The following is a 57,671-nucleotide window of genomic DNA, read 5'->3' as shown; positions in this document are numbered from 1 at the left end:
CTTCTCCGCCGCCCGGTACGCCGCGTCGAACGCGTCGCCCCACAGGTCCGTCAGCTCGGGGACCTCCTTCGGGTCGAACAGCGACCAGTCCTCGTCGGCCTCGACCCGGCGCATGAACTCGTCCGGGATCCAGTTCGCGAGGTTGAGGTTGTGGGTGCGGCGCGCGTCCTCTCCGGTGTTGTCGCGCAGTTCGAGGAACTCCTCGACGTCGGCGTGCCACGGCTCCAGGTAGACGCAGGCCGCGCCCTTGCGGCGTCCGCCCTGGTTGACGGCCGCGACGGAGCTGTCCAGCGTCCGCAGCCACGGGACGATGCCGTTGGAGTGCCCGTTCGTCCCCCGGATCAGCGAGCCGCGCGACCGGACGCGCGTCCACGAGATCCCGATGCCGCCCGCGTACTTGCTGAGCCGCGCGACCTGCGCGTACCGCGCGTAGATGGACTCCAGCTCGTCGCGCGGCGCGTCCAGCAGGAAGCAGGACGAGAGCTGCGGGCGGCGCGCGCCGGAGTTGAACAGTGTCGGCGAGCTGGGCAGGTAGGCGAGCCCGCCGAGCAGCGCGTACAGCTCGGCGGCCTCCTCGACCGTGTCGGCGAGCCCGGCCGCGACGCGCAGCCAGAAGTGCTGCGGACGCTCCAGGACGCGGCGCGTGGACGGATGCCGCAGCAGGTACCGGTCGTAGAGGGTGCGCAGGCCGAAGTACTCGAACCTGTCGTCATCGGCGTGGTCGACCAGCGCGTCGAGGGCGTCGGCGTTGCGGGCGACGAACGTCGCGGTCCGCTCGTTCAGCAGGCCCTGCGCGTGCGCGGCGGCCACCGAGCCCGCGAACGTCGTGACGCCCTCGGCGGCGGCCTCGTCCGCGATCAGCCCGGCCAGCAGCCGCGCCGCGACGCGCGAGTACGCGGGCTCCACCGCGACCAGCGCGGCGGCCTCGCGCACCGCCTGCTCGCGGTCGCCGCCGTCGGCGAGCACCCGGGCGGGGTCGACGCCGTCCAGCCCGGCGCACGCGCGCTCCACCTCGGCGGCCGGTCCCGGCGGCGCGATGAGTTCCTGTGTCACGTGCCCTCTTCCCCTCGCGGACGCGGAAGGGCACGCGGCGACGCCGCGCCCGGCCTCCCGCGAAGCCTGGACGTTCCCGTCGTACTGGCAGGTCTTCGGACTCGCGGGCGTCGCACCTCGTTCGGTGCGGCCTAGTGGCCGTCGCTTCCCGGTCCCCGGCTCGGGGTCCAGTGCTCTGTGACGGCGGTCGTTCCCGCTCACCGCTGCGGGGCAGTCCCGGAATCACACCGGGTTCCCTCTTGCGACGTCCCCGGCCGGTTCCGGCCGGGGACGAACCAGCACGGGCCACGACCCTACATCTAGTTGATCGGCTTTGCATCCGTCCCACATGTAGGGAGTGTTGGGGGGTGCGTCACGCCGCGGACGTCGGCTCTACGATGGTCGGCGAGATGAGTCCGCCCGCCCCTGTTCCGTCGTCGCGCGCCGCCCGCGCGGTCGTTTTCGCGACCGTGTGCACGGTGCTCGCGGTTTCCGGACACGCGGTCGCGTCGTCGTGCGCGGTGTCCGTCGCGGCGGTCACGGCCGGGTTCGGCGGCTCGGCGCTGCTCGGGTTCGCGCTGGCCGGACGCGAGCGGTCGCTCCGCACGATCACCGGCGTGCTCGTCGGCGGGCAGTACGCGCTGCACTGCCTGTTCAGCGGGTCGTCCCGGCCGGGGATGGTCATGCATCACGCGGCGACCGTCCCGGCGCCCGTCGAACACCACTCCGGCTCGTGGATGACGCTCGCGCACCTCGGCGCGGCGCTCGTGTCGGCGTGGTGGCTGCGGCGGGGCGAACGCGCCGTGTGGGGGCTCGCGCGCCGGCTCGCCGGACGGCCCGCGCGGCTCCTCCTGGTTCTTTCGCGTCCTTCGGCTCCGGCGGCTCCGCGTCCGGTTCCGGCCGTCCGGCCGCGTCCGGTGGTCCGCGTGCTGCGGCACGACGTGGTCCGGCGGGGGCCGCCGTCCGTTTCGAGGGCGCTCGGCTGAGCGCCGCAACGTCACCCGGCCGCCTTCGGCACCCGGGTTCTTCTCGTACGTCTCGAAACGGAGCACCACCATGCCGGTTCGCCGGATCACCCTTGTGGCGGGCCTCGCCGCCGTCGCCGTGCTCGGCCTCGGCCCGTCCGCGTCCGCGCACGTCACCGCCAACCCCCGCACCGCCGAGAAGGGCGGCTACACCAAGATCAGCTTCCGGGTGCCGAACGAGCGGGACGACGCGTCGACCGTCAAGCTCGTCGTCCACCTGCCGCAGGACCACCCGATCACGTCGGTCTCGGTGCGTCCCGTCCCCGGCTGGACGGCGAAGGTCGAGGAGGCCGCGCTGCCCAAGCCCGTCACCGTCGAGGGCACGCAGCTCACCAAGGCGCCCGCGACCATCACCTGGACGGGCGGCAAGATCGACCCCGGCCAGTTCGAGGAGTTCGACGTCTCCCTCGGCCCCCTTCCCGCCGACACCGACCGCCTCCTGTTCCCCGCCGAGCAGACCTACTCGGGCGGCGACGTCGTCAAGTGGGACCAGAATCCCGGCGGGGCCACCGAGCCCGAGCATCCGGCGCCCTCGGTGACGCTCGTCGCCAAGGGCTCGGCGACGCCCGCCGCCGCCGCGAAACCGTCCGACTCCGACTCCGACGACACGGCGCGCCTGCTCGGCGGCCTCGGGCTCGTCGCCGGGGTGCTCGGCGTCGGCACGGGCGTGTTCGCGCTGACCCGGTCGCGGAGCCGGGCATGACGACCGTCCGCTCACGGATCGCCGCGGTCCTCGCGGCGGGCGGCGCACTGGCGCTCGCGGTCCCGGCGACCCCCGCGTCGGCGCACACGGCGCTGCGGTCGACCAGCCCGAGCGCCGGCGCGACCGTCGCCGACCCGGGCCAGGTCACCCTCACCTACGCGGACCCGGTCCTGGTCCCGCGCGTGATCGTGACGGGTCCGAACGGCGTCCGCGTCCAGGTGGGCCCGCCGCACTCCGTCGACCGGACGGTCACGCAGGCGGTCCGCACCGGACTGCCCGGCGGGGTCTACACGGTCGGCTGGCGCGTCGTCTCGCCCGACGGCCACCCGATCAGCGGCTCCTTCACGTTCCGGGTGAGCGGTTCGGGCGCCGCGCCGAACTCCGCCCCCGCCGCGACGCCGTCCACGGCCGCGCGGCGGGGGACGAGTTCGGCCGGCTGGCTCTGGATCGGCCTCGGCGCGGCCGTCCTCGCGGCCCTCGCCGCGGGCGCGGCCTACCTGCGCCGCTCCCGCCGCGCCTGAGGAGGGCCGGCGGCGGTCGCGCCGCCGGCCCACCCCACCGTGCCGTTACTCCTGTGACGGACGGTGACCAAAGTGTCCGGAAAATGCCGCAAACGTGCACAGGGGGTTGCCGGGGAGCGGGCGGGAGAGTACAAGACAACGTGCAACTCCTTCACGTTTGACCGGAAGGGACCCGCGTGCCGCGTCTCCAGCGTTCCTCCTCCGACCGCGTCGGGCCTTCGCTCCTCCGCCGCCTGACGCGTGCCGCCGCGGCCGCGCTCACCGCGTCCACGCTCGTCACCGCGGGCGCCTCGGGCGCGTCGGCGGCCGAGCCGACGTACTACGTGTCGCTCGGCGACTCGCTGGCGGCGGGCTACCAGCCGGACGTCCGCAAAGACGTGAACGTCTCCTACACCGACGTGCTGTACGCGACGCTAAAAAAATCCGACCCGAACCTGCAGCACGTCCGGCTGGGGTGCAGTGGCGAGACCACCCAGAGCATGATCAAGGGCGGCGTCTGCACGTACGACGGCGCGACGTCCCAGCTCGACGCGGCCGTGAAGTTCCTGCGCGCCCATCCGGGTCAGGTCAAATACGTCACCGAGGACATCGGCGCCAACAACGTCGACAAGTGCCTGCCGTCCGGCGGGCTGGACCTCATGTGCCTGGTCTCGGGCATCTTCTCCCTCGGCTCGGACATCCTGACGATCAACCGCGCGCTGCACGACGCGGGCGGCGCCGCCCCGCGCTACGTCGGCATGACGTACTACGACCCCATGCTGGCGGGCTGGCTCCAAGGCGGGACGACGCAGGCGATCGCGGCCGGATCGGCCGTGCTCAACAACGTCCTCAGCGCGGTGATCACCGGCGACGACGACGCGACCGGCTTCGCCACGGCCGACGTCGCGACGGCCTTCTCCAACAACGACTTCGGCTCCGCCGTCGCGCTCCCGGGCATCGGCTCGGTGCCGCGCAACGTCGCGCAGATCTGCCAGTGGACGTGGATGTGCACGAGCTACCACGACATCCACGCCAATCCGGCCGGTCACCAGGTCATCGCGAACGCCTTCCTTCCGAAACTGACGAACAGCTCCGCCGCGAACCGCTGACGCCGACGTCCCGCCGCCCGCGAGGATCGGAGACAGAGGACATGGCCGATGACCGGCCCGATCGCACGCCGCACGGCTGGGTCGATCCCGCCGAGTGGTACGCCGGTCTGCCCGACTGCTACCTGGCGGCCGGGATGCTCCTCACCGACGCCCGCGACCGGGTCCTGCTCGTCAAAACGCACTACCGCGCCGACTGGGGACTGCCGGGCGGCGTCGCCGAGGAAGGCGAACCCCCGCATCTGACGTGCGAACGTGAGATCGCCGAAGAACTGGGGCTGGACCGCCGCGCGGGCGAGCTGCTGCTGCTCGACTTCGTCCCCGCCGACCGGACCAGACCGCGCTCCATGCTCTACCTGGTCTTCGACGGCGGCACCCTCACCGGCCCCCGCACGATCACGCCGCGAGCCGACGAGATCGCCGACTACGCCTTTCTGGACGCCGCCGAGGCCGAACGCCGCATGCACCCCCGCCACGCCCACCGGCTCCCCCACCTGATGGCGGCACGAACCCGGCGGCGCCCCGCGTACCTGCCGCGCCCGTAGCGGGCCAGGAATCGCATCGCGCGAGCCGGTGGCGTCGGCGCTCCGGGGTGAGTGAGCGCGGGAGTGCGGCCCGGCGGCGGGGTCGGCGCGCGAGCCACCGGACGGCTCGGCCCCCGTGGCGTACCGCCGGACCGCTCGCCCGCCGCGCCGGGCCTGTCCGCGCGCGTCGACCGTAACACTTTTGCGTACATCAGTGTTCGCAATGTGGGAGACGGCACCCGCCGGTTGGTACCTTGAGCGCCGTGGACTACGGGCCGCTGCCACGGGGGCGGCATCACCTCACCCGTGCGCAGGTCGCGGAGTCCCAGCGCGAACGCCTCTTTCAGGGAATGACGGAGATCGTCGCCGAGAAGGGGTACGCGGCCTGCTCGGTCGCCGAGGTGCTGAAGCGCGCCCGCGTGTCGCGCGAGACGTTCTACGAGCACTTCGCCGACAAGCAGGCGTGCTTCCTCGCCGCGTACCAGCGGGACGCCGACCGGATCCTGGACGTCGTCGCGCACGCGATCGCCGCCGACGGCCCGCCGCTCGACCGTTTCGGCCGTGCGCTCGCCGCGTACCTGGCGGAACTGGCCGACGACGGGCCGCGCGCCCGCGTCTACGTCGTCGAAGTGCAGGCCGCCGGGCCGGCCGCCGCCGCGCGCCGGTCGGTGGTGCAGGGCCAGTTCGTGGCGCTGGTGTCCCCGGTCCTGCTCGCCGACGAGCGGTGGCGCGGCCTGCCCGACCCGGCGTTCGCCTGCCGGATGCTGATCGGCGGCATCGCGAGCCTGGTCAGCGCACGCGTCGCGACCGGCCGGCACACCGCCCTGCCCGAGCTGCACCGGCCGATCGCCGCGCACGTCCGGTCCCTGCTCGGCGGCTAGCCGCCCCGGCCGATCGCCCGTGTACGGGCGGCGGCTAGACGTCCTGGCCGATGGGACGGATCACGACCGTGTTGACGTCCACGCCCGCGGGCTGCGCGAGCGCCCAGACGACGGCGTCCGCGATCTGCTGCGCGGACAGGTACTCGCCTTCGGGGGCGCCGCCGGCCGCGGCCCAGAAATCGGTGTCGACGCGTCCGGGCGCGACGTGCGTGACGCCGACGCCGTCGCCGGTGACCAGGCGGCGCGTGTTCTCCGCCAGCCCGGTGATCGCCCACTTGGTGGCGCCGTACACATTGCCCGGACGATTCGTATATCCCGCGACGCTCCCCACGAGAACGATCCGTCCGCGCGTCGCCTTGAGAGCGGGCAGGGCCGCGTTGACCAGCAGCATCGGGCCGAGGACGTTGGTCAGGACCATCGCCTCCCAGGTGGCGGGATCGCCGGTCGCGAGGTTCCCCTCCACGGAGAACCCGGCGTTCGCGACGGCGTTGTCGAGCCGTCCGAAGTGTTCGAGAGTCGTGTCGACGGCCGAGCGGACGGCGGTGTGGTCGGCGGCGTCGCCCGGAAGGGTCAGCAGCGCGTCCGGCGACCCGGCGTCCTTGGCGAACTGCTCCAGGCGCTCGGCGCTGCGTCCGGTGACGGCGACGCGGTGGCCGCGGTCCAGCAGGCTCCGGGCGATGCTCGCGCCGATGCCGGCCGAACCGCCGGTGATGAGGGTGACGGGTGCTTCGCTCATCCGCCCCACGGTAGAAGCTGGAGCAGACTCCAGGTCAAGTCGTCATATTTATGGCTATCGAGGGCCTTCAACCTGCACACATGTCGAATGGGGCGGGTTTTAGGCTCCGCAACCCCGGCGAACCCCACTACCGTGGGGGCTGTGGGGGAAAGTGAACACAACCGTCCGACCCGGCGCCGCGCGTTGCTGCTGCTGGGAGGTGCCGCGGGGCTGGCCGCCTTCGGCGCCGACGCCGCGCGCGTGAACGTCTCGCGCATCGCCGCGCCGCCGCTCGTACCGGGACCGCGTCCGCGTCCGGTCCTGCATCCGTCCCCGACACCGACCCCCAAACCGGTGCCGAAGCCGCGGCCCGCGCCGTGGACGTCCACGCCGCTCACCACGACGCAGCACCCGGTGTACTACCTCAACCAGCTCAGCCCGGCGCCGCCGCCCAACTCGATCGCGCTGTCCATCGACGACGGCCCGCACCCGTCCTGGACGCCGCGCGTGCTCGACCTGCTGGCCGAGCACGACGTCAAGGCGAGCTTCTGCATGATCGGCGAGCAGGTGGCCGAGTACCCGAAGATCGTCCAGCGGGTCGCGGCGGCCGGGCACCAGATCTGCAACCACACCTGGACGCACCCCGACCTGCCCGGCCTGCCGGAGAAACGGCTCCGCCGGGAGATCGCCCACACCCACGACAAGATCTCGCAGGTCGCCGGGATCGTCCCCACGCTGTTCCGCGCGCCCGGCGGCGGCTGGTCCAAGGCGGTCTACGAGATGGTCGCCGAGTACGACATGCTGCCGCTGGACTGGTCGGTGGACCCGCGCGACTGGTCCCGTCCGGGCGTCGGGCACATCCGTAAGACGCTGCTCAACGCCAAGGCGGGCAGCATCCTGCTCTGCCACGACGGCGGCGGCGACCGATCGCAGACGCTGTCGGCGCTGAAGACCGTCATCCCCAAGCTGAAGAAGCGCGGGCTGGTGTTCACCGCCCTCTGAACGGGGTGCATCTAGGTACACCCCCGGTTCGGGGTGCGGGCGCACTGTGCGTTCCTCCGATGTCCTCAAAACTGGACCTATAGTCGAGATCCAGGAGGACAAGGTGGACATCGCTCCCACGCGCCGGCTCACCCGGCTGCGCGCACCGTGGCCGGGGCTCGGATTCCTGCTCCTGGGCGTGCCGACGTGCCTGCTCTACTGCGCGTACCTGACGGCGTTCGGGCTGGTGGGCATCGGGCTCGGCGTGCTGCTCGTCCCGCCGCTGACGATCGCGGTGCGCGGCCTGACGGACGTGTACCGACGCCGGATCTCCGCCGTCACGGGTACGGAGATCGAACGCCCGTATCTGCCGGACGTGCCCGGTGAACCGATCCACCGGCGTTTCATCCGGCTGCTCCAGGACCCGGCGACGTGGCGCGACCTGCTGTGGATGGCGGCCGACCCGATCGTCGTCCTGTTCACCGCCGCGCTGCCCGGCCTGCTGATCATCGAAGGCGTCTGGGGCTGGCTGCTCGCGGGCTTCGCCGGCGACCTCCTCACCCAGTACGGCGGTAACGACTGGTACCTGTTCATCCATGTCACCGACGGGTTCGGCGACGACCCAACGCAGAGGATCGGTACGGCCGCGCTCGGTACCGTCCTCATCGCGCTCGGCTTCGCGTTCGGTCCGGCGCTGCTGCGCGCCTACGGCCGCTGGGGCGCCGCGCTGCTCGGCCCGACCGAGGCGTCCAAGCTCAAGCTGCGCGTCCGGCACCTCACCGAGTCCCGCTCGGACGCCGTGGACGCGTCCGCCGCCGAACTCCGCCGCATCGAGCGCGACCTGCACGACGGCGCGCAGGCCCGGCTCGTCGCGATGGGCATGAGCCTCGGCGCCATCGAGCACCTGCTCGACAAGGACCCGGAGAAGGCGCGGCTGCTGCTGGCCCGCGCCCGCGAGTCCTCGGCGCAGGCGCTCGCCGAACTGCGCGACCTGGTGCGCGGCATCCACCCGCCGGTGCTCGCCGACCGGGGCGTCGCCGACGCCGTCCGGGCCCTCGCCCTCGACCACCCGCTGGCCGTGGAGGTCACCGCCGACCTGCCCGGACGCCCCGGCGCGCCGGTCGAGTCGGCCGCGTACTTCGCCGTCGCGGAGATCCTGACGAACGCCGCCAAGCACTCCGGCGCGTCCCGCGTCTGGATCGACCTGCGGCACGCCGGCGGCGCGCTGCGGATCTCGGTCACCGACGACGGGCGCGGCGGCGCGTCCCTGGACGGCGGGACCGGGCTGCGCGGCATCGAACGCCGCATCGGCGCCTTCGACGGCGTGCTCGCCCTCAACTCCCCGCCCGGCGGGCCGACCGTCGTCACCCTGGAGCTGCCGTGCGGCCTGAACGCCCTGGCCTGACCTGATGCGCGTCGTCCTCGCCGAAGACCTGGCCCTCCTGCGGGAGGGCCTGGTCAGCCTGCTCGAAGCGCACGGGTGCACGATCCTCGCCGCCGTCGACAACGGGCCGTCCCTGCTCAAGGCGCTGGTCGAGCACCGGCCGGACGTCGCGGTGGTGGACGTGCGGCTGCCGCCGTCCTTCACCGACGAGGGCCTCCAGGCCGCTCTGGAGGCGCGGCGGCGCGTTCCGGGGCTGCCCGTGCTCGTCCTGTCGCAGTACGTCGAGCAGCTTTACGCCCGCGAACTGCTCGCCGACGGCACCGGAGCCGTCGGCTACCTCCTCAAGGACCGCGTGTTCGACGCCGCGCAGTTCGTGGACGCCGTCCGGCGCGTCGCGGGCGGCGGCACCGTGATGGATCCCGAGGTCATCGCCCGGCTCGTCGCCCGCGGCACCCGCGACACGCCGGTCGCGCGGCTCACCCCGCGCGAGCTGGAGGTGCTGGAGCTGATGGCGCAGGGACGCTCCAACGCCGCCATCGCGCAGCAACTCGTCGTGACCGAACGGGCCGTCGCCAAGCACACGGCGAACATCTTCGGCAAGCTGGGTCTCGCGGTGTCGGACGACGACAACCGCCGTGTGCTCGCGGTCCTCGCCTACCTGAACCGCTGAGCCGGTCAAGGATCGACGGGCGCGGGGGGCTCGGCGAAGGACATCAACACCTCGCTTCGGGGCCACTTTCCGCTGCTGAGGGCGCACGATGGGAACGGGCCGTGTTCGGCGAGGCGGCCCAGGGGAGGGCGCACGATGACGGTGATCCTGGCTTTGCTCTGCCTGGCCATCGCGGGCAGGGAGCTGTACCTGGCGTTCGACCGGAAGCAGGCGCGCGGACCGGCCGGTCCCGAGGTCGCCGAGCTGGGCCGGCGGCTCACGCTCGCGACCGAGGAGATCGCCGAGCTGCGGCGCTTCCACGCCGACGACCTGAACGGGCGCGCGGCCGTCCGGGCGGGCGACGAGGCGCGGCTGGTCGTGGCCGAGCAGCGGCTGGACGTGCTGGCCGACGAAATCGCGGGCGTCCGCGAGCACCTGGCGCGGCGGCTGGACCTCGCGGTCGCGGCGTCGCTCGGCGCGGACGCCCCGGACACGGTCGCGGGCGCGCTCGCGTCCGGCGACGGCCCGGCGCGGCCCGCGCTGACCCGCGCGTTCGACCGGCTGGCGCTGCGGCACGGGCTGCGCGCCGAGCTGACGCTCCCGCCCGTCGACGCGGCCGGGGACGGCGTGTGGCACGTCCGCAGCTACCTGACGGGCCGCAGCCCGCGTGCGCTGGAGGCCGAGTTCATCGAACTGCTCGGCACCCTGAACGCCGCCGACGCGCAGGACCCGGTCCACGACCTGCTCGCGCTCCTGCGGGACGCCGGTCCCGGCGGCGCCCAGATCGGCCCGTTCCTCGTCGCGCGGACGGCGGAGGAGTTCGTCGCGGGCGTCCTGCCGCTCGCCGAGCTGAGCCGCGACGACGCCGACCCGCTCGCCGACCCCAAGGACGCCGCGGCCCGCCTCCACCGCCTGCCCGCCGCCCGCTTCCGCGACCTCCCGCCGGGCCCCGCCCAGGACCCCGACATCGACGCCGACACCGACACCGAGCCCGACCTCGCCGCCGACCCCGCCTGACACCCGCCGGGGCGCCGCCCGGCGGCCATGGCCGACGCGGACGGGAGCGGGCGCGGCGGCACGGCGTCCGACGCGGACATCGGCGGCGTGCCGTCCGGGTGCGGGCGATCGGCCTGCCCGGCGGTCGTGTGTTCGGACGTTCGCCGGGGCTCAGGCGCGGGGAGTCGTCCAGGTGAAGCGGGGGGTGCGACGGTCCAGGAACGCCGCCACGCCCTCGGCTGCGTCGCCGCCCGCGTCGGCCTCCTCGCGCCAGTACGCGACGCGGTCGCCGAACGGCTCGCCGGCGACGACGGCGTCCACGATCTCCTTGGTCGCACGCTGGGTGAGCAGGGAGCGGGTCGTCAGCGTCCCCGCGAACGCGGTGATCCGGGCGGTCAGGCCCTCGGCGGGGACGATCTCGTCCAGCAGCCCGATCCGCAGGGCGTGCCGGGCGTCCACCAGGTCGGCCGAGTAGAGCAGGTACTTGGCGGCCGACGGGCCGATGAGCCGGACGATCCGCGCCGTCGCCGTCCCCGGGTAGACGATCCCGAGCCGCGCGGGCGTGATGCCGAACCGGGCGTCGCCGGTGCCGAACCGCAGGTCGCAGGCCGCGGCGAGCTGGCAGCCGCCGCCCACGCAGTACCCGTCGATCGCGGCGATCGTCGGCTTCGGGAACGCCGCCAGCGCCTCCTCGGCGCGGGTGGACAGGTGCGCGCCCTCGCCCCGGTTGATCGTCGGCAGTTCGGCGATGTCGGCGCCCGCGCAGAAGTTCCCGCCCGCCCCGGTGAGGACGAGCACCCGGACGTCGGGGTCGGCGGCGAGCACCGCGAGCAGGCCCGGCAGCTCGCGCCACATCGCGGCGGTCATCGCGTTGCGCTTGTCCGGCCGGTCGATCGTGATCGTCGCGACGCCGTCGGCCACGGCGCAGCGCAGCAGCCCACCGGTCATGTCCGCCCCCTCCTGCCGAGCCCTCGCGGCCATCGTAGATCGCGGCCCCGGCCCGTCCGGCGCCCGCCCCGGGACGGTCATGTCACACCGCGCGGGGAATGCGCCGCGCCCGTTCCGTGCTGTACTGTCAAGGTGACGCCTTCGTTCTTCCGCGGATGCGCGGCGCAGGCGTCTTCCCCGTCCGGGCCATCTGAGCGCCCGGTGAGCCGGATCCCTTGCGCGCCCGTATCGGGCGAAGCGCGTATTCGGCCCCATCGCGCGACCGCCCGCCCGCACATCGGCGGGCCGCGCATCGCACCGTCATCCCGCCGACTGCCGGGGGTCATCCGGCCGTATCCGGGAAGGAATCCGGGAGGGACGTGAAACGCCGTTCCCGCCCGAGAAGGGACCTCCTTTGCCCAGCACCATCTCCCCCGAACGCACCGTGCCCGCCCGGCGGGACCTGCCCGCGCAGGTGCCCCGGCAGACCGCCCGCCCCGCCGCGTCGTCCGGCGACGCCGATCCGGTCGTCCCGTTCACCGGGATCCTGTCCGTCCACGACAAGCACGCGTTCGTCCGGACGTCCGGCTACCTGCCCGGACCCGACGACGTGTACGTCTCCCTCGCCCAGGTCAAGGCCGCGCACCTGCGTCCCGGCGACGCCGTCGCGGGCACGGCCCGGCCGCCGCGCGGCAGCCGCGAGAAGGTCAACGCGCTCGTCGACGTCACGACCGTCAACGGGCTGCCCGCCCGCGAGGCCGCCGACCGTCCCGACTTCGGGTCGCTGACGCCGCTGTTCCCGAACGAGCGGCTGCGCCTGGACACCGGCCCGCTCGCGACCCGCATCATCGACCTCATGGCGCCGATCGGCAAGGGCCAGCGCGGCCTCATCGTCTCGCCGCCCAAGGTCGGCAAGACCATGATCCTCCAGGCGCTGGCCAGCGCGATCACGATCGCCGAGCCGGACGTCCACCTCATGGTCGTGCTCATCGACGAGCGGCCCGAAGAGGTCACCGACATGCGCCGCTCGGTGGACGGCGAGGTCATCCACTCGACGTTCGACCGTCCCGCCGAGGAGCACACCGCCCTCGCCGAGCTGGCCGTCGAGCGCGCCAAGCGGCTCGTCGAGCAGGGCCACGACGTGGTCATGCTGCTCGACTCGATCACCCGCCTCGGCCGCGCGTACAACCTGGCCGCGCCGTCCAGCAGCCGCATCCTCGCGGGCGGCGTCGCGACGACCGCGCTGTACCCGCCGAAGAAGTTCTTCGGCGCCGCCCGCAACATCGAGAACGGCGGCTCCCTCACCATCCTCGCGACGGCGCTGGTCGAGACCGGCTCCCGCATGGACGAGGTGTTCTTCGAGGAGTTCAAGGGCACCGGCAACATGGAGCTGAAGCTCGACCGGAGCCTCGCCGACCGCCGCGTGTTCCCCGCCGTGGACCTGGAGGCGTCCGGCACCCGCCGCGAGGAACTGCTCATGACGCCCGAGGAACTGGCGCTGAACTGGCGGCTGCGCCGCGCGCTGTCCGGGCTGGACCGGCAGCAGGCCGTCGAGCAGCTTCTGGAGAAGATGAAGGGCACGAAGTCCAACGCCGAGTTCCTGCTGCGCGTGCAACAGACGACCTGACCGTCAGTTCCGGGCGCGGAACGTCCGCAGGATCCCGTCGTACTCGCGCTGGCCCGGCGTCCACCGGTCGTCCGGCGCGGTGAAGACGAACTCGAAGCCCGGCATCCGGCTGTGCAGGCTGTGCAGCGCGTGCGGCAGCGGAGCGCCGCCGACGTGTCCGCGCCAGGTGAACTCCCAGGCCGCCGCCGCGCCGCCGAGCCCCGGGACGGCCGCCATGCGCAGCCGCCGGTAGCCGGGCAGCCCGCCCGCCGCGAGCGCCGCGCGCTCGGCCCGGCGCAGCCCCGCGAGGGCGTCGCCGCGCGCCGGGAGGATCCGCAGCGTCCGCGCGTGCGCCCGGTCCGTCCACTCGACCGTGTCGCCGGACGCGTGCCGGTCCCAGCCCGCCGGGACGTCGATGGTGTACCCGGCGTCCTCGTGGTAGGTGGCCGCGCGCACCGTCCCGCCCGAGCCGGTCTTCAGCGCCGCGTCGCCCTGCCCGACCGCGTCCCACCGCGCCGTCCACGCGCCGAGCACGACGGCCAGCACCGCGAACATCGCGACGGTCGCGAGCGCGCCGGTCCGGGGCCGCCGCGCCGACAGCGCCACGTGCAGCCGCTGCGGCCACGAGACGGGCGGGTCCAGCCGCGGCGGACGGGCCACGTCCGCGAGCAGCCGGTCGACGTCGCGCGCGGTGAGCCGGCCGCCGGGGTCCTGGCACATGAGCGCCGCGAGCACCGGGGTGAGCGCGCCCGCGCGGCGCGGCGGCGCGTGCTCGCCGAGCAGGACCGCGACCATCGTCGCGAGCGCGTGCGGCCGGGCGTACGGCGAGACGCCCTCGACGACCGTGTAGAGCGTGACGCCGAGCGACCACAGGTCCGCCGCCGCCCCGGCGTCCTCGCCGCGGATCCGCTCGGGGGCGAGGAAGGCGGGCGAGCCCTCGATGCCCGCGACGATCGTCTCGTCGGTGCTCGGGCCGCAGCGCGCGTCGGTCGCCAGGCCGAAGTCGGTGAGGTAGACGCGGCCGTCGTCGTCGACGAGGACGTTGCTCGGCTTCACGTCGCGGTGCAGGATGCCCGCCCCGTGCGCGGCGCGCAGCACCGACAGGACGGCCCGGCCGATCTTCGCCGCGCGGACGGGGTGCATCGGCCCCTCCGTCCGGACAATCTCGTGCAGCGACCGGGCGTGGACGAACTCCATGACGATCCACGGCCGTCCGTCCTCGACGACGACGTCGTGGATCGCGACCACGCCCGGATGGCGCAGCGCCGCCGTGGCGCGCGCCTCGCCGAGCAGCCGGCGGCACAGCAGCCGGCGTTCGCCCGCGGTGAGCCTGCCGGGCAGCCGCACTTCCTTGACGGCGACCTCGCGGTCCAGCATCTCGTCGTGCGCACGCCAGACCGTGCCCATGCCTCCGCGTCCGACCACGGAGAGCAGGCGATACCGCCGGGCGAGCGGTATCGACCCTTCATCCCCCATGAGCCTTATATGCACGACTTGGGGGCGGCGGATGTCCTGACCGGCGTAATCCTTTTTTGACGGTCTATCCGGCGAACACCGATCGCGCCCATTTGTAGTCGGACTTGCCCACGGCCGTGCGCTGCACCTCGTCCACCAGCACGATCTGGCGGGGCAGCTTGTAGCCGGCGAGCCGGCCGCGGCAGTGCTCGGTCAGCTCGTCCAGGGTCGGGCTCGTGCCGGGGCGGGGCGCGACGACCGCCGCGACGCGCTGCCCGAACCGCTCGTCGGGCAGGCCGACGACCACGGCGTCGTAGACGTCCGGGTGGTCCTTCAGCGCGACCTCGACCTCTTCGGGGTAGACCTTCTCGCCGCCGGTGTTGATCATCAGGGAGCCGCGGCCGAGGAGGGTGATGGTACCGTCCGCCTCCAGCGTGGCGAAGTCGCCCGGGATCGACCAGCGCTTGCCGGTGGCGTCCGTGAAGAACGTTGACGCCGTCTTGACCGGGTCGTTGTAGTAGCCGAGCGGGATGTGGCCGCTGCGGGCGAGCTTGCCGATCTCTCCCGGCTTGACGACGTTGAGGTCGTCATCCAGGACGGTCGTGTCCGGCTTCATCTGGAACCGGGCGGTTCCTTCCGCGCCGCCGACGGACGGTCCGGTCGTGCCCGTCTCGGACGCGCCGTAGTTGTCCAGGAACATCACGTTCGGCAGGTGGGCCTGCAGCGCGTCCTTCGCGGCGGTGGTGAGCGGGGCGCCGCCGGACGCGATCGCGAACAGCGACGACGTGTCGTACCCGCCCTTCGCCAGTTCCTTGGCGATCGGGCGCGCCATGACGTCGCCGACCACCATCAGGACGTTCGCCTGCTCCTCGGCCAGCAGGTCCAGCGCGACCTTCGGGTCGAACGCGTGCTCGGTGTAGAGGACGACCTTCGCGCCGCTGAGCAGGCCCATGAACGCGACCCACTGGCCCGCGCCGTGCATGACCGGCGCGCAGTCCAGGACGGCCATCGCGGGCTGCGCGGCGTTCGCGGCGATCGCCTCCGGGCTCCCGATCGGGTCGCCGAGGACGTTCCCGCCGCCGAGCGCGCCGAAGAAGATGTCCTCGCAGCGCCACTCGACGCCCTTGGGATAGCCGGTCGTGCCGCCGGTGTACATGATGTAGCGGTCGTCGCTGGACCGCTCGGGGAAGTCGTCGTCGGGGGAGGCCGCCGCGAGGGCCGCTTCGTACTCCACGGCGCCCTCGATGCCGGTCGTGTCGCCGTCCTCGACGGCCACGACGTGCCGCAGCTTCGGCAGGTCGTCCCGAATCTCCGCGACGCGGGCCAGGAGCGACCGCTCGCCGACGAGCGCCACCGCGTCGGAGTCGGACAGGACGTGGTGCAGTTCGGCCGCCACGTACCGGTAGTTCACCGGGATCGGGACGGCGCGGATCTTGAAGATCCCGAGCATCGCCTCCAGCCACTCGGCCCGGTTGTAGGACAGGATCGCGACGTGCTCGCCCGGCGCCACCCCGGCCTCGGCCAGATGGTGGCCGATGCGGCTCGCGCGCTCGTTCAGCTCGCGGTAGGTGCGGCGCTCCTTCCCGGCCACCAGTGCCGGACGCTCGGGACCCGCGTGGGCCAGGATCTCCAGAAGGTCGGCCAGGTTGTAACTGAACGCCATGCCAACGCCCTCGCGATCTGGGGTGGAGTACGAGATCTCCCGATTCATCCATACCGGTCGGTATGTATTCAATTACTCGTCCACCGCAACTTCGTGAGATGGGTCACAAGCCGATTACCCCAGGTGAACCGTCGGGATACTCGGGAAGTCCTCGACGCTTACACCGGTCTTATCCACGAGACGCCATGCTGTGCGGTAACAATTCGGCATCAGACGGGGGTAGCGGTGAGCGCAGGCGCGATGGCGTGGACGCCTCCGACATGGGAGGAGATCGTCCGCGAGCACTCCACACGGGTGTTCCGGCTGGCGTACCGCCTGACCGGTGACCGGCACGACGCCGAGGACCTGACCCAGGACGTCTTCATCCGGGTCTTCCGCTCGCTCGCGTCCTACTCGCCGGGCACCTTCGAGGGCTGGCTGCACCGGATCACGACCAACCTCTTCCTCGACCGCGCCCGCCGCCGGCAGCGGATCCGCTTCGACGCGCTCGCCGAGGACGCCGACGACCGGCTGCGCGGCCGCGAACCGTCCCCCGCCCAGGTCTACGACGAGACCCACCTGGACGCCGACATCGAACGCGCCCTCGGCTCCCTCGCCCCCGAATACCGCGCCGCGGTCGTCCTCTGCGACATCGAGGGCCTCTCCTACGAAGAGATCGCGGCGACGCTGGGCGTGAAGATGGGCACCGTCCGCTCCCGCATCCACCGAGGCCGCGCCCACCTGCGCGAGGCCCTGGAACACCGCCGCCCCAAAGAACCAGCCTCCCTGCCCTGACACCTGGCAAGAACCCGCCACTCATGGCCCACGCGCCGCCCGCCTGATCTGGCCAGTGGTGACGCGGCTGCGAGCGATCCATCCGCCGCGCGCGGCCCATCGGCCCGCACGTGCGACGTCTGCGCTGCGCGTGAAGCGCCCCGCCCAGGTCGTTGCAACGGCGGCGCACGTCCTGTCTCGGGCGCGTGAGTGGTACACACGTGCGGCCGTCGGCCCGCACATGCGGCGTCCGCGCTGCGCGTGAAGCGCCCGTCCACGTCGTAGCGACGGCGGCGCACGTCCTGTCTCGGGCGGGTGAGTGGTACACACGTGCGGCCGTCGGCCCGCACATACGGCGTCCGCGCTGCGCATGAAGCGCCGTAGCAACGGCGGCGAGCGTCCTATCTCGGGCGTGTGGGTGGTACACGTGCGGGACGGCCTGGGCGGTCCGCACCGGGCGAGCTGCGCACGTCAGCCAGGCAGATCGGTACCGCCGCTGAATCCGCGTTCGGGCATGATCACGCCGTCGCCGTCGCCGTCGCCGTCGCCGTCGCCGTGCGGGGCGGTCGCGGTGCCGCCGTGCGCGTGGATCGGCGCCCGTTCATTCGGGCGCGCGTCGGCTGTCCAGTGGGGCGGTACCGGCCTCACCGGACAGATCGCGCGCGACGCGGGCGCGGTGGGAGGGGCGGGACGGCCGTCGGCGCGCGCCGTCGAGCGGGAGCTTCGGCGCGGCCGTCGACCGGGTGCCTCAGTTCGCCTCCTCGGCGGGCCAGCTCATACGGATCTGCACGCCCTTCGGGGACGTGCTGATCTCCACGTCGTCGGCCAGGCCCTCGATGACGGCGAGACCGAGGTCCACGGTCCCGTTCGCCAGCGCGAACGCCAGGTCCTCCGGTGTGCCGACCGAGGTGAGGTCGCCCGAGGACGGGTCGGAGCCGTTGCGACGGCCCGGCCCGGAGATGTCCTCGCCGGGCACGGCGTCGGTTACGGTCACCTCGAACCGGCCGTTCTCGCCCTTGAGCTCCAGGTGCACGGGTTCGTCCGGGCAGTTGCGGCGGTGCGCCTCCACCGCGCGGGAGCATGCTTCGCCCACCGCTAGCCGGACCTCGTCCAGCAGGGCCTCCTCGACGCCACTGCGGCGGGCCACCGCGGTGACGATCAGACGGGCCGTGCGGACATGGACCGGCAGCGCACTGAATGAGAGTTCGACGATCGCCATCTCAGCGGGAGCCGCCTACTTGGCGCCCTTGCGCTTCTCCTCGGCTTCGGCGATCGAGGTGTGAATGCCGAAGACCTTGGTGAGCCCCGTGATCCGGAAGATCTTGAGGATGCGCTCCTGGGTGCAGACGAGTTCCAGCGAACCGTCGTGGGCACGGACGCGCTTGAGCCCGCCGACGAGCACGCCGAGTCCGGTCGAGTCGAGGAACTCGACCTTCTCCATGTCCACCAGCAGGTGGAACTTGCCCTTGTTCACCAGGTCGATCAGCTTCTCGCGAAGCTTCGGCGCCGTGTAGACGTCGATCTCGCCCTCCACCGTGATGACGGTCAGGCCATCGTCGGTGGTGTAGTCGTTCACCTTCAGGTCCACAGATCCTCCAGCGCCGTACAGCACATTCGATTCCGCTCATACCGCGGCGGGCGGCCCGGCGAACGGAACTTCGCCCGAGATTCAACCACGCTCCGGCGTCCTGGACGCACGTTATCGCCCAGACAGGCGAAACTTCGCGCCATCCCGTCTGACCTGGCGATCTGCCGGTCATGGCAGGGGGGTGAGGCCGTCGGCGCCGAGGCGTTCCCCTGGTTTTGCCCATGCTGGCACACTGAAAACCTGATGGGCGTCCAAAGATCTTCTTCTCCCCTCGACCGGCTTCTGGCCGATCCGTCCCGCCGTGCCCGGGTCACCCATGTCGAGCACGTTCCCGCACGTCCGGGGCGTTCTGCGGCGTGGCCCGACTGGGCTCCTGAGGTCCTCGTCGGACGGCTCGCCGCCGCCGGCATCGAGGCTCCGTGGAAGCATCAGGTCACCGCCGCCGAGCACGCGCGCGCGGGCCGCTCCGTGATTCTCGCCACCGGGACCGCTTCGGGAAAGTCGCTCGGCTACCTCCTACCCGCCGTCGCCGCGATCTATGACGAGGAGGTCCGCGCCGAGGGGACCGTCCTCTACCTCGCGCCGACCAAGGCGCTCGCCGCCGACCAGGTGCGCGCGCTGCGGGCGCTGCGGCTGACGCGGTTGCGCGCCGCCGCCTACGACGGCGACACGCCGCGCGACGAGCGGACATGGGTGCGCCAGAACGCCAACTACGTCCTGACGAATCCCGACATGCTGCATCGGTCGCTGCTGCCGGGGCATGCCCGCTGGGCCAGCTTTCTCCGTCGGCTGCGCTATGTGGTCGTGGACGAGGCGCACGGCTACCGCGGCGTGTTCGGCTCGCACGTCGCGCAGATCCTGCGGCGGCTCCGGCGCGTCTGCGCGCGGTACGGGGCCGAGCCGACGTTCGTCCTGGCGTCCGCGACGACGTCCGAGCCCGCCGCCGCCGCGTCCCGGCTCACCGGCCTGCCCGTCGTCGCGGTGGACGACGACGCGTCGCCGCGCGGCCCCGCCACCTTCGCGCTCTGGGAACCGCCGCTCACCGAGCTGCGCGGCGAACGGGGCGCGCCCGTCCGCCGGACGGCGACCGCCGAGGCCGCCGCGCTGCTCGCCGACCTCGTCGTGGAGGACGTGCAGACGCTCGCGTTCGTCCGGTCCCGGCGCGGCGCCGAATCGGTCGCGCTCGGGGCGAAGCGGGCGCTCGCCGAGGTCGCGCCGGAGCTGGCCGCGCAGGTCGCCGCCTACCGCGCGGGCTATCTGCCGGAAGAGCGGCGGGCGCTCGAAGAGTCCTTGCGCTCCCGGACGCTCGTCGGGCTGGCCAGCACGAACGCGCTCGAACTCGGGGTGGACGTGTCCGGGCTCGACGCCGTCCTCGTCTGCGGCTGGCCCGGCACGCGCGCGTCGCTGTGGCAGCAGGCGGGCCGCGCCGGACGCGCCGGACAGGGCGCGCTCACCGTCCTCGTCGCCCGGGACGACCCGCTCGACACGTTCCTCGTCCACCATCCGCGCGCGATCTTCGGCACGCCCGTCGAGGCGACCGTGCTCGATCCGGACAATCCGTACGTCCTGGAGCCGCACCTGTGCGCCGCCGCGGCCGAGCTGCCGCTCACCTCCGCCGACACCGAGCTGTTCGGGCCCACCGCCGCCGCGCTGCTGCCCGACCTCGTCCGGCGCGGGCTGCTGCGGCACCGGCCGACCGGCTGGTACTGGACGCGCCGCGAGCGCGCCACCGACCTCGCCGACATCCGGGGCGCGGGCGGCGAACCGATCCAGGTCGTCGAGGCCGGGACGGGGCGGCTGCTCGGGACCGTGGACGAGGCGTCCGCGCACACCACCGTCCACGAAGGGGCCGTGTACCTGCACCAGGGCGAGTCGTTCGTCGTCCAGGCCCTGGACCTGGACGACGCGGTCGCCCTGGTCGAGCCCGCCGAGCCCGACTACTCGACCACGGCGCGGGACGTCACCGACATCCGGATCGTCGAGCCGCTGCGCAGCGCGTCCTGGGGGGCGGCCACGCTGAACTTCGGGACGGTCGAGGTGACGCGCCAGGTCGTCGCGTACCAGATGCGCCGGGTGCAGACCGGCGAGATGGTGGGCGAGAAGCCGCTGGACCTGCCGCCGCGCACGCTGCGGACGCGCGCCGTCTGGTGGACGCTCGCGCAGTCCCACGTCGAGGCGCTCGGCGACCTGGACGTGGCCGGCTCCGCGCACGCCGCCGAACACGCGTCGATCGGCCTGCTGCCCCTGTTCGCCACCTGCGACCGGTGGGACATCGGCGGCGTCTCCACGGCCCTCCATCCCGACACGGGCCTGCTCACGGTCTTCGTCTACGACGGCCACGAGGGTGGCGCGGGGTTCGCCGAGCGCGGCTATGAGGACGCCGCCGAATGGCTCCACGCGACCCGCGATGCGATCGCGTCCTGCGAGTGCGTGTCGGGGTGCCCGTCCTGCATCCAGTCACCGAAGTGCGGCAACGGCAACGAACCCCTGGACAAGACCGGCGCCTTGGACCTCTTGGCCGAACTCCTACGCCACGCCCCCAGCCCGAACTGACCCCGCAGCCACCGAACCGGCCAACGTCCGCCGTCCCCGCAGGCTCGGCCGGGCAGCGCTCGAACTCGCTCCGGCACGCGCACCCGGAACGCGATCAGACGGCAGGCGCGAGAGGTCAGCCCAACGGCGGCGCGACACGCTGCGCGGGGACGGCCGGAGCCGCACCGCCACCGTTCTGCCGCGCCTTGGCCAGCTCCCGCTGGAGCTGCCGCTTCTCGATCTCCATCGTGGACAGTACTTCTTCATGCTCGTCGCGCAGATCGCGCAATTCGCGCCGCAGGTCGAGCGAACGCCGCATACCGGACACGGCAACGCTCACCCCCAGCACGAACACGATGGCGACCACGGCACCGGCCAAGAAGACCTGCCACTCATTGTCGACACCCGGGATGGTCTTCCCAAAGGCCGACAGCGTCGCCGGATCAGAGTTGGCCATGACGACGGCGACACCGGTCGCGACAGCGACCACCACGAGCACGAGCCCCAAAAAGATCATGCGGAGCGTCTCCTCTCCGTTACCGGGACAAACCGGGAGAACTCTCTGCCGGTTGGGGAGCCTAGCCCCCATCCCCGCACAGCGCCATCACTTCATGATCAGAACTCCGCCAGAACGAAGAACTCGTCCACCAACACCGCCCTGACCAGCCATTTCACTCACGAAAGCACCCCGTAACCACCCGCATCCATCCCGCAAGCGCACCCCGAACCCACCTAGATCCCTGCACCACCACATCACCGACCGAAAGCGCGCACACGCAGCAGCACCGCCGCGTCCAACACTTCCGCGACCCCCACCGAGTGAGAAGGCCGCGCACCCGGACCACCCCGACACAAAAGAGCATCTAAGCGCCCGCAAGGCCCAGCAAGAGCAAATCAAGCAGGCCTGGCACGAGACGGCTGAATCCCATCGGCAATCCGCATACCGGAGCCACTGGCCGCGCTTAACGAGTCGACCTGAAGCAGGCGACCGCAGATCGTTGCAGATCCGCATGCCGCTTCATTGCGGATCCGCATGCCGCCACATGCCACACTCCCCGGCTCGACCTCAGCCGAGATCAGCGCAGCGCACTAGCCGAGGTCGGCGCAGCTCATTACCGACCCACGCCGGGGCCGCGTCCCGCCGTGCCGAGTGGAGCCGGGCGGGCGGTTACAGCTCGTTCCGGGACTTGCGGTCGTCGGAACCGGGAACGCCGACCGGGGTGCGGGACGAACGCGTGCCGCGACCGCCCTTCCGCTTGCCGAGCTTTGCGGGACGGCGACGGACGGGCTTGGCGGTCGGCTTGGCCGCCGCGAAGATCGAGGACTCGTTCGGCTGCTGCGGAGTCGCCACGACGGGAGCGGGCGGCGCCGAAAGCTCAGACGGCTCAGAAGGCGCGGACGGCTCGGGCTTCTCCGGCGGCGCATCGAACCGGGGCATCTCCATGTCGCCCTCGGGCTTGCGGAACATGCCAGTCGGGGCGGGCTCGGCGGCGTCGGCGGGCTTGGCGTCCGCCGCGCCCTTCGGCGTGCCGAGCGTGAGCACCGCGGTGCGCGCCAGCGTCTCCGCCTCGGAGATACTCTCCCGCGACTTGCTCACACGCCGGCGGCCGGTTCCGCTGCGCGCCGTCCGCGCCGCCATGCCCTTGCTGCTGACACCGGCCTGCGCGACGCGGAGCCGCCGTGTCCACATCCCGAGGTGCGCGGCGATCACCAGCAGGACGAGCGCGATCCCGACGTTCCTGCTCCATTCGAGCGGCCCCATCGGCATAGCGTTGTCGGCGGTCGGCGTGCTCTGCCCGGCGACCTGCGGCGCGGGATAGGCGTATCCGGGCGTCGCGCCGTCCGGCTGGACGGACGGCAGCGTGACCGGCGACTGCCCGTTGAGGTTCGTCAGCGGCGTCTGGGGGGCGTTGCCGGCCGTCGGCAGCGGCGGCGTGGTGCCGGCCGTCGGCAGCGGAGCCGTCCCGCCGCCGCCTCCGCCGGTCCCGCCCTTGATCGTGACGCTCGTGGACGCGGCGGCCGACGAGACCGTCCCGCCCAGGCCGTTGGGCCGCTTGGCGAGGACGCTCACCTTCACCGTGCCGGCCGACCCGACGGCGAACGTCGCCGAGCACGCCGTCCCCGAGCAGAACTTGCTCACGCCCCCGGGCTGCGACCCGACGCCCGACGCGTTGACCGTGTAGCCGCTGAGGTCGCTCTCACCGCCGCGCGCCCAGCTCACCTTGAGCTTGCCGCCCGACGCCGCCGCCGACAGTCCGCTCGGCCGCGCCGGCGGGACCCGGACGGTGAACGTGCTGGTCGAAGCCGTGCGCCCGGCCCGGCGCACCGTCAACGTGTACTTGCCGTTGCGCGCGATGGCGACGTTCCCGGAAAGGCTGGCGGGGCCGATGAACGCCATACCGCGATCGACCAGGAGGTCGGAGCCGCCCGGCGTCGTGACGTGCAGTTCCCCCGACACGGGGACGATCGAGCCGTCGAACGTCGCCTTGGCCGTCACCGAACCGCCGCTGCGGACGACGGCGCCGTTCGCCGGGGCCGTGACGCCGGTGGAGGCCGAGGCGGGCGCGGCGCCGACGAAGACCGGGATGCCCATCGCGAGGGGTGCAACGAGCATCACCGCACCGATCCTGCGAATCGCGGTCACGACCTCAGTCCCTTCGTCGGATGGCCTGCCGGCTGACGCTCGGGCGTCGCACGGCGGGGTCGGGGGCGGAGCGCGGCCGGGGTCACCGCGTGCGTCGACTGCCCTGGGAATACCGCAGCGTAACCCACCGTCAGGCCATTGACGTCACGGAACGATGACAAAGACGCAGCTAACACCCCTCAACTTCGCATCTATTGACAGAAAGTGCAACGGGCAGTGCTCAGGGTACGCGGTCGCTCCGGACGGGACCAGCCCGCGACCGCACCACGATCCGCCGCTCCCCCAGCCCCAGCGGCATCCGCACGTTCGCGGCCACCGCGACGTCCACGATCCCGCCGTGGGCGACGCACGAGACCAGCCGCCCACCCGAGGCCGCCGCCACGTCCCGCGCCTTGCGGCACATTCGACCGTCCCCGCCCAACTGCCCCGCCCCAGCCAAGGCGGCGAAGTCCGCCGCCGCCTCCGCCCGCGCCCGGGCACCCCGGACGCCGCCGACGGCAATGGCGGCCACCCCCACGGCCCAGACGACCCCCATGAAGGCCACGACCCACACCGTCCCCGACCCCCGATCACTCCGTCGCCGCACCCTTCACTCCTCCCTTTCACCCAGATCCCCGTCCTCCCACCCAGCTCTCCGTGCTCCCACCCAGCTCTCCGTGCTCCCACCCAGCTCTCCGTGCTCCGAACGGCGAGCAGGTTGCCGTCCCCCCAAGAACCCGGTGTGGTCTCACCGCGCGCCCTTGTGATCACCGGTCTTCCCAGCGCGAACGGCGTGCTTTCTTCCTGCCGCCCGCCCGCCCGCCCGGCGGCGGTCGGCGCCGGTCAGCGGCGGTCAGCGGCGGTCGACCCAGGCCCCGCGTTCGAGGAACCCGGGCCGACCGTCCACCGAGAGCCGTGTCCCGTCCTTCAAGGGGAGAGGTCGGTTGCCGGGACGGAGTCGGCTCCTGGTTCGGTGGCGGCCACCGCGCGCGCCGTCACGGTCAGCGCCGGAAGGCCCGCCGCGACCGGAGGCGGCACCGGCACGGCCACCTCCACCCGCGACGCCTCGCCGTCACGGCGCACGGTCACCCTCGCCCCCCGCGGCACGGCGCGCTCCACGAGCGACCGCACCGCGGAGAGCGACTCGCCGCGCGCGGCGGCCCGCGCGCCGCTGCGGGCGGCATCGGAGCAGGCGAGCCGGACGGACGCCACCGTCTCGCCCCACAGCACGATCGCCGCCACCAGGACCAGCGCGGGGAGCGCCATCGCGATCTCGGCCGTCGCCATGCCCGCGTCACGACGGCGCCTCATTCCCCGAGCCGGAGCGCCTGCTGCACGACCCCCAGCAAGGCGGTCTTCACCGCGTCCATCGTGACGACCTTGTAGAGGATCCCGGCGAAGGCCGCCGCCGCGACCGTCCCGATCGCGTACTCGGCCGTGGACATGCCGAGGTCCCGCGCGCGGCTCCGGCACCGTTCCCACCTGCGCATGAGTTCTCCCTCCGTCGGAGGCGCACGGCTCGGCGCCCGGACTTCAGCCTGCTCACGGCCGCAGTCGGGAGAAAGTCGAACTCGGTTCTGTGGATAAGGGGGCACGAAAAAACGGGGCGGAACGCGGACGAACAACCGCGTTCCGCCCCGTCCTAGAGCGTTCAGTCCTCGGGCTTGGCCTCGGGAAGCTTGGACGAGATCAGGTCCATGACGGTGCTGTCGGCGAGCGTCGACACGTCGCCGACGCTCCGGTTCTCCGCCACGTCGCGCAGCAGCCGCCGCATGATCTTGCCCGAGCGGGTCTTGGGCAGTTCGGGAACGATCATGATCTGCCGCGGCTTGGCGATCGGCCCGAGCTTGCGGGAGACGTGCTCGCGCAACTCCTTCAGGAACGCCTCGCCCTCGACCTCCTCGCCCGCCGCGCCGCGCGGGATGACGAACGCGACGATCGCCTGCCCCGTCACCGGGTCGGTGGAGCCGACGACGGCCGCCTCGGCCACCTTCGGGTGCGACACCAGCGCGGACTCCACCTCGGTGGTCGAAATGTTGTGCCCGGATACGAGCATGACGTCGTCCACGCGGCCGAGGAGCCACAGGTCGCCGTCCTCGTCCTTCTTGGCCCCGTCCCCGGCGAAGTACATGCCGTCGAACCGGGACCAGTACGTCTTGATGTACCGCTCGTCGTCGCCCCAAATAGTGCGCAGCATCGACGGCCACGGCTCCTTGAGCACGAGGAACCCACCGCCGCCGTTCGGTACCGACTCGCCGCGGTCGTCCACGACGTCGGCGACGATGCCCGGCAGCGGACGCATCGCCGCCCCCGGCTTGCCCTCCGTCACTCCGGGCAGCGGGCTGATCATGATCGCGCCCGTCTCGGTCTGCCACCACGTGTCCACCACCGGCGTACGGTTCGCGCCGATGTGCTCGCGGTACCAGACGTACGCCTCCGGGTTGATCGGCTCGCCCACGGAGCCGAGGACCCGCAGCGACGACAGGTCGTACCCCGCCGGGATGTCGTCGCCCCACTTCATGAACGTGCGGATGGCAGTCGGCGCCGTATAGAACAGCGTCACCTTGTACTTGGCGATGACGTCCCACCAGCGGCCCCGGTGCGGGGTGTCGGGGGTGCCCTCGTACATGACGCTGGTGGCACCGTTGGCCAGCGGACCGTAGACGATGTAAGAGTGCCCGGTCACCCAGCCGATGTCGGCCGAGCACCAGTACACGTCCTTCTCGGGCTTGAGGTCGAGCACCGCCCAGTGGGTGTACGCCGTCTGCGTGAGGTAGCCGCCGGACGTGTGCAGGATCCCCTTGGGCTTCCCGGTCGTCCCGGACGTGTACAGGATGAACAGGGGGTGCTCGGCGTCCATGGGCTCGGGCGTGTGCTGGTCGGACTGGCGTTCGACCACGTCCTCCCACCACACGTCGCGCTCGGTCTCGGCGACGTCCTCACCGGTGCGCCGGACCACCAGGACGTGCTCGACGCTCGGTGCGTCCGCGACCGCCTCGTCGACGGTCGGCTTCAGCGCGGACGGCTTGCCGCGCCGGTACCCGCCGTCCGCGGTGATGACCACGCGGGCCTGCGCGTCGTCGATCCGGGTGCGCAGCGCGTCCGCGGAGAACCCGCCGAACACCACCGAGTGGGTCGCGCCGATCCGCGCGCACGCCAGCATTGAGATCGGCAGTTCGGGGATCATCGGGAGGTAGATCGCGACCCGGTCGCCCTTGCGGACGCCCAGTTCCAGCAGCGCGTTGGCGGCCTTGCTCACCTCCCGGCGGAGGTCGGCGTACGTAAGGGTGCGCGTGTCACCGGGCTCACCCTCCCAGTGGTAGGCGACCTTCGCGCCCAGGCCCGCCTCCACGTGGCGGTCCACGCAGTTGTAGGCGACGTTCAGTTCACCGCCGACGAACCATCGGGCGAACGGCGGGTTCGTCCAGTCCAGGACCTGGTCCCACCGTTTGGACCACGCCAGGCGGTCGGCCTGACGCTCCCAGAAACCCAGCCGGTCGTTCGCGGCCTCCTCGTAGGCGGCCGCGGTCACGTTCGCGGACTCGGCGAGCTCGGCCGGCGGGGGAAAGCGCCGCGTCTCCCGCAGGAGGTTCGACAGTGTTTTCTGGCTCTCGCTCACACGTACTCCTTGCTGACGAGGGTGGAGTTCCCGGCCGACCCACTCCAACAGGAGTTCGCGCGCAGTACAAGGCAACGCCCCTGTGGCGGGCCGGGGGCGCCGGTGGCTCCTGACTCCGAACGGATGCTATGTGATGCCCGCCACACTCGTCCGGCCTGTTGCTCTCTCCGCGACGCGTATCCGAACCGCCCGAAGTCCGATCGGCGACACGAACCGCATAGGGTCGGCACCGTGACCGATGCCCTCGCCTCCGTTGCCGATCTTCCCGGTGTGGCCGACGCCGTCGCCGACGCGCGCAAGGCCGTCGACCGTCTCCTCGGCCATCGCATCCTCCGGCGCCGCAGCGCCGAGGTATCGACCGAGTCGGCACTGAGGGGTGCGCGTGCGTCCGCCGTGCTGGAGGGCGCGTCCGTCACGTTGGACGAGCTGCGTACGACCGAGAACCCGTCCGACCCCATCGTGCAGGGCTCACTGCGGGTGTCCGCCGAACTCGGGACGCTCGCCGAGACGTGGCGGCAGGCACCCCGTCAGGTCCTCGCGAGGCTGCACGTGCTCGCCGCAGCGGACGCGGTGGACGCCGACGCGCTCGGCCGTCCGCGCGCCGAGGGCAAGCCGTCCACGGACCCGGCCGGGCTCGGCGACCCGCCGCCGCCCGCGGTGGTCGCGGCCCGGCTCGACCAGCTCAGCGGGCTGCTGACGGCGCCGACGAAGGCTCCGGCGCTGGTCGTCGCGGCGATCGTCCACGGCGAGCTGGCGACGCTGCGGCCCTTCGGCTGGGGCGACGGGATCATCGCCCGCGCCGCGCAGCGGCTCACGCTCGTCGCGCGCGGCTTCGACCCGAAGTCGCTCACCGCGCCCGAGACGGGCCATGCCGAGCTGTCGGGCGCCTACGGTGAAGCACTGCGCGGTTATGCCGCGGGTGGCCAGGACGGGGTCGCGGCGTGGGTCGCGCACTGCGCGGCCGCGACGGCCGCCGCCGCGCGCGACTCGCAGGCCATCTGCGAAGCGTTCATGCGCGGCTGACGGTTCTGTCACCGGTACCGCGTACGGTCGTCGCGTGGCCGAACGACGCAACGGGACGCCTGCCGCGCCCACCGAGACGACCGTTCGCTCCGCCGACTGGGACTCGCGTGATCTGAGCGGCGAGGAGCACACGCGCGTGCTCTTCTCGGACGTCGACATGACCGAGGCCACCGGCGACGGGGCCGTCTTCACCGAGTGCGTGTTCCGGAACGTCCGGTTCAACGTGTCCGCGCACACGGACGCGGCGTTCGTCAACTGCACGTTCGTACGCTGCTCCTTCTTCGACGCGACGTTCACCGGGTGCAAGGTCGTCGGGTCGATGTTCGACGACTGCTCGCACGACCTCATGAAGGTCCGCGGCGGCGACTGGTCGTTCGTCGGGCTCCCGGGGGCCGACCTGCGGCGGGCGGACTTCGCGGACGTCCGGCTGCGCGAGGCCGACCTGACCGGCGCGCGGCTGGCCGGTGCGACGCTGGTGCGCTGCGACCTGTCGGGGGCGTGGGCGCACCGGGCGGACCTGTCGCGGTGCGATCTGCGGGGCTCGGTGCTGCCGGCGATGGATCCGGCGACCGTCGAGCTGCGGGGCGCGGTCATCGACCCGGTGCAGGCGGTGGCGCTCGCGGTCGCGCTGGGTCTCGACGTCCGGGACTGAGCGGGGCGTCCAGCGGGTTGACCGGACGCTGGTCAAGGCTTTCCCCGCTGGTCGGGACGGGCGGGCGGCGGCCGACGTCCCCGTCGGGCATCCCGGATGAGCTGGGCGAATTCCCAGCGAATTGACTAGCGAAACGCCTGGTTCGTGCCTGGTCGTGCCGAAGTGGGAGTCCGTTTAGCGATCACAGTCGGTGATCGTTTGTTTTTCCCGGCGCGGACGGTAACGATCAATAGGTCTCGTGGTTGATTTGTCCGAGGTGCCCGAGATTCCCGATCACGGAGGGCAGCCGATCCCGCCGATCGAGAAGAAAAGTCACCCCAGGGGCGACATTGTGGCTCGACGGAAGTCGTAACAGTCGGGCAGCATATGTTGTATCTGCCTACACTGTAGGCGCGGCGACTTTGCGTCTCCTGTAGGTCCTACTGGCGTGCGCCCGTAGTGATCTACGTCCCTAAGACTTTCCTGAGAAACGGTCCGGTTCTACCCCCCCGGAGCCGGACCGCACGGCGACCCCCGCTCTCCCCCCCGGCGGGGGTCGCCCATTTTGGGACCGGGTGGACGGTTCGTCAGCGGGCCGTCCACCCGGTTATCCACAGGTTGGGGACGGGCTTTCGCCCGCGCCCCCCGCCGCCTGATGCTGGAGCCCTCCGAACCTCCTGGAGGGATCATGAACAGCACCGCGCTGATCGCGACCGCCGACGGCCCGCTCCGCGACGACCTGCTCCGTCTCGCCGCCGCGGCGGGCGCCTCGGCCGAGGTCGTCCGGCAGTCCGCGGCGGCCCGGCTCGGGTGGCGGCGCCCCGGGCTCGTCCTCGTCGGGGACGACCTCGCCGACGACCTGGCGGGCGTCCCGCACCGGAGCGACGTCGTCCTCGTCGCCCGCGCCGCCGACCCCGACGTGTACCGCCGCGCCGTCGACGTCGGCGCGCAGAAGGTCGCCGTCCTGCCCGCCGACGAGCCCGTGGTGGTCGACGCCCTCGCCGCCAGCGCCGAACCCGCCGGCGCGGAGGGTGTGATGGTCTGCGTCTGCGGGGCGCGGGGCGGCGCCGGGACGACCGTCCTCGCCGCCGCGCTCGCCATGACCGCCGCCCGCGACGGGACGCCGACCCTGCTCGTCGACGCCGATCCGCTGGGCGGCGGGCTCGACCAGATGCTCGGCGTGGAGGAGGACGACGGCGTCCGCTGGGCCGGGCTCACCGAGCGGCGGGGACGGCTGAGCGCGGCGCTGCTGCGCGAGTCGCTGCCGAAGGTCGGCGAGCTGTCCGTGCTCACCGGCGATCCGGGCGGTGCCGTGCCGGAGGCGGCGGCGTCCGCCGTGCTGGACGCCGCCCTGCGCGGCTACGAACTGACCGTGGTGGACGTTCCGCGCCGTCCGGACCTGCTCGGCCTGGCGGCGTTGCGCGCCGCGGCGGTCACGTTCCTGCTCGTGCCCGCCGAGGTCCGGCCGACGATGGCGGCCGCGCGGTGGGCGCCCGCGCTGGCCGAGCTGACGACGGACCTGCGGCTCGTCGTCGGGCTGCCGTCGCCCGCCGGGCTCACGCCGGACATCGTGGCGGAGTGCGTGGCGCTGCCCGCCGCCGGGGTCCTGGAGCGCGACCAGCGGCTCGCGGTTCTGGTGGAGGACGGCGATCTGGAGCGGGGGCTGCGGCGCGGTCCGATGCGGGCGCTCTGCGACTACCTGTTGTCCGAGGTGCCGATTTCGGTGCCGTCCGTCCAGCGGAAGGCCGCCTGACCTTACCCGGCACTTCTCTGCCCGGCGGCCGGACGGCCAAGGAGACGGCGTACCAAGACGCAACCTCATCGGCGAGAGGCCGTGCACGGGCTGCCCGCCATGACGGCCATGCGGTTGACAGGTGAGCTGTCAGCGCAATGGGCGTTGGTGATCACGAACCTGCGCACGAGATGGCACGGCCTGCGAGCACGAAAGCCCTACTCGAACGCGCAGACACACAGACCAGGCATTCATTGCCGAATGCACCGAACGCAATCAAGAACGTCCAGACAGGCCCCCGGGCGGACGAAGGGGCCAGGCGCGAGCGTGCGGGTCGAAACGAGGGAGATGTCGTGAGGAGATTGTCGGAGGCCGTCCGGGGGCGGCTCGCGGACACCGGGGACGAGCCGACGGCGGGACGCGTCGCGGCCGCCGTGCGCGCCGAGGACCGGCTGCTCGGGGACAGCGAGGTGCTCGCCCTCACCGATACGTTGCACGCCGACTTCGTCGGGGCCGGACCGCTCGAACCGTTGCTGCGGCGGCCCGGCGTGACGGACGTCCTCGTCAACGGGCCGAACGAGGTGTGGATCGACGCGGGCAACGGCCTCACCCGGACGGGCGTGCGCTTCCCGGACGAAGCGAGCGTCCGTCGGCTCGCGCAGCGGCTCACCGCCACGGCCGGCCGCCGCCTGGACGACGCGGCGCCCTGCGCGGACGCGCGGCTGCCCGGCGGCGTTCGGCTCCACGCCGTCCTGCCTCCGGTCGCGGCGGGCGGCACGTGCCTGTCGCTGCGGCTTCCGCGCCGCCACGCGTTCACGCTGGACGAGTTGGCCGCGGCCGGGACCGTCCCGCCGGAGGGCGCGGCCCTGCTCGCCGCGCTGATCGACGCGCGGGTCGCCTTCTTGATCACCGGCGGCACGGGCACCGGCAAGACGACGCTGCTGAGCTGCCTCCTCGGGCGCGTCGATCCGGGCGAACGGATGGTGCTCGTCGAGGACTCCGCCGAGCTGAGCCCCGACCATCCGCACGTCGTGCGCTTGGAGGCACGGCCACCGAATATCGAAGGCGCGGGCGGCGTCACCCTGCGCGATCTCGTCCGCCAAGCGCTGCGGATGCGTCCGGATCGTCTGGTGGTGGGCGAGGTGCGCGGTGTCGAGGTCTCGGACCTGCTCAACGCCTTGAACACGGGCCACGAGGGTGGCTGCGGCACGTTGCACGCGAACGCCGCCGCCGACGTGCCCGCACGGCTGGAAGCGCTGGCGTGCGCGGCGGGGCTCAGCCGCGAGGCGGTGCACAGCCAGCTCGCCGCCGCACTCGACGTGATCGTCCACCTGGTCCGGGGGCCGGACGGCGGAGCACGCCGCGTCGCCGAGATCTGTCTGCTCGACCGCGCACCCGACGGCCTGGTCGGCGTGCTCCCGACGGTCTCCTTCACGGCGTCCGGAGCGGTGATCGCGGGCGACGGCGCCCAAGCACTGGCCACCCGTCTCGACCACCGCTGGACACCCGGGAGAGAGCCGTCATGACTCCCGTCCACTCGCAAAGACCGCACACCGACCCCGGCATCCGGGAGGCCGTTGCGATCTCGGCCCGTCGGCGAATCGTCAGGGCCGTACCGGGGCGAGAAGCCGAGATCCCACGGACGGTCGGGGGTGGTCACCGCACGGTTCCACGCCCGGAGGGTCCACGAACTCAGCTTCGGATCGAAGCGGGCTTCGCCGTCGGCGGTCTTCGGCATGGGGATGCGGGCTGTCCGTTGTTCAGCGCTGCCACCGATGGACGAACACGAACCATCAACCGTGACGTCGCTCGCCCAGGTCTGCGGCGACGCGCGTACCTAACGGCCCGTGGGGGTCGCGTCCAGCGACGGACGATCCATCGTCCGGAACGGGGGGGCGTCCGGACGGGCAGACCGTCCGGCTCGTCCATCGACGCAACTTGAAGGAGCAAACCGTGATCGTGCTGGTGATGATCTGCATGGCGGCAGCAGCCTGGACGTTGTTGGGGCCTCGACCGGCCGTCCTGCGGCTCGCACGGACCTTGGGTCACGAGCCGGGTTTCGGCGAGTTCGCCGAGGCCGCGCGGGCGCGGGTCGCCGCCGTTCGTGACCGTCGCCGCGAACCCGAACGGTGGCGCGCCGCCGTCATCGAACTGTGCGACGCGATGGCCGCCGAACTCACGGTCGGGCGGACCCCCGGCGACGCGTACGCCGCAGCCGTCGCCGGACTCGACCCGTGCGTCGCCCGGCGGTTGCCGACGTCCGGCTCCGACCCGCCCTTCGCTCGACTGGAACGCGTCGCGGCGTCGCCCGGCGCGGAGGGGCTGCGGCTCCTGGCGGCGTGCTGGCGGATCGGTGCGGAGCGCGGCGGAACGCTCGGCTCAGTCCTCGACGGGCTCGCGAAGGCGCTGCGGGACGAGCTGGCGCAACGGCGGGAGGTCGCCACCCAGTTGGCGGGGCCGCGCGCCACCGCGCGTTTGCTCGCGGCTCTGCCGCTGCTCGGCCTGGCCATGGCAGCCGGAATGGGCGCCGACCCGCTCGGCTTCCTCTTCGGTTCGCTCCCAGGCGGAGCGTGCCTGGTCCTCGGTGTGTCCCTCGATGCGGCGGGCCTGTGGTGGACACGGCGGCTCGCGCGAGGGGCGGAGGAAGTCCGATGAAATCCGCCCAGAGACGGTCTCGGGCCGTTGATCTGGTGGGCCGGAATCGAGTGCGGAGGTGAGGACGTGATCGCCACAGGGATCGCCGTGGCGTGCTTCGCCGTGTGCGGGTACTTGCTGCCGCGCGGTGTCGGGGCCGCTGAGCGGTGTGTTCGGCGAGCGACTCGACGGGTGGAGGTCGCGCGTCCGGTGGACGAGCGCCGTGAGCGAGCGTTGCGGCGTGGGGCCGTTGTGCTCGGCGGGGTGACCGTCGCGCTGGTCGTGGGCGGTGTGACGGGCTTGTTCGCCGGGCTCGGTGTCGCATTCGCCGTGGCGCGGATGTTCCGGCGGCTCGGCTCGGCCGATGAACGGCGACGGCGGGCGCGGCTCGTCGCGGATCTGCCGATCGCCGTCGATCTGCTGGCCGCCTGCCTGCGCGGCGGGACGTCCTGGGAGGAGGCCGTGCGCGCCGTCGCCACCGCCCTGCCCGGCCCGCTCGGCGACGAGCTCGACGGCGTGGCGGCACGTATCCGGCTCGGCGCCGATCCGGTGGACGCGTGGGGCGCGCTGGCGGCGGATCCCGTGCTCGCGCCGCTGGCGAGAACCGTCGCACGGGCGGCCGGGAGCGGCGCGACGCTGGCGCCGTCTTTGACCCGGCTGGCCCGTGACCGCCGCGCCGAGGCGCATGTGGAGGCGGTGAAGCGGGCGCGCGCCGCCGGGGTCCATGTGCTCGCGCCGCTCGGCGCCTGCTTCCTCCCGGCCTTCGTACTCCTGGGGATCGTTCCGTCGATCGCCGGCTTGGCCTCGTCCCTCGGCGTCCCGTGGTGACCCGTGGAGCCCGTGACGTCCTGCCGAAGCCCGTCGTGAACAGCGGAACCCGTGGCGCGCCGCAGAGCCCGTCGTGAGGCGCGGTCATCGTGAACAGCGGAGCCCGTGGCGACCTGCCGAAGCCTGTCGGGAACAGCGGAGCCGGTGGCGAGCCTCGGAGCCCATCGTGAGGCGCGGAGCCCATCGTGAGGCGTGGAAGCGCGGAGCACGGCGTGAAGCGCGGAGCTCGGGCTGAGGCGCGGAGCCTGGCGTGAGGCGTGAAAGTCCGTCGCGAGCTGCGAGAGGAGGTGAGGAATGTGAGGTTTCGGGGCGTTGAGGGTACGGTGATGACAGGTGTGCCGGGAAGTCTGGTCGGCGTCGGCGTGAGCCTGTGGGCCCGCCGGGGTCCCTTGTCGTCCGATCCGTGGGAGACCCATGTCGGCACGCCGATTCATCGGCCTCCGCTACCGACGCAACGTCGCCGAGGCGCTGCGCACCGAGACGGTCGGCGGGATCGTCATGCTGGTCGCGGCGCTCGCGGCGCTGGTGCTGGTCAACACGCCGCTGTCGACGGCGTACGAGCATCTCCGCTCGGCGGAGTTCGGCCCGGACGCGCTCGGCCTCGCCCATATGACGCTGGAGCACTGGGCGTCGGACGCCCTTCTCGCCCTGTTCTTCTTCATCGCCGGCCTGGAACTGCGGGAGGAGCTGACGCACGGCGAGCTGCGCAACCCCAGGGACGCGGCGCTGCCGGTCTTCGCGGCGGTGGCGGGCGTCGCGCTCCCGGCGCTGATCTATCTGTTGGTGACGGCCGGGACGAGCGGCGCGTCACGCGGCTGGGCGATCCCGACCGCGACCGACATCGCGTTCGCGCTGGCCGTCCTGGCGGTGGCGTTCCCCGGCGCGCCGTCCGCCCTGCGCGCGTTCCTGCTGACGCTCGCGGTCGTGGACGACCTCATCGCCATCACGATCATCGCCGTCTTCTATACCGAGCGGCTGCGTCCGGGACCGCTGCTGCTGGGCGTCGTATGCCTCGTCGCGTACGCGGTCCTCCAGACCAGAGGGGTCCGGTCGCCGCTGGTGTACGCGCCGCTCGCGGTACTGGCCTGGTATTTCGTCCTGCGCAGCGGCGTTCATGCCACCGTCGCGGGCGTCGCGCTCGGGATGCTGACGTCGTGCCGCGAGACCCCGGACGAACGTCCCACCAACGCCGAACGCGCCGACCACATTCTCCGGCCGCTGTCGGCGGGGGTCTGCGTGCCCGTGTTCGCGTTCTTGTCCGCCGGTGTGACGCTCGATGCGCCCGCGCTGCGCGCGGTCTTCGAGGACCGTGTGGCCCTGGGGGTGATCGCGGCGCTCGTGATCGGTAAGTTCGTGGGCGTCCTCGGCGGCGCGTGGGCGGCGGTACGGCTGCGCCTCGCGACGTTCGGGGAGGATCTGCACTGGGGCGATCTCGCGGGAGTCGCCGTTCTCGCGGGCGTCGGGTTCACCGTCTCCCTGCTGATCGGCGGCCTGGCGTACGGGGACGCGGCACGGTTCACGCACGTGACGACGTCCGTCCTGATCGCGAGTCTCATCGCCTCGGTGACGGCCGCCGTCGTCTTCCGGCTGCGGGCACGTCGGCGGGCGGGTCCCGCGCCGGACGGTCCCGTCGCCTGAACCCGTGTCGCCGGTGGCCGGACGACGCGCCCGGCTGACAGGCTGGGAGCGGCCCCGCCCGCCGGGGCCGTGGAAGGAGAGAGCGATATGTCCGAGGCACTTCCGGGCGAGCGCATCGAGGACAAGTCCCTCGGCGACCTCGTCGCGCTCGCGTCCAGCAACATCTCCGGCCTGGTCCGGGCCGAGATGGAGCTGGCCAAGCTGGAGATCAAGAACGACGCCAAGAAGGCGGCGCTCGGCAGCGTCATGTTCGCCGTCGCCGGGCTGATCGGCGGGCTCATCGTGATCCTGCTGTCGATCGCCCTCGCCTACGGGCTGGTGGCGCTCGGGATCTGGCACTGGGCGGCGTTCCTGATCGTCGCGGGGCTGTACCTGCTGCTCGCGGCCGGGCTCATCGCGATCGGGTACCTGCGCATCAGGAAGATCGACGGCGCCCGGCGCACCCGGCGGACGCTCCGGGCCGACCTTTCCATGCTCCGCCACCGCGGGGAGCCGGACACACCAGCGCCGACGGAGTGACCGATGGCCGGGCACGACGCGTCGATCGTCGAGATCGACGGCCCATGGACGCACCGGATGGTCAGCGCGGGCGGCACCCGGTTCCATGTCGTCGTGGCCGGTGAGGGACCGCTCGTCCTCCTTCTGCACGGATTCCCGCAGTTCTGGTGGTCCTGGCACCACCAGGTCGCGTCACTCGCCGCGGCCGGGTACCGGGCGGCGGCCGTCGACCTGCGCGGCTACGGCGGCAGCGACAAACCGCCGCGCGGGTACGACCTCGTGACGCTCGCGGCCGACGCGGCGGGGCTCGTCCGGGCGCTCGGCGAGGCGAACGCGTGCGTCGTCGGGCACGACTGGGGCGGCTTGCTCGGCTGGACGATGGCCGTCCAGCACCCGAAGACCGTGAACCGGCTCGCGGTGGTCGGGGCGCCGCATCCCCTGCGGCTGCGCCGGGCCGTCCTGACCGATCCGCGCGGGCAGGCGTGGGCGGCGCGGCACACGGCCGCGTTCCAGGTGCCGATGCTGCCGGAGAAGCGGCTCGTCCGCGACGACGCCGCGCTCGTCGGCCGGCTGCTGCGCGACTGGTCGGGGCCGGGGTTCCCGGACGAGCGCACGGAGTCGCTGGCCCGTCAGGCATTCCAGATTCCGGGGGTGGCGCACTGTGCGCTGGAGTATCACCGGTGGCTCGTTCGGTCGCTGACCCGTCCGGACGGTCTTCGCTACGCCCGCAGGATGCGCGCCCAGATCCAAGTCCCGACGCTGCAACTTCATGGCGCGCTGGACCGCTGCACACTGTCCTCGACCGCGCAGGGATCGGGGCGCTACGTCACCGCGCCCTACCGCTGGAAGCTGATCGACGGCGCCGGGCACTTCCCGCACCAGGAGCGGCCCGAGACGTTCGACGCGCACCTGCTCGGCTGGCTCGCCGACCCCGAACCGGAGCGCTGAATGCGGGACCGCGATACCGAGGGACGCGCGCGCAACGCCCGTCCGCGCGATGCTTACGGCCGTCCGCTGCCGCACGGCGCGACCGGCGTCCCGACGATGCCGGACGACCTCGACCCCGACCCGGCGTGCGGCCTGGCCCTGGCGCAACGCCTTCTGGACGAGGACCGTCCGTTCCACGCGCACGAAGTGCTCGAAGCCGTCTGGAAGGCCGCGCCACCGGACGAACGCGAACTCTGGCGCGCCCTCGCGCAGATCGCGGTCGGCGTCACGCATGTGCGGCGCGGCAACCCGCGCGGCGCCCGCGCGCTCCTCTCCCGCGCGGCGGAGTCCTTGGAGGCTCGGACGGCGGACGCGCCGCACGGCATCGACACGGCGGGCATCGTCCGGACGACCCGGGCACTCCTGTCCCGCCCCGACACGGAGCTGACCCCGGACACGCCGATCGCGATCCACCTGACCCACTGACCGTCCGGCCACACTCACGTTCGGCCACGCTCATGCCTGGGCACGCGCATGCCTGGGCACGCGCATGCCCGGCCGCACTCACGCTCCAGTCGCGCTCACGCTCGGCCGCACTCACGCCCGGTCGCGCTCACGCCCGGGCACCCTCACGGTCGGGCGCGCTCACGCCCGGGCACTTTTACGCCCGGAGACCCTCACACCTGGACACCCGCACACCCGGCCGCACTCACGTCCGGGCACGCTCACGTCCGGGCGCCCTCACGCCCGGCCGCACTTGCGTTCGGGCACGCTCGCGGTCGGGCACGTCACGGTCGGGCGACACGCGACGGTCGGGCCATGCCGCATCCCGCGTCGGTCGTGCTGCTCGCGCGGACCGGCACGTGACAGCGACCCGGAGTGCGCGCGACGTCAGGCAGGCGCAGCACGCGGAGGGGTCAGTCGGAGCACTGGCCGGTTGAGACGGCGCTTGTGGCGGTTCGGGCGGCGTCGGCGTCGGGGGTCACTTCGGCGGCGGTGAGGGCGTAGCCGGTGGAGGGGGTGTCGAGGGCGGCGGCGAAGATCACGCCGAAGACGCGGCCGTCGGACGAGAGGAGGGGGCCACCGGAGTTGCCCGGTTCCACGGTGCCGCGGATCGCGTAGATCTCGCGCTTCACCTGTCCCGCGTGGTAAATGTCCGGGCCGCGGGCGATCTGGCGGGCGCGGATGCGGGCCGCGCCCGCGGTGAAGGGGTGGTTCTTGGGGAAGCCGGCGATGATGGCGTCGTCGCGGACGCGGGCCGTCCCGGCGAACTTCAGCGCGGGCGCCTTGAGGCCCGGGACGTTCAGTACGGCCACGTCCCGTTTGGGGTCGTAGAGGACGACGCGTCCGCGCACCCGGGAACCGTCCAGGGCCGCGATCGTCGAGGATCCGCGCGCACCCGCCACCACGTGCGCGTTCGTCATGACCTTCCCCGGCGCGAACACGAAGCCGGTGCCCTCGATGCGGCGCTGGCACTCCGGCGCCGTGCTGACGACCTTGACGATGCTGCGCTTGGCGGCCTGCAGCGCCTCGGTGTTGAGGATCGCGTCGTCCGGCGGCGGCACCTCGGCGACCGACTCGCCGCCGAGCCCGTTGAAGACCTGCGGGAACTCGCTGCTCCACACGAACTGCTTGAACGAGCCGAACCAGCCCTCGGCCTGCGACGGCATGATCGTGTTGATGCCGCCGAGGATCGAGGACGTCTTCACCTGCCGCCGGACGGGCGTGAACTCGGAGTTGAACATCAGCGTCCCGAAGAACCACGCCACGATCAGCAGGGACAGGGAGCTGACGATCGCGCCGCCGGCCGCGTCCACCGCGCGCGCGTTCACCCCCGTCACCCGGTTGCGCAGGACGGCGCCGAGCGACGACGCGATGAGCTGCCCGAGCGTCGCCGCGAGGAACGCCACGACGATGGCGAGCAGCGCCTGCTGCGCGCTGCCGCTGACGGTCGCCTCGGCGATCGGCGGCGCGATGAGCACGCCGACCACGCCGCCGCCGATGAAGCCGACGAAGCTCAGCAGGCTCACGATGAAGCCCTGCCGGTACCCCGAGACCGCGAACAGCGCGAGGAGCCCGATGAGGATCAGGTCGAGAAGGTGGTCGCCGAGCACCGCTTCACCGTATAGGGATCACGTGACCGCGCACGTCCCCTCAGCGGACGACATCGGGACGTGATCCATCGCCGTCCAGGGCTACGGACGGGTCACGTCCAGCACGACGGAAGGTAGATCTTCGACCTGACCGGCGTCCCACGGCCGGTTCCAGCCGCCGGCCTCCAGGACCTGGTCCAGCAGCGCGGCGGTGAATCCCCACACGACCATGCCGCCGACCTTGAACGCGGGGCCGAGCGTGAGACCCGCCGGGTGCCGGACGGTCGTCCGGTTCGCCGGATCCGTCAGGTCCGCGATCGGCACGCGCGCCACGGTCGCGACCTCGCCGGGATGGCCGGGCGCGATCTCCGACGGCTCGCGCCACCATGCCGCGACGGGCGTCACGCGGTGCTCGCTGTGCGAGAGGTACAGCTCGGGGAGGGTGAGCAGGACGTCCACGCCGTCCGGGACGACGCCCGCCTCCTCCTGCGCCTCCCGCAGCGCCGCGCCGACCGGGCCGTCGTCGCCGGGGTCGATGCGCCCGCCGGGGAAGGCGGGCTGGCCGGCGTGCTTGGTGAGGGTGGCGGCGCGTTCGGTGAGCAGGACGTCCGGTCCCGACGGGCCCGAGCCGAACAGGATCAGCACGGCGGCGGCCCGTCCCGCGCCCGGCGGCGGACGCAGCCCTTCGGGCACGCGCAGCCGCGGCGCCTCACGGCGGAATCGGTCGAGCCAGGCCGGAACGTCGGTCACGGGTGGAACAACCTCCTTGGTCAGGCGGAACTTCCCTGGAGCGTCTCACGGTGTTCGGCCGGAGTCGTCCGGGACCGAGCGCAGCGGGCGCTCGTCCGGTGATGCGTCGCGGGCCGGCGGACGGTATCGCCGCGGCATGTGCTCACCGAACATGAACGCGCCATTCCCCGCAGCGATCAGCGCCAACCCACTCTTATGGGGGCAAATGGGGCGCAGCCTCCCCCGAGACGCCGGGCAGCGTCGGAACCGAAGACGCATGGCGAACGAACTGCCGCCTGGCGGTCCAGCCCGACCTCAAGGGTCGTTGCGCAAGGGGGTCCCTTCATCGTCCCCGGGCAGGGCCCGGAACAGCGTCCACGCCGAACCGTCGAACACCTCGACATCGCCCCGGTCGGTGAAGCGGACGTCACCGGGCTTTGGTTCGCCGTCGGCATCGGGGGTTTCCGCGGCCATCCGCCGTGCTCCTTCAATGATCAGCGAGTGAACACACTCAGTTTAGATTTTCAGCCGCCGACATAGGTGATGCCAGCCCAATAGATCGGCGAGGCAAAGGGCGCCTGGTCATCGGATCGTCCCGCGACCCAGGCGCGGAGTTGGTTGAATGCCTGATCGTTCTCTCCGATGTCGGCGGCGACGTGCTCCAGCCAGCGACCGACCGATGAGGCCGACGCATCGGCCATCCATGTCACCGTCTCGTGCCAGGCGCGCACTGGCGGCACGCCTTCCGTCAGGTGCCGCAGGAAGCGCGTGGCGAACACGAACATGCTCCGATCCGAGATCGGGTAGCGGGTGCCGACAACGGTCCGGGCACCCAATTCGAGTGCGACACTGGCCAGGCCGAGGTGTTCGCCCGGGACCCTGACGTCGCGGTGAACGGTCTGGCATGCCGTGAAGAGCACGAGCGAGGGCACCGTCCGCGTCTTCCGTTCGAGGATCTCGGCCAGCTTTCGGAACGACACGGCGAGCCCACCGGGAAGCGTGATCCGACCCTGGACCGGAGCCGCGCTGTCGACGATCGCATGCCCGGTGGCGTGCAGCACGTCTGCCGCGGGGAACGGGCCACCGTCTTCCTCCGGATTCAATGCCGTGAGGGTGGTCCATTTTTGGGCGATTTTCGCCTCGGTTGCGGTCAGGTCCCCGCTCGAAGTCCGCCTTCCGACAAGAGAGATCATCCGCACTGCGCCCGTGTGGCCGGGAGCATCGATCGCATAGTGGTGGCTCATCGTCGGCAGCGTCCGCATGCGCGCCACCTCGTGCATCATGACGGGGCGGCCCCGCGCGCGATCGAACCACCAGGCGGCATTGAGCGGCAGGCCGCCCAGCCGTCCCATGTCGATCACCGAGAACGTCGTCCGACGAGTGGACCGGAGGAGCGGTTCGATCGCATGCTTGCCCAACCATTGACCGAGCTGAACGAGAAGCGGATGCAGATCCTCCTTGCCGGCTCGTCCAGCCGTCAGATCGAGGACCTCCGCGCCATACCGGTCGGTCCAGCGCTGGACAGCCTCCGCCGTGAGCGCGGGCAGCGGCAAAGGCGCGATGGCGTCGCCCGACAGGACGACGGCGTAACCCGACCAGCGGCCCGGGGCGATGATGACCACCGGCTCGGCATCCGCCACGGTGTCGAGGTATTCCTGCCAGCCTTCGTTAGCATCTGCCGGCTGCCGTCCCCGAGTGGCGAGTCGCAGCACCATTGCGTGCGCCCTGTGGGCGAGATCGACGGCTAGGTCGGGCCGATCCATCTCCAACCCGGCTTCGAGCGCGAGTCCCGATAGGTCCGCAGTATGCCGCAGCCAGTCGTATCGATCAGAGGTCGTGTGCTGGGCCGTGACCAGGCTTTCAAGGCTTGAGACGGCGAGCGCGGCGGCCCTCAGCGCGAGCGGCCAGTCACGCAAGTCGCCGGCATGCCGAAGCGCCTGAACGCCGGCGTCCAGGCCGGACCGGCCCCCCTTCGCTTCCGCCACTTCAACGACCGTCGCCCACTCCGGCCGTGGATCGGGCTCGGCGGTACCCAGCCGCCACAACTGGGTCGCGGCCCTCGCGAGCACCATCATGAGCAGCACTCTCAGCGCCGCGCCCGAATCCGTCTCCGCCAGGGCGGCCCGGCAGATCTCGGTCGCGGTCCGGGCATCCTCCGCGCGACCGGCGAGCCTGCTGCGGTCAACGAGCAGATTCGCGTGGACGCGCATGAGGTCGGCACTCCAGCGATGGCCTTCCAGAAGCTCCTGGCGAAGGGCCACCTGCCGCCGGATCGCCTCGTCGAGTAGCTCGGCCCGTCCGGTTTTCTCCGCCTCCTCTCCGAGCCTCATGCAGAGGTTGCTGACTCTGGCCGGGTACACAGTCGAGGTCGGCGAGGTCTCGGCCACCGCGTGCCTGGCCACTTCCAGGCTTTCCGCTGCGGCGTCCTCGTCGTCGGCTGTGAAGGCTAGGCCGGCCAGCGCGGTCGCAAGGGCTCCGAGAGCCATCCCCCGGGCGTCCGATCCGGTCGCGGCGAGCCGGTGCGCCTGGCGGAGCTCACCGACGGCCTCCCGCAGTTCGCCGATCACCCCGCGACTCTGGAAGCTCAGGATCAAGTAGCTGCCCAGTGTTCGCCGGTAACGTGTCTCTTCCACGCTCCCGGCGCCGATTCTGAGTGCCTCACGTGCCCATGCGATCGCTTCCTCGAGATCTTTCGGATCACCTGCCGCTTCGAACCGCTGGGAAAGAGAATTGGCCAGGTTATTGGCGAGCATCGCCCGGTCGGGATCGTTTGCGCCCAGCTTCTCCAAGGCATCGGCCAGCAGGGCGACGGCTCGGTCGAGGAATGATCCTTTTCCCGTGAGCGAGTAGTACTCGCCGAGTGCTGCGGCGAACGCGTTCGCAGTCGCCGCGGCTTGCCGCTTATCACGGTTGGACGTGTAAGCATCTTCGAGGAGCCGCAACGCCTCCGCGAGGTCATCTGGGTCCGATTCGGCGAGGAAACGGAACCGCAGGAGGGAGCCCAGCTGTCTGGCCAATATCGCGCGGCGTTGGCCGTCGGTGGTGATGGCGAGCGCGGCGCGCCCCTCGCCCAGAGCGCCGTCCAGGACGGCGACGTCACCCGAACGTTCGAAGAGTTGCCGGGCGAGCAGTAGGAGGTTGGCGAGGACCTTGCTGTGCTCGTCCGTTCCGGCTTGCAGCAGCCGGGACGCCTCACTGTAGCGCCGTTCCACCGCGAACAGCGCTGAGGACCTGCCGGTGACATGAGCCAGCCAATGCAAATTCGCAGCGTAGTTGGCGAGTGCGTGTCCCTGCTCGTGGTCGCCGCCCGCCCGGCGGGAAGCGGTAAGTGCAAGAGCCGTCGCTCTGCGCAACAGGCGCACGTCATTGGTCTGTTCGAACTGCTCGCGCAGATCCTCGGAATCGGCCATCAGGCGTTCGAAGTTCGCAGACGTCGCCACAGGCGCCAGCGTACGCTCGACACATCGGCGGCCTCGCGCTTTTCCGATATCCTGGTCCCCGGCTCCCGTACCGAACAGGACTGTTTTTCCGGGGGAGTTTAGGACACGTGGCGAAAGTATTTGTTAACTTCCGGAACGGGGACGAGCCCTACGCGGCGGCGCTGATCTTCGCGACACTGCAGGCAAGACTGGGTCAAGACTCCGTATTCCGGTCCAGCGACAGCCTCCCCCTCGGACGCCCGTTCGAACCAGAACTGCTGGATGCGCTGCGCCGCTGCGACGTGGTGCTCGCCGTCATCGGGCAGAGGTGGTTGCGCCTTGGAGACGGATCAAAGCGGACATCACTGAACAATCGGGACGACTGGGTCCGCAAAGAAATCGCTTACGCCCTCAACGAGTCGAAACTCGTCATCCCGGTCCTCCTTGAGGGAGTCACCCGGCCACGGCGCGACGAGCTCCCCGCCAGTATCCGCGCACTCGTCTCACGGCAGGGCATACGACTGGAACATCGGAACATCGTCAGCGAACTCGACCGTTTCGTCGAGAAGCTCGTCGAGCACGTCCCCGAGCTGGCCAACGGACCGAAGGTTCCGCAGGCCGCGCAGAGACCGGGCTGGATCCACAGCTGGCACGTACCGGAACGGCTTCCGTACGCCGTCGACCGGGAACGGCCAATGTCCGCGCTCCGGGTGCGGCTGCCGGGCAAGGTCGTCGTCCAAGGGCCGCCTGGAACCGGAAAGACCCAGCTCGTGATCGCGTATGCACACCACTACGCCGCGGACTACGACCACGTCTGGTGGATCGACGCGACGGTTCCAGAGTTGATTCCCGGCGCACTCGCCGCGCTCGTCCGCGCGGCGGGAGTGTCGCCCGATCCCGCCAGTGCGGAAGTCTTCGATCTTCTACCAGCCGCTGTCCGCGCTGGAGGCCGCTGGCTGATCGTCCTCGACGGGGCGGGCTCGCCGGCGGCGGTGGCACGAGCCGTGCGCGCCGCCGCTGACGCGGACGTGATCATTACCTCGGTGGAGCCCGGATGGGAGCAGCTCGGCGAAACGCTCGAACTCGGGCCGTTCGACCGGACCGAGTCGGTCGAATTGCTCGGCGAGCCGCTGGGCGCGCGGCTCGATCCAGAGGACGCCGGGGTCGTTGCCGCGACCCTCCACGATCTGCCCTTGGCCGTCGCGCAGGCGGCGGCCTATCTGCGTTCTTCCGCCCTGGGCGCACACGAGTACGCTTCACTGGTCGGCGACCGTCCGGAAGTCCTCCTCGACCGCGGTCGCATTCACGACTACCCCAGGACACTCGCGGGCTCGTGGACGCTCGCGCTTCGGGCGCTCACGCCGGAAGCGCGAGCGCTTGTGGAGCAGATGGCGTGCCTTGCACGCTCGCTCATTCCGGCCGGGCTGCTCACCCGGCTCGTTCCCGACGCGTTGGCATTCGACGACGCCGTCCAGGCGGTGGTCGGAAACGGCCTGGCGACACTCACGGACCGGATGCTCGTCTGCCACAACTTGTTCCAGCAGTTCGTCGAACAGACTTTGAGCCCCGGCCACAGGGAACAGCTTCGCGCCCAGGCGAGAGCGTCTCTCGGCGCACAGGACCCGGGGGACCCTCGTACACCAAGGTCCTGGAGCAGTTACAGCGTTCTTCTGCCTCACCTCCTGGCTCTAGGCCCGGGCGAGGACGACAATGACGGTTTCCGCCATCTGACCCTAAGGACCGTCGAGTACCTCGTCGCGATCGGCGATGCTTCGAACGCGCGCGGCATCGCCGAGCGAGCCCTCGAACACTGGCGCGACGATGCGACGTGGCGCCGTGCGGCTACCGCGCACTTGGCGCATGCCCTGTTCCAACTCGGTGAGTACGCCGAGGCGGCCCGCCTCGACCAGGCCTTGGTCGCGGAGTACGAGGAGACGGGCCGCGGATCGTCCCCCGAGGGGCTGACGGCGTTGCAGAACCTGGCCGTGGACCTCACCGCGGCCGGCCGCCGGAAAGGCGGTGCGGCCGCTGAGGTCCGCCGAATCCACGAACGCGTCGTCGCCGAACGACGCCGGGTGCTGGGCAGCGGCCACCGGGACACTCTGTTCTCGATCCACAACCTGGCGTTGGATTTGCGCGTGGGCGAGGCGTACGACGAGGCGCGCGCGCTCGACGAGGAAGCTCTCGGCGGCCTGACGAACCTCCTCGGAGCAGACCACCCCGACACGCTCCGCTCCGCTCACAGCCTCGCACTCGACTTGCGCGCCACCGGCCGAGTCCACGAAGCACTTGATCTCGACCGCGACACCCACACCCGCCGCTCCCGCACTCTTGGGCCCGACCACCCCGACACGCTCCGCTCCGCTCACAGCCTCGCACTCGACTTGCGCGCCACCGGCCAGCTTCAACAAGCCGAGGCTGTCGAGCGGGTGGCGCTGACGGGACTCCGCGCGGTGATCAGCTCTCGCATGGCCGCCGAAGAACCGGATCCCTCTGGCTAGATCTCGGGCGGGAGAGGTCTCGGTTCATGTCTCGACGACGCGCAGCACCACCGAGTGGCCGGTGAGCGCACCGAAAGAGCTGACGGTGTCCCCAGCGGCCTCGAGGAAGTCGGCTTTTTCCCGGGCGATCGTCGCGCCGTAGCCCTCGGTCGTCTGGAGTGCACAGCGGCGCAGATGAACCCGGCCGTCAACGGTCGTCACGGTGAGTTCCAGCACGCCCAAAGCTCGGACGAAATCGGACGCACCTGGAACCGGGGTCGCGCTACGGCAGATGAACTCAGCCCGCGCCGACACTGCGATGATGTGTTCCGCACGCTCGGCGAGCCACGTCTCGACATCCTCGATCGGCGTCGAACTGGCTGCCAGGAAGTCGAACCGTCGGGCGTCCGGCACGGACGCGAAGCGCTGGCAGACCCATTCCCGGTCGAGGAACGCCAGGATGTTCCCGGCCTTGGGGCCCCGGTCTTTGGCGAAGAGCGCAATGTAGATTGCAGCGAACGCGGCAGGCTGGGCGATCGGGACCAGGCGCGCCGTGCCGAAGATCTGTGTTTGGACCGCTTCGGGGCTCCAGTCCGTCCGCCCCAGGTCGTCGGCCAGTTGGCGCAGGAAGACGCGTTGGGCCGCGTCGAGGTCTCTCACGGCGGCGGGCAGATCCCGCTGAATTTTGAGCCGGTCCGACTCCGCTGCGAAATGCTCGAGAAAGAAGCGGGCCGACGCCAGCCGTGCGGCCAGCCGCTCCAATTCCAGCTCGGTGAGGGGTTCGCCTTTCATTCGGGTGGCGGAAGCGACCGGGTCGACGTGCGGGAACTGAACCAGGCCCACCACGACGTCGAAAGGCGGTGCGAAGTACACCGGGCTCGTGCCCTTGACCTCCGCGATCGCGGTCAGGCGCGCCTCCTGCGGGTGCTCCCTCGGCTTCGCGGCTCGGGCCCTTGCCCTGTCGAAGTCGTCATAAAGCCGCACGATCTTTTCGTACTCCGGAGCGAAGTCCACCGGACGACGAGGAAGCGAACGAACCATGAGGAACCTGAGTAGTTCCGGCGCGAGGAGATCGGCCATCTTGCGGGCGGAGACGCCCACGCCGCGCGATGAGCTCATCTTTGCGCCTTTGACCAGGAAAAACTCATAGGGAATATTGACGGGAGGTTCCTTGCCGAAGATTTCCTGCAGGCACCGGACGGCGACCGAGCGGGATCCTCCTTTGGTGTTGTGGTCTTTACCGGCCCCTTCGATCGTAATGTCGAAACGGTTCCACTTTGCCACCCATTCGAGCTTCCACGGTAGTTTCCCGCGCCCCGAGAAGGGAGAGACCTTGCCGCGGTTGCCGCAACCCGTCGCCCACGTCACCAGGTCGGGAACGCACTGGTACGAGACCTTGTCGCCGGTGAACCCGTCAACCCTGGTGGTGCCGACGCGTCCGCACCGCTCACAGATCACCTGGAAAGGGAACCAGTCGTCATCGCGTCGCGCACCAGCCACCTCGCGGTAGACGCGTCGCACCGTGCTGCTGTTCCTCAGGATCGCGTCGATCTCGACGTCGAACGTTCCGCTCCGGTAAAGGTCCCGAACCCGGTAGGTCTCCGCCGCCACACCCAGTTCCGCGAAGACATCGAAGAATCCGCTGATATGGTGTTCTGCGAGATCGGCGAACGGCGAGCCCGCCGGTGGTGGGACATCACAGAGCGGCTTTCCGAGATGGGGGCGCAGCTCCTCGGCGCCGACGGGTGGGAGCTCGTCGAGTGGGTCGTAGTCATCGACGCCGAAGGTGTAGCGCGCCGGAATTCCTCGGTCGCGGAGCGCACGGAACACGGCGTCATGGATGAGCACGCCGCGCAGTGACCCTACGTGGACCGGACCGGATGGCGTCTTGGAATCATTTACCAATTGCGGGTCTGTGGAGTTTTCAGCCAGCTCGTCGAACCACATCAGCGACCTCCGACGGACGCCCTGGTGTTGCCGGCGTCAAGGAATGAGGTAGCGACGTCGTCGCTGTGCGGACTGATGAGATCGACCAGCTTTCGCGCAGCGTGATCGAGACGGTCGTCCGGCACGGCGCGGACGCTGATCCGTTCAAGCAGGAAGACGACATCGGTCGAATCTTCCGTCACCTTCGTTTCATCGCAGTCACGGTGGTTCCAACACCGGGTGAGAACCTGCGCGCCGGTCGCGTAAACGACTTCACCTTCGCCAGGGTTCTCGTCGATGCCCGGTTGGCCGAGCGGATGGAAAACATCTCCTTCCCGGGCCGGGCGCAGATCGACAGATCCCACCAGGGTGTGCAGGTCGAAGGCGCCTGCTGGTACGCCATATACCAGTGAGACGATATTGTATGCGTCGACGGCCGGGTTGATGGCCGGCAGCACCCCATTCTTGGCGAGACGTCGGCCGAGAGCGTCCAGGCTGGGCCGTGCCCGCCGCGGATTCGTGCCGAAGCGACGGAACGCCTCGTGCCAGGACGCTACCTCGGGATTGCCTTCGTCGAAGGGAACGAAGTCTCCTTCAACGAGACGGTCCATGAGCGTCTTTCGCTCCCGTTCCACCTCGTGCCAAGCCTCCCGGTTGCGCAAGCCCGACGCTTGGACGAGCCTGATCGAGAATTCGGGGAAATCGCGCTGCACGTGATCGGACACGCGGAATTCAACAGCCATGCTCTTTCATTCACTTTCAGGGAGGTCGGGGCTGGATGTCTTCGGCGGACCGAGCACGACTCGGCCCGCGTATTCGGGATCTTGCTTCATGAGGAGTTCGTGAAGGCGACGCGTGCGGTAGTAGGGGATCGCGGGCCACATGTGATGCACTGTGTGATAGCCGTCGTTGTGAGGATGCTTCAACAGAAGGTTCCGAAGACCGATGTTGGAGATTGTGGTGTCGAACACCGTATACCGTCCGGCATAGATGTGTTCTTCGGATTCGCCGAGAAAACGGATCACGGGAAGCGACGTGAACTGAGCCAAAAGCCAGAGGCACGCGGTCAGCAGCCCGGCCCGGAATCCGTCGAACGCCGCCACGGGAAGAGCCACCGCGAGCCCCGCCCAGCCGAAGGGCGCGGCGAAGACCATGGGCTGCGACCGCACGGTGGCGAGCCACCCCCGCTGGTACCGCGGCAACCTGCGCAGTACGTCCAGCGCGAAAAGGACCCGAGAATGCCGGCGCAGCCGCTCGATTCCGAGTTCGCGGTACCGCGCCAGGTCGGGGTCCGCTTCGGTACCGAACGCCGTGTGATGGATCCGGTGGCTACGGCGATAATCACCTAGGGATGCCCCCGTCGGCAGACCGGCGAGGACCTGGCCGAGAAGGTCGTTCAGCCGTTGCCTGCGGCTGAAACTGTAATGGGATGCCTCGTGCGTCAGGCATTCGAGAGCGCGCAGTTGCCTTCCGATCGCCACCAGGGCGACCAGTGCCGATGGCACGCCGATCGTCAATGGGAGATGGAGGAGGGCCAGTGCGCCGCCCAGAGCGAGTGCCACGGCGAAGACATGGTCGAGCAGCGCGTCGGCGATCGGGCGGACCAGGAGCGTGCGATGTGCCGCCTTGACGACCGGCCGCAGATGGGAGGGCGGTTGATATCCACGAGGAAAGGGGCTGCCCGGGGTTGTGCGGTCGGACGCTCCGGGCCGGCCGGCTTCGTGCAATGGTGAGGGCATGATCGACTCCAGCTGAGCGCCTCGTCCTCGCCGCGGCCGTTCCGCTTCTGGACGATTGCCATGGACGACTGTGCACCAGTGTCCGCAAGCGTCCGGCCGACTCAGCGGGCTTGCCCGTTGCCCTCAGAGCACACAACGGGCAAGCCCGCTCGATCAGACGATGTCCTTCACATGGAGCGCCGCGGCGATCCGCGGGAGGAGATCACGGACCGGCGGGTGGTCCGGCCACCGGTTGAGAGATCGGCGCAGGTCACGAAGGTCGGCGCGGACCGTTGCCGACTCGAGTCCCTGCGCCGAGCCGAGAAGCTCTCCGGCGGACTCGCAGGCCTGATCGAGTTCTTTGGCCATGGCGTACGCCAGGGCACGCCTGGCCGCGTACCTCGCGCGACTGCGCACGGCGCCCGGGTCGATCTGGTCGAGGGCACGGCCCAGGACCTCGGCGGCCTCCAACGGACGGCCAAGGTCGAACAAGCACCAGCCGGTCGTTGCGGTGGCGAGGTCCTGGACCGTGCTCGATCCGATCACCGGTTCGTCCCCGACGGCGGCTCCGGCGGAGGCGAAATGGTCCGCCGCACAATCGAGCGCGCGGTGGCACGCGTCGTACTCACCGTTCAGCGCGTGGCCCTGCGCCTCGCGCTGCGCCGCAAGACCGCGAACTCGCGGGCTGACGACGGTGTCGGTCTGCGCCGAACGAGCGAGATCGACCGTGGCACGGCCATCATCCTGGTAAAGCGTGACGAGCGCGCGCCGGACAAGGGAGTATGCCCTCATATCGGCATTGTCGGCGCGAAGCGCGAGCTCTTCGGCCTGCCCGATCCACCACGAGGCGGAGCGCATGTCGCCCGTCTCGTGTGCCAGCCAACTGATGTAGTGACAGAAGTGCGTGGCGAGATCGTACGAAGCGAGACGCTGAGCGTCGGATGCCCGTCTGGCCCGATCGAGCAGCATCTGCGTCTGCGCCCACAGCACGGGGATGAGTTCCGAAGCACTGTGCGTCTGGCCCATCTGGCGGTAGAGGGCGAGAAGCGCACGGTACGGCGCAAGTTCGGTATTGGTCGCCATCGCCTGCACGCGCAGGTCCATGACCAGCGCTGGGACATCGTCCGAACGCTCATCGCGGATGCTCGCGCTGAGGAGGGAACGCCCCGGCTGCCGCTGCAGACTCCATGTCTCGACCGCCCCCGCCAGAGGGTGCCGACAGGGCTCATCGGCCCTGCGCGAACCGGCTACGCACTCTACGAGGGCGCCGTCGGCGTCGAGAGCCGCGTCACAGGCCCGTGCGATCTTGATGTTCGGCGGCTTGACGCCGTTTTCGATCTTGCTGAGATAACCCTTGTCGTAATGGACGAGTTGCGCCAACTCGACGAGGGACATCCCGAGTGCCTGGCGTCGGCGACGCAGCTCTGTCCCGAACCCGGCCATCGGTTCTCCATTCCCGGATTTTCATGTTGGCCAGGGCGCGGGGCACCGGGCAACCTCTCGCACCCCGACTGCGTGCGTGAAACTCTCGCCGTAGCGGAGCAAGTTTCAGCATAGAGGTGAAGGCTGATGATCACTATCTATTCGATGGCGCACCGCTTGCACGATCCCTCGTGGGAGGTGCTGGACGGAGAGCGGGTCGCCCACCTGGAGAAGCCCGGACGGGCAGAAGCGGTGGTCGACCGCATCAGGGAGCTGAGCCTGGGTCCGATTCGGCCGCCCGAAAAGTCACCTAAGGCCTTGATCGAACGAGTGCATAGTTCAGAAATGGTGAGCTTTCTCGCGAAAGCGTCGACCCTCTGGCAGGCGAGCGGCCGAACGGGCGAGGCGACACCGTACGTGTGGCGGCAACCCCGTGCCACTGGCCGGCCGTCTCACGTCGACGGGCTCATCGGCTCGTTCGCAACCGATCTCGCGACCCCGATCACCTCGACCACGTGGGAGGCCGTGCTGGAATCGGCGGCCACCGCCGTCAGCGGCGCACACCTGCTTTTGGCGGGCGAACCGTTCGCCTTTGCGCTCTGCCGCCCCCCGGGGCATCATGCGGGCCGCGACTTCTATGGCGGCTACTGCTACCTCAACAATGCCGCACTCGCCGCGGAGTTGCTGTGCGATCACGGCCAGGTCGCGATCATCGATATCGACTACCACCACGGCAACGGCACACAGGACATCTTCTACCACCGGAACGACGTCGCCTATGTATCCGTGCACGCCGATCCGGCAACGACTTTCCCGTATTACTCGGGTTACCCCAGCGAGCGCGGCGAAGGGCAGGGATTCGGTGCCAACCGCAACATCACCATTCCAGCCCAGGCCGCCAACCAGGTGTGGCTTAATGCGCTTGAGAACGCGGTGGTGTTCACGCGCAGGCATCGCCCGCGATTCCTCGTGATCTCGATCGGACTCGACACCTGTGCGGCCGATCCGCTCGGACAGCTCACGTTGCGGTCGGTCGACTACGCCCGGATTGGTGAGCTGATCGGCCGCGAGGGCGTTCCCACTCTCTATGTACTCGAAGGAGGATATGAAAAGCATGGCACTGCGGCCAGCCTGGCCAATGTAATCCTCAGTCATCAGGAAACTCTTTGAAACAGGAATCTCGGACACCATGACTACTCTCGGCCGTCGTTCGCACTTCGGCAACACGTTCGATGCCGGAATCTGGCCGCGCGGCACCGGCTGCACTGGCGACGGGGCGATGAGCGTCGCCGGACATGACCTGCGCACTCTCGCCGCCGAGTTCGGCACACCGCTGTTCGTCCTCGACCACGACGATCTGATCGAACGCTGCGGCGAATGGGAAAGCGCGTTCGCATCCGTCACCGACTCATGCGACATCTACTACGCGGGCAAGGCGTTCCTGTGCGGCGCCGTGGCACAGTGGATCAACGCGGAGGGCCTCGGTCTCGACGTCTGTACCGGAGGCGAGCTGGCGGTCGCCCTGCGTTCGGGTTTTCCGGCGGACCGGATGACCTTCCACGGCAACAATAAGTCGGTTGGAGAACTGCGCACCGCCCTCAACTCCGGGGTCGGTAAGATCATCGTCGACTCATTCGAGGAAATCGAACGTGTCGCAGGGATCGCCGCGGAGATCGGCGTGCGCCCCAAAATCATGATCCGGCTGACGTTGGGCGTCCGCGCACGCACACACGATGCGATCGCCACTGCACACGAGGATCAGAAGTTCGGATTTTCGGTCGCTGACGGCAGCGCAGGCCGAGCCGTCGAAGAGATTCTTCATCGTCCCGATCTCCACCTGGTCGGCGTCCATACTCACATCGGTTCGCAGATCTTCGGCGCGGAAGGCTTCATGCTGTCCGCAGATCGCGCCGTGAACTTCCTCGGCGACGTGCAGAGAGCGCACGGGATCGCACTGGGCGAACTGAATCTGGGCGGTGGAGCGGGAATCGCCTATACGGCCGACGAAAACCCGCTGCCGGTTTCCAAGCTCGCCGGAGAGCTCGTCGCGGCGGTGACCTCTGCGGCGAACCGCGAGAACATCCCCATGCCGCGCCTGGCCGTCGAGCCGGGAAGGGCGCTCATCGGGCCGAGCACCCTGACCCTTTACGAGGTCGGTACGGTCAAGCCGGTGACCGTCCGCGATGCGGGTGGTTCTTTCACACGCACCTACGTGAGCGTGGACGGCGGCATGAGCGACAACATGCGGCCCGCTCTCTACGGCGCGACGTGCACCAGCGCGCTCGTCTCGCGCCCGACGAACGCTCCGGACATCATGTGCCGCCTAGTGGGAAAGCACTGCGAAGCGGGTGACATTCTCATACGCGACCTCATGCTCCCCGGCGATGTCCAGGCTGGAGACCTTGTCGCCGTCGCGGCCACTGGCGCCTACAACCGCTCTATGGCGAGCAACTACAACCTCGTTCCGAGACCCGCCGTCGTTGCCGTGGCCCGTGACCTGGCACCGCGCCTCATCATCCGCCGTGAGACGCTCGACGATCTGGTCTCCACCGACATGACACTCACTTCGGAGTGTGAAGTGAGCGACGGCAGCGCCGTCAGGTGGTCTTCGGGGGCGGGCCCGTCTTGACGAGCTTGGCCGCCGTGTCGTGGTCGACCGGGCCGGTGCCATAGGACGGGCACAGGTCGGCGAGCGGACACGCCCCGCAGGCCGGACGCCGCGCGTGGCAGATCCGCCGCCCATGCCAGATCAGCCGGTGCGACAGCATCGTCCAGTCGCGGCGGGGGAACAGCTCGGCGATGGCCGACTCGACCTTCTCGGGCTCCTCCTCGTCCGTCCAGCCGAACCGACGGACGAGCCGTCCGAAGTGCGTGTCCACCGTCAGCCCCGGCACGCCGAACGCGTTGCCGAGGACGACGTTGGCGGTTTTGCGGCCGACGCCGGGGAGGGTGACGAGGTCGTCCAGCTTCTTGGGGACCTCGCCTTTGAAACGCTCCACCAGCGCCGACGACAGGCCCAGAACGGACTTGGTCTTGGCGCGGTAGAAGCCGGTGGGCCGGAGGATTTCTTCCATTTCCTCCGGGTTCGCCGCCGCCATGTCCTCGGGCGTCGGGTACTTGGCGAACAGATCCGGCGTCGTCAGGTTGACGCGCACGTCCGTCGTCTGCGCGGACAGGACCGTCGCGACCAGCAGCTCGAAAGGGTTGCGGAAATCCAGCTCGCAGTGCGCGTCCGGGTACGTCTCCTGGAGGATCCGGTCCATCTTCCGCGCCCGCCGCACCAGACCCACCCGTGTCTCGTCCGCGAACCGCTTCGCCCGCGCCGCCGAGCTGCCCTTAGCCACCATGCCCACCAGCGTAGGACCCGCACGAGCCGAATCTGACTGTCGGGCTGCCCCCGTCGCCCCGTCCGCCGGCACGCTTTGCCTAGGCGATCACCGTGCGGCCGGGCGGGTTGGCCTGGTGGATGACGAGTTCGATCGGTTGCCGGGACGCGGAGCTCGTGATCGTTCCCTTGGCTTTGACGTTCTTGCCCTCGCTCGGGAACCCGAAGAGAGTCAACAGGGCGTTGAGCGTGACCGCCGAGGTCCCCGAGACCGCTGCGGGCATGCCGACGACCGGCTGATCTTCCTTCCCGCCTGACGACCGGCCGTCAGGCGGCTTGAGGTGGCAAAGTCCGACTGTCGGTGCTCGGAAATGCGAAGAGATGCTCGAACGCGGCAGCAGGGGCGCGATCGGTCATCGACGTTCGTGGGGCGCGCAGCGGATGCAGGCTTGGCGCATGCGTTCGGAGCGCGCTTCCGGGCATTGGTCGCAGTTCGGGCAGATATAGACGGACGGCCGTTGCCAGCACGGCGGCGCGAGCAGATCCTGGGCGAACACCACGTCGAGACGGTCGCCGTCACCGCCCGCCTGGTCGGCCAGGCTCGGGACCGTCAGGACGGGGTACGGCTGCGAGCAGGCGGTGCAGCGTCGCGTCTCCCAGACCGTTTTGCACTGGCATGAGCAGCGGAACGTCCCGTCCGCCCGGGCGACGAACGCGCGGACGGGATCGGTCGCTTCGCTGAGGCACACCGGGCACGTCGTGAGGTGCGCCACCGAGCGGGTCGCGGCGATCAGTTCGGCTTCCAGTTCGTCCAGGTCGCGCCGATTGTCGCCGCGCCGGCGAGCCGCGTCGGCCGGGGTATGCAGCGTCGCCAGCATTCGGCGCAGCGCGCCCCGCTCATGGTCGGCCACCGGCCTCGTGACCAGCAGTTCGCCGGAGGACACGGTGATCCAGTCGAAGGTGCGAGCGAGCTTTTCCGCACCCGCGACGGTGGAAGCCACCCGAGGCGGATAGGCGAGCATCAGGCGTCCGTCCAGCGATGCGCGCAACGCGCGGGCGACACGCCCCGTACTCGCCAGATCGGACGGACTCACCGGCACCATCGCGGGTCGCGCGCCCGTCCGATGGGAAACGTGCACCGCCAGCCGGGTCGGCATCGGAAGCGCCGCGCGTTCCGCGGCCTCTCCCGGATAAAGGATCGCGACATCGGCGGAGAGTCCGTCCAGCGCCCGGGCGATGAGATCGGGCTCGCCGGCGCGGGTCAGGGCATGAGGCAGTGGCACGATCCGCAACAGCACATCGTCGTCCAGAAGAAGCGCGAACGTGTCGTCGCCGTGCCGGTCCAGCCGCACCGTGCGTCCGCGAAAGGAATAGCGCGGTCCGGGACGATCCGGCAGTGGCCCGGTGGCGTCCGGTTCCTCCGTGAGGCCGAGTTGTTCGAGAGCCCGCAGCACGAGCAGCAAGGCGTAGCGCGTGAAGTTCTCGCACCATTCGGCGAGGACGGCGTCGGGTTCGCCGCTCGCGGCCTGGTCGCGCAGTGCCACCGAGGCGTCCCACAGAGCCCGGCAATGCCGGTAGTCGAGATCGTGGTCGAAGAGATTCGTCGGCCGCAGACGTTCCGGACCGGTGTACGGGCCGCGCACCGAGGTCCTGATCTTTGCGTTGATCAGGGGGGCGAGCGCGGCGCGAAGGGACCCGAGATCCGCCCGCATATCGGCGAGGCGGCGTGCCAGGTCGTCCTCGATCAGAAGTTCGCCGATGAAGTCGTAGAGGCGCTCGCGTTCGCGCCAGTACGGCCGATGGCCCGTCTCGTCCAGCAGGTCGCGCGCCTGGCCGACCATTCCTTCGATCGACTCGATCTCGGCGAACCGGGCCGTCACATGGTTCCAGAGACGTTCGATCAGCGTGGCCACGATCCGGTTCTCGTAGAGATCGGGGTCGGCCACCTGGACGGGTGTCAGCAGCCGGGCCGGCTCGACGCCGTGGAGGCGCCGTGCGGCCCAGGTCTCGCTGTGCGCGGCGAGGTGGCTCACCGTCCGCCAGGTGATCCGGCGCGCCTCGCTGACCGGGACCAGGACCTGCTCGGTGCGGAGCCGGGCGTGCGGGTCGTACGCGACCTTGCGGAGGTGGGCGAACTCGGCGCGCAGGCGGTCTTCCAGCGGATGCGGGCGCAGCCGGTCCGTGATGCCGTCGATCATCGGCAGGACGGCGGTCCAGGCGCCGAGCGCGGCGCCCGCCCGTTCCGCGCTCGCGAGCCGCCGCGCGATGGCGGCGACGCTCTCCACGACGATCGGTGCGGCGGACGGGTCGCCGCCAAAGTCCCCCGACCAGGCCTCGCCGTCCGCGCCGCGCAGCGTCCAGCGTCCGCCGGTCCCGGTGAGGTGGCCGCCCGCGGGCACCCGGTAGCGGCCGAGCAGGACGGACGGGCCGGGCAGCGGCACGAGCGCACCGGTGACGCGGTCCCACAGCTCCGGCGCGCGGTTCACCCGGCGCCCCGCGCGCGGATCTCGGCACGGATCGCCCGCAGGGACCGCTCCGGCGGCGTGTCCGGGAACGTCGCAGACCAGCGCGCCTCGACCAGGTCGGCGAGCGCGCGCAGCTCGCCGGCGGGGACGCCGACCTGGCCCGACAGCTTGCGGAGGATTTTCGTGGCGAGCAGATGATCGGCGGCCTCTCCGGGCGTTCCCCGCGCTTCCACCACCACGGGCACGAACCGTTCGGCCTGTCGGTGGAAGCGGCTTCCCCACGAGACGCCGAAGTCGTCGCGCAGCCGATCGCCGAGTTCGGCGTCGAAGAAGTCGAGCGTCCGGCGGGCCGCGTCCCTGTGTTTCTGGGCGGCGCGCTGGAACGACTCCTGGAGATTTCGCATCGAGACGGGGGTGAGGGGCGCCGCGTCGTCGCCCTGGAACGGCGTCGGCCGGGACGGCAGTTCCAGGATGTGCGCGCGGTCATAGGTCTTGTCGGCGAACCGGACGGTGGTCTCGTCGTTGTTGGCGGTCCCGACGAACCAAACGTTGTCGGGAAGCTCCAGCGACCGGCCGTCGCGGAGCAGCGCGGGCGCCGGATCCACGCGCGCGGTCAGCAACCGGATCGCCGGACGCTCCGAAGAGTCGCCCTCCTTGCGTTCCAGGGCGGAGAGCAGATCGCTGAAGTACTGCTCCGGGTGGGACAGATTCATCTCGTCGAGGACGATGAAGAACGGCTTGTCGGCGAAAAGCGGAAGCTGCGCCCGATACAGCGCCTGCATGAAGTCGGTCTCGTAGAACTTCCGCTCGAACGGGTTGTAGTACCCGACGAGGTCCTGCGGGCTGCGCCATTCGGCGGCGACCGCGACGGTCTCCGAGCCCGCTCCGGTCACCCGCGCGAAGGCCTCGGGCAGGCGGGTC

Annotated in this window: 50 protein-coding genes, 1 pseudogene and 1 riboswitch (2 of these 52 cut by a window edge); of the genes and pseudogenes, 26 read left to right on the top strand and 25 right to left on the bottom strand. The window is 71.0% G+C overall.

All coding sequences use genetic code 11. The features are described 5' to 3' along the window. Positions 1–1,053, bottom strand: partial view of a ribonucleoside-diphosphate reductase subunit alpha gene (locus BTM25_RS04525; protein ID WP_103561472.1) — the beginning only. 1,197 nt of this gene lie to the left of the window's left edge; the window shows 1,053 of its 2,250 coding nt (coding positions 1–1,053); its start codon is at positions 1,051–1,053; its stop codon lies off the left edge, out of view. A gap of 69 nt (positions 1,054–1,122) precedes the next feature. Continuing rightward, positions 1,123–1,345: riboswitch (cobalamin riboswitch) on the bottom strand. Positions 1,346–1,442: 97 nt separating this feature from the next. On the opposite strand from BTM25_RS04525, the gene BTM25_RS04520 reads away from it, so the two are divergent. The 6 genes from BTM25_RS04520 to BTM25_RS04495 all read left to right on the top strand — a co-directional run bounded on the left by BTM25_RS04520 (position 1,443) and on the right by BTM25_RS04495 (position 5,771). Continuing rightward, positions 1,443–2,018: a hypothetical protein gene (locus BTM25_RS04520; RefSeq protein ID WP_146058959.1), complete on the top strand. Its 576-nt coding sequence runs from the start codon at positions 1,443–1,445 to the stop codon at positions 2,016–2,018. A 70-nt stretch (positions 2,019–2,088) separates the two neighbouring features. After that, on the top strand, positions 2,089–2,760 hold the full coding sequence (locus BTM25_RS04515) for a YcnI family copper-binding membrane protein (RefSeq protein WP_103561470.1): 672 nt from the start codon (positions 2,089–2,091) through the stop codon (positions 2,758–2,760). After that, a complete protein-coding gene (locus BTM25_RS04510; RefSeq protein ID WP_103561469.1) occupies positions 2,757–3,281 on the top strand; it encodes a copper resistance CopC family protein in 525 nt (174 codons plus the stop codon). Before BTM25_RS04515 ends, BTM25_RS04510 begins: the two co-directional genes overlap by 4 nt. A 176-nt stretch (positions 3,282–3,457) precedes the next feature. After that, positions 3,458–4,369: an SGNH/GDSL hydrolase family protein gene (locus tag BTM25_RS04505; protein ID WP_103561468.1), complete on the top strand. Its 912-nt coding sequence runs from the start codon at positions 3,458–3,460 to the stop codon at positions 4,367–4,369. Positions 4,370–4,410: 41 nt separating this feature from the next. After that, positions 4,411–4,911, top strand: a complete 501-nt coding sequence (locus BTM25_RS04500) for an NUDIX domain-containing protein (RefSeq protein ID WP_205647960.1) — start codon at positions 4,411–4,413, stop codon at positions 4,909–4,911. Positions 4,912–5,240: 329 nt separating this feature from the next. Continuing rightward, positions 5,241–5,771, top strand: a complete 531-nt coding sequence (locus tag BTM25_RS04495) for a TetR/AcrR family transcriptional regulator (protein ID WP_103561467.1) — start codon at positions 5,241–5,243, stop codon at positions 5,769–5,771. A gap of 34 nt (positions 5,772–5,805) precedes the next feature. Here the strand turns inward: BTM25_RS04495 and BTM25_RS04490 are convergent, their stop codons facing one another. Next, positions 5,806–6,507 (bottom strand): SDR family oxidoreductase, encoded by a 702-nt coding sequence (locus BTM25_RS04490; RefSeq protein ID WP_103561466.1) that lies wholly within the window; start codon positions 6,505–6,507, stop codon positions 5,806–5,808. A 141-nt stretch (positions 6,508–6,648) separates the two neighbouring features. Between BTM25_RS04490 and BTM25_RS04485 the strand changes: the two genes are divergently transcribed. The 4 genes from BTM25_RS04485 (at position 6,649) to BTM25_RS04470 (ending at position 10,517) form a co-directional block, all read left to right on the top strand. After that, positions 6,649–7,488 (top strand): polysaccharide deacetylase family protein, encoded by an 840-nt coding sequence (locus tag BTM25_RS04485; protein WP_235828228.1) that lies wholly within the window; start codon positions 6,649–6,651, stop codon positions 7,486–7,488. Between the two features lie 103 nt (positions 7,489–7,591). Continuing rightward, positions 7,592–8,872: a sensor histidine kinase gene (locus BTM25_RS04480; RefSeq protein WP_235828226.1), complete on the top strand. Its 1,281-nt coding sequence runs from the start codon at positions 7,592–7,594 to the stop codon at positions 8,870–8,872. A gap of 4 nt (positions 8,873–8,876) precedes the next feature. After that, the gene (locus BTM25_RS04475) at positions 8,877–9,521 is read left to right on the top strand and encodes a response regulator transcription factor (protein WP_103561464.1); all 645 of its coding nucleotides are present in this window, start codon (positions 8,877–8,879) and stop codon (positions 9,519–9,521) included. Positions 9,522–9,656: 135 nt separating this feature from the next. Next, positions 9,657–10,517: a hypothetical protein gene (locus BTM25_RS04470; RefSeq protein ID WP_103561463.1), complete on the top strand. Its 861-nt coding sequence runs from the start codon at positions 9,657–9,659 to the stop codon at positions 10,515–10,517. Positions 10,518–10,667: 150 nt separating this feature from the next. Here the strand turns inward: BTM25_RS04470 and BTM25_RS04465 are convergent, their stop codons facing one another. After that, positions 10,668–11,444, bottom strand: a complete 777-nt coding sequence (locus BTM25_RS04465) for an enoyl-CoA hydratase/isomerase family protein (protein ID WP_103561462.1) — start codon at positions 11,442–11,444, stop codon at positions 10,668–10,670. A gap of 433 nt (positions 11,445–11,877) precedes the next feature. Between BTM25_RS04465 and rho the strand changes: the two are divergent. Further along, positions 11,878–13,050: pseudogene (rho, locus tag BTM25_RS04460) on the top strand (transcription termination factor Rho); the annotation flags it as partial. Between the two features lie 3 nt (positions 13,051–13,053). Here rho and BTM25_RS04455 read toward each other — a convergent pair. Both BTM25_RS04455 and BTM25_RS04450 read right to left on the bottom strand, forming a co-directional pair. After that, positions 13,054–14,505 (bottom strand): serine/threonine-protein kinase, encoded by a 1,452-nt coding sequence (locus BTM25_RS04455; protein WP_103561460.1) that lies wholly within the window; start codon positions 14,503–14,505, stop codon positions 13,054–13,056. Between the two features lie 64 nt (positions 14,506–14,569). Next, complete coding sequence (locus BTM25_RS04450; protein WP_103561459.1) at positions 14,570–16,147, bottom strand: acyl-CoA synthetase; 1,578 nt, start codon at positions 16,145–16,147, stop codon at positions 14,570–14,572. A 240-nt stretch (positions 16,148–16,387) separates the two neighbouring features. Here BTM25_RS04450 and sigE point away from each other — a divergent pair, with 240 nt between their 5' ends. Next, positions 16,388–16,921 (top strand): RNA polymerase sigma factor SigE, encoded by a 534-nt coding sequence (sigE, locus tag BTM25_RS04445; RefSeq protein ID WP_103561458.1) that lies wholly within the window; start codon positions 16,388–16,390, stop codon positions 16,919–16,921. Between the two features lie 727 nt (positions 16,922–17,648). Here sigE and BTM25_RS04440 read toward each other — a convergent pair. Together BTM25_RS04440 and BTM25_RS04435 are read right to left on the bottom strand one after the other, a co-directional pair. Continuing rightward, complete coding sequence (locus tag BTM25_RS04440) at positions 17,649–18,119, bottom strand: ATP-binding protein (protein ID WP_103561457.1); 471 nt, start codon at positions 18,117–18,119, stop codon at positions 17,649–17,651. A gap of 15 nt (positions 18,120–18,134) precedes the next feature. Then, positions 18,135–18,488 carry an STAS domain-containing protein gene (locus BTM25_RS04435; RefSeq protein WP_103561456.1) on the bottom strand — a complete coding sequence of 118 codons (354 nt, stop codon included), beginning with the start codon at positions 18,486–18,488 and terminating at the stop codon, positions 18,135–18,137. Between the two features lie 243 nt (positions 18,489–18,731). Between BTM25_RS04435 and BTM25_RS04430 the strand changes: the two genes are divergently transcribed. Further along, on the top strand, positions 18,732–21,041 hold the full coding sequence (locus tag BTM25_RS04430) for a DEAD/DEAH box helicase (protein ID WP_103561455.1): 2,310 nt from the start codon (positions 18,732–18,734) through the stop codon (positions 21,039–21,041). A 115-nt stretch (positions 21,042–21,156) separates the two neighbouring features. Here the strand turns inward: BTM25_RS04430 and BTM25_RS04425 are convergent, their stop codons facing one another. The 6 genes from BTM25_RS04425 to acs form a co-directional block, all read right to left on the bottom strand. Further along, entirely contained in the window at positions 21,157–21,537 is a 381-nt protein-coding gene (locus BTM25_RS04425) for a hypothetical protein (RefSeq protein ID WP_103561454.1), read from the bottom strand. A 651-nt stretch (positions 21,538–22,188) separates the two neighbouring features. Then, entirely contained in the window at positions 22,189–23,634 is a 1,446-nt protein-coding gene (locus BTM25_RS04420; RefSeq protein ID WP_146058958.1) for a hypothetical protein, read from the bottom strand. 250 nt (positions 23,635–23,884) lie between these two features. Further along, positions 23,885–24,250 (bottom strand): Rv3654c family TadE-like protein, encoded by a 366-nt coding sequence (locus BTM25_RS04415; RefSeq protein WP_146058957.1) that lies wholly within the window; start codon positions 24,248–24,250, stop codon positions 23,885–23,887. 320 nt (positions 24,251–24,570) lie between these two features. Further along, complete coding sequence (locus tag BTM25_RS04410) at positions 24,571–24,954, bottom strand: TadE family type IV pilus minor pilin (protein ID WP_205647959.1); 384 nt, start codon at positions 24,952–24,954, stop codon at positions 24,571–24,573. Further along, positions 24,951–25,133: a DUF4244 domain-containing protein gene (locus tag BTM25_RS04405; RefSeq protein WP_103561450.1), complete on the bottom strand. Its 183-nt coding sequence runs from the start codon at positions 25,131–25,133 to the stop codon at positions 24,951–24,953. The genes BTM25_RS04410 and BTM25_RS04405 overlap by 4 nt, the downstream gene beginning before the upstream one ends. A gap of 161 nt (positions 25,134–25,294) precedes the next feature. Then, positions 25,295–27,262 (bottom strand): acetate--CoA ligase, encoded by a 1,968-nt coding sequence (acs, locus tag BTM25_RS04400; protein ID WP_103561449.1) that lies wholly within the window; start codon positions 27,260–27,262, stop codon positions 25,295–25,297. Positions 27,263–27,493: 231 nt separating this feature from the next. Here acs and BTM25_RS04395 point away from each other — a divergent pair, with 231 nt between their 5' ends. The 10 genes from BTM25_RS04395 to BTM25_RS04350 all read left to right on the top strand — a co-directional run bounded on the left by BTM25_RS04395 (position 27,494) and on the right by BTM25_RS04350 (position 37,659). Next, positions 27,494–28,285 (top strand): Fic family protein, encoded by a 792-nt coding sequence (locus BTM25_RS04395; RefSeq protein ID WP_103561448.1) that lies wholly within the window; start codon positions 27,494–27,496, stop codon positions 28,283–28,285. Between the two features lie 34 nt (positions 28,286–28,319). Next, complete coding sequence (locus BTM25_RS04390; protein ID WP_103561447.1) at positions 28,320–28,937, top strand: pentapeptide repeat-containing protein; 618 nt, start codon at positions 28,320–28,322, stop codon at positions 28,935–28,937. A gap of 667 nt (positions 28,938–29,604) precedes the next feature. Beyond that, positions 29,605–30,669, top strand: coding sequence for a septum site-determining protein Ssd (ssd, locus tag BTM25_RS04385; protein WP_103561446.1), 1,065 nt, complete (start codon positions 29,605–29,607; stop codon positions 30,667–30,669). 332 nt (positions 30,670–31,001) lie between these two features. After that, entirely contained in the window at positions 31,002–32,174 is a 1,173-nt protein-coding gene (locus BTM25_RS04380; protein ID WP_205647958.1) for a TadA family conjugal transfer-associated ATPase, read from the top strand. Between the two features lie 427 nt (positions 32,175–32,601). Beyond that, entirely contained in the window at positions 32,602–33,303 is a 702-nt protein-coding gene (locus tag BTM25_RS04375) for a type II secretion system F family protein (RefSeq protein ID WP_235828224.1), read from the top strand. Positions 33,304–33,546: 243 nt separating this feature from the next. Continuing rightward, positions 33,547–34,110, top strand: coding sequence for a type II secretion system F family protein (locus BTM25_RS04370; RefSeq protein WP_235828222.1), 564 nt, complete (start codon positions 33,547–33,549; stop codon positions 34,108–34,110). Positions 34,111–34,524: 414 nt separating this feature from the next. Then, positions 34,525–35,748: a Na+/H+ antiporter NhaA gene (nhaA, locus tag BTM25_RS04365; RefSeq protein WP_103561443.1), complete on the top strand. Its 1,224-nt coding sequence runs from the start codon at positions 34,525–34,527 to the stop codon at positions 35,746–35,748. Between the two features lie 87 nt (positions 35,749–35,835). Continuing rightward, on the top strand, positions 35,836–36,267 hold the full coding sequence (locus BTM25_RS04360) for a phage holin family protein (RefSeq protein WP_103561442.1): 432 nt from the start codon (positions 35,836–35,838) through the stop codon (positions 36,265–36,267). A gap of 3 nt (positions 36,268–36,270) precedes the next feature. Beyond that, complete coding sequence (locus BTM25_RS04355) at positions 36,271–37,194, top strand: alpha/beta fold hydrolase (RefSeq protein ID WP_103561441.1); 924 nt, start codon at positions 36,271–36,273, stop codon at positions 37,192–37,194. Beyond that, on the top strand, positions 37,195–37,659 hold the full coding sequence (locus BTM25_RS04350; RefSeq protein ID WP_103561440.1) for a DUF309 domain-containing protein: 465 nt from the start codon (positions 37,195–37,197) through the stop codon (positions 37,657–37,659). Between the two features lie 431 nt (positions 37,660–38,090). On the opposite strand, the gene BTM25_RS04345 is transcribed toward BTM25_RS04350, so the two are convergent. From BTM25_RS04345 to BTM25_RS04335, 4 genes are all read right to left on the bottom strand, one after another. Further along, positions 38,091–39,287, bottom strand: coding sequence for a MarP family serine protease (locus BTM25_RS04345; RefSeq protein WP_103561439.1), 1,197 nt, complete (start codon positions 39,285–39,287; stop codon positions 38,091–38,093). An 81-nt stretch (positions 39,288–39,368) separates the two neighbouring features. Then, on the bottom strand, positions 39,369–40,016 hold the full coding sequence (locus BTM25_RS04340) for an NUDIX hydrolase (RefSeq protein ID WP_205647957.1): 648 nt from the start codon (positions 40,014–40,016) through the stop codon (positions 39,369–39,371). Between the two features lie 294 nt (positions 40,017–40,310). Further along, positions 40,311–40,469: a hypothetical protein gene (locus tag BTM25_RS29465; protein ID WP_168211999.1), complete on the bottom strand. Its 159-nt coding sequence runs from the start codon at positions 40,467–40,469 to the stop codon at positions 40,311–40,313. Between the two features lie 50 nt (positions 40,470–40,519). Next, entirely contained in the window at positions 40,520–43,435 is a 2,916-nt protein-coding gene (locus BTM25_RS04335) for a CHAT domain-containing protein (RefSeq protein WP_103561438.1), read from the bottom strand. A gap of 107 nt (positions 43,436–43,542) precedes the next feature. Between BTM25_RS04335 and fxsT the strand changes: the two genes are divergently transcribed. Beyond that, positions 43,543–45,915 (top strand): FxSxx-COOH system tetratricopeptide repeat protein, encoded by a 2,373-nt coding sequence (fxsT, locus tag BTM25_RS04325; RefSeq protein ID WP_168211998.1) that lies wholly within the window; start codon positions 43,543–43,545, stop codon positions 45,913–45,915. Between the two features lie 24 nt (positions 45,916–45,939). Here the strand turns inward: fxsT and lysS are convergent, their stop codons facing one another. From lysS to BTM25_RS04305, 4 genes are all read right to left on the bottom strand, one after another. Then, positions 45,940–47,841, bottom strand: a complete 1,902-nt coding sequence (gene lysS, locus BTM25_RS04320) for a lysine--tRNA ligase (RefSeq protein WP_103561437.1) — start codon at positions 47,839–47,841, stop codon at positions 45,940–45,942. After that, positions 47,841–48,563, bottom strand: coding sequence for a B3/B4 domain-containing protein (locus BTM25_RS04315; RefSeq protein ID WP_103561436.1), 723 nt, complete (start codon positions 48,561–48,563; stop codon positions 47,841–47,843). The genes lysS and BTM25_RS04315 overlap by 1 nt, the downstream gene beginning before the upstream one ends. A gap of 6 nt (positions 48,564–48,569) precedes the next feature. Continuing rightward, positions 48,570–49,559 (bottom strand): fatty acid desaturase family protein, encoded by a 990-nt coding sequence (locus BTM25_RS04310; RefSeq protein ID WP_103561435.1) that lies wholly within the window; start codon positions 49,557–49,559, stop codon positions 48,570–48,572. A 153-nt stretch (positions 49,560–49,712) separates the two neighbouring features. Beyond that, positions 49,713–50,981, bottom strand: a complete 1,269-nt coding sequence (locus tag BTM25_RS04305; protein ID WP_103561434.1) for a helix-turn-helix domain-containing protein — start codon at positions 50,979–50,981, stop codon at positions 49,713–49,715. 126 nt (positions 50,982–51,107) lie between these two features. On the opposite strand from BTM25_RS04305, the gene BTM25_RS04300 reads away from it, so the two are divergent. Next, positions 51,108–52,130, top strand: a complete 1,023-nt coding sequence (locus tag BTM25_RS04300) for a histone deacetylase family protein (RefSeq protein WP_103561433.1) — start codon at positions 51,108–51,110, stop codon at positions 52,128–52,130. Between the two features lie 19 nt (positions 52,131–52,149). Beyond that, complete coding sequence (gene lysA / locus BTM25_RS04295) at positions 52,150–53,589, top strand: diaminopimelate decarboxylase (protein WP_103561432.1); 1,440 nt, start codon at positions 52,150–52,152, stop codon at positions 53,587–53,589. Here lysA and nth read toward each other — a convergent pair. The 4 genes from nth to BTM25_RS04275 form a co-directional block, all read right to left on the bottom strand. Next, entirely contained in the window at positions 53,558–54,307 is a 750-nt protein-coding gene (nth, locus tag BTM25_RS04290) for an endonuclease III (protein WP_103561431.1), read from the bottom strand. The two genes, lysA and nth, sit on opposite strands and share 32 nt — an antisense overlap. Before the next feature lie 79 nt (positions 54,308–54,386). Further along, positions 54,387–54,569 (bottom strand): hypothetical protein, encoded by a 183-nt coding sequence (locus tag BTM25_RS04285; RefSeq protein ID WP_103561430.1) that lies wholly within the window; start codon positions 54,567–54,569, stop codon positions 54,387–54,389. 129 nt (positions 54,570–54,698) lie between these two features. Further along, complete coding sequence (locus BTM25_RS04280; protein ID WP_146058954.1) at positions 54,699–56,684, bottom strand: hypothetical protein; 1,986 nt, start codon at positions 56,682–56,684, stop codon at positions 54,699–54,701. A gap of 83 nt (positions 56,685–56,767) precedes the next feature. Then, a protein-coding gene (locus BTM25_RS04275; protein ID WP_103561428.1) for an AAA family ATPase crosses the window boundary here: on the bottom strand, positions 56,768–57,671 show its 3' end. Its footprint extends 1,451 nt past the window's final position; only the last 904 of its 2,355 coding nucleotides appear in the window; its start codon lies beyond the right edge, outside the window — the gene reads right to left on this strand; it ends in the stop codon at positions 56,768–56,770.

This window comes from Actinomadura rubteroloni (genome assembly GCF_002911665.1).
GTDB lineage: Bacteria > Actinomycetota > Actinomycetes > Streptosporangiales > Streptosporangiaceae > Spirillospora > Spirillospora rubteroloni.
This window is presented reverse-complemented; position numbering and strand designations above follow the sequence as displayed.

What these genes read in the sequence shown, in the direction of transcription:
- BTM25_RS04520 (WP_146058959.1), top strand. Translation starts at nt 1,443, where the DNA reads ATGAGTCCGCCCGCCCCTGTTCCGTCGTCGCGCGCCGCCCGCGCGGTC.
- BTM25_RS04515 (WP_103561470.1), top strand. Translation starts at nt 2,089, where the DNA reads ATGCCGGTTCGCCGGATCACCCTTGTGGCGGGCCTCGCCGCCGTCGCC.
- BTM25_RS04510 (WP_103561469.1), top strand. Translation starts at nt 2,757, where the DNA reads ATGACGACCGTCCGCTCACGGATCGCCGCGGTCCTCGCGGCGGGCGGC.
- BTM25_RS04500 (WP_205647960.1), top strand. Translation starts at nt 4,411, where the DNA reads ATGGCCGATGACCGGCCCGATCGCACGCCGCACGGCTGGGTCGATCCC.
- BTM25_RS04495 (WP_103561467.1), top strand. Translation starts at nt 5,241, where the DNA reads ATGACGGAGATCGTCGCCGAGAAGGGGTACGCGGCCTGCTCGGTCGCC.
- BTM25_RS04490 (WP_103561466.1), bottom strand. Translation starts at nt 6,507, where the DNA reads ATGAGCGAAGCACCCGTCACCCTCATCACCGGCGGTTCGGCCGGCATC.
- BTM25_RS04475 (WP_103561464.1), top strand. Translation starts at nt 8,877, where the DNA reads ATGCGCGTCGTCCTCGCCGAAGACCTGGCCCTCCTGCGGGAGGGCCTG.
- BTM25_RS04470 (WP_103561463.1), top strand. Translation starts at nt 9,657, where the DNA reads ATGACGGTGATCCTGGCTTTGCTCTGCCTGGCCATCGCGGGCAGGGAG.
- BTM25_RS04465 (WP_103561462.1), bottom strand. Translation starts at nt 11,444, where the DNA reads ATGACCGGTGGGCTGCTGCGCTGCGCCGTGGCCGACGGCGTCGCGACG.
- BTM25_RS04455 (WP_103561460.1), bottom strand. Translation starts at nt 14,505, where the DNA reads ATGGGGGATGAAGGGTCGATACCGCTCGCCCGGCGGTATCGCCTGCTC.
- BTM25_RS04450 (WP_103561459.1), bottom strand. Translation starts at nt 16,147, where the DNA reads ATGGCGTTCAGTTACAACCTGGCCGACCTTCTGGAGATCCTGGCCCAC.
- sigE (WP_103561458.1), top strand. Translation starts at nt 16,388, where the DNA reads ATGGCGTGGACGCCTCCGACATGGGAGGAGATCGTCCGCGAGCACTCC.
- BTM25_RS04440 (WP_103561457.1), bottom strand. Translation starts at nt 18,119, where the DNA reads ATGGCGATCGTCGAACTCTCATTCAGTGCGCTGCCGGTCCATGTCCGC.
- BTM25_RS04430 (WP_103561455.1), top strand. Translation starts at nt 18,732, where the DNA reads ATGGGCGTCCAAAGATCTTCTTCTCCCCTCGACCGGCTTCTGGCCGAT.
- BTM25_RS04425 (WP_103561454.1), bottom strand. Translation starts at nt 21,537, where the DNA reads ATGATCTTTTTGGGGCTCGTGCTCGTGGTGGTCGCTGTCGCGACCGGT.
- BTM25_RS04420 (WP_146058958.1), bottom strand. Translation starts at nt 23,634, where the DNA reads ATGCTCGTTGCACCCCTCGCGATGGGCATCCCGGTCTTCGTCGGCGCC.
- BTM25_RS04410 (WP_205647959.1), bottom strand. Translation starts at nt 24,954, where the DNA reads ATGAGGCGCCGTCGTGACGCGGGCATGGCGACGGCCGAGATCGCGATG.
- BTM25_RS04405 (WP_103561450.1), bottom strand. Translation starts at nt 25,133, where the DNA reads ATGCGCAGGTGGGAACGGTGCCGGAGCCGCGCGCGGGACCTCGGCATG.
- ssd (WP_103561446.1), top strand. Translation starts at nt 29,605, where the DNA reads ATGAACAGCACCGCGCTGATCGCGACCGCCGACGGCCCGCTCCGCGAC.
- nhaA (WP_103561443.1), top strand. Translation starts at nt 34,525, where the DNA reads ATGTCGGCACGCCGATTCATCGGCCTCCGCTACCGACGCAACGTCGCC.
- BTM25_RS04360 (WP_103561442.1), top strand. Translation starts at nt 35,836, where the DNA reads ATGTCCGAGGCACTTCCGGGCGAGCGCATCGAGGACAAGTCCCTCGGC.
- BTM25_RS04355 (WP_103561441.1), top strand. Translation starts at nt 36,271, where the DNA reads ATGGCCGGGCACGACGCGTCGATCGTCGAGATCGACGGCCCATGGACG.
- BTM25_RS04350 (WP_103561440.1), top strand. Translation starts at nt 37,195, where the DNA reads ATGCGGGACCGCGATACCGAGGGACGCGCGCGCAACGCCCGTCCGCGC.
- BTM25_RS29465 (WP_168211999.1), bottom strand. Translation starts at nt 40,469, where the DNA reads ATGGCCGCGGAAACCCCCGATGCCGACGGCGAACCAAAGCCCGGTGAC.
- lysS (WP_103561437.1), bottom strand. Translation starts at nt 47,841, where the DNA reads ATGTGGTTCGACGAGCTGGCTGAAAACTCCACAGACCCGCAATTGGTA.
- BTM25_RS04315 (WP_103561436.1), bottom strand. Translation starts at nt 48,563, where the DNA reads ATGGCTGTTGAATTCCGCGTGTCCGATCACGTGCAGCGCGATTTCCCC.
- BTM25_RS04310 (WP_103561435.1), bottom strand. Translation starts at nt 49,559, where the DNA reads ATGCCCTCACCATTGCACGAAGCCGGCCGGCCCGGAGCGTCCGACCGC.
- BTM25_RS04305 (WP_103561434.1), bottom strand. Translation starts at nt 50,981, where the DNA reads ATGGCCGGGTTCGGGACAGAGCTGCGTCGCCGACGCCAGGCACTCGGG.
- BTM25_RS04300 (WP_103561433.1), top strand. Translation starts at nt 51,108, where the DNA reads ATGATCACTATCTATTCGATGGCGCACCGCTTGCACGATCCCTCGTGG.
- lysA (WP_103561432.1), top strand. Translation starts at nt 52,150, where the DNA reads ATGACTACTCTCGGCCGTCGTTCGCACTTCGGCAACACGTTCGATGCC.
- nth (WP_103561431.1), bottom strand. Translation starts at nt 54,307, where the DNA reads ATGGTGGCTAAGGGCAGCTCGGCGGCGCGGGCGAAGCGGTTCGCGGAC.
- BTM25_RS04285 (WP_103561430.1), bottom strand. Translation starts at nt 54,569, where the DNA reads ATGCCCGCAGCGGTCTCGGGGACCTCGGCGGTCACGCTCAACGCCCTG.